This is a genomic window from Paenibacillus sedimenti, assembly GCF_014534655.1.
GTDB lineage: Bacteria > Bacillota > Bacilli > Paenibacillales > NBRC-103111 > Paenibacillus_E > Paenibacillus_E sedimenti.
Genome location: NZ_JACVVD010000004.1, coordinates 230,687 through 282,823, shown reverse-complemented (window position 1 = coordinate 282,823; position 52,137 = coordinate 230,687). Strand labels below are relative to the sequence as shown.

Sequence of the window (52,137 nt, the reverse complement as noted above, 5' to 3'; positions counted from 1 at the left end):
TGACACGGCTAAACACCACAAAATAACAGAATACCGCCGACTTAACGCAAATACGCCCGCACAGCTCAAAGAATCGCTAGCAAACGGCTTCCCGGTGGTCATGGGTATTGAGATTTACAGCAGCTTCGAGGGCGACGAAGTAGCGCTTACCGGAGTTGTCCCGATGCCTGACAGACAAAGTGAAACGTTCCTCGGTGGTCATGCTGTCCTAGCAATGGGATACACGCACATTGACGGAAAAGAATACATCATTTGCCGGAATTCATGGGGTAAAGGTTGGGGCGACAAGGGTTATTTTTATTTGCCTATGGATTTCGTCGGACGAATGATTTCGGACATGTGGACTGGACGGTGAGATAAACCATGAAACATGCATTTATAGCTGTTGTGGCTCCGATCGCAGTCAAGTTACGCAAAGAAGGCTCTCACATATTCCCATCGGTCAGGATCGCGCAGGCGCTTCTTGAAACAGGCGGAGTACTTCACCCTTGGAAAAATCTTGTCGGGTATAAGGTCGGGAGCGGAACGCCGAATGCTTACTGGAAAGGGAAATCGATAAGCACATCCACTTGGGAAGTATATGATGGGGTTAGAGTGGATGGAGTACAAGCAAATTGGCGCTCCTATGACTCCATAGAGGATTGTTTTTGCGATCAAGACTTATTGTTCAATCGAAGCCGATATGAGCGTGTCCGAGGCGCGAAGACTGCTCAGGAGCAAACATTGGCGCTATACCTTTGTGGTTATGCGACTGATCCAGCTTACTCGATTAAGCTTCAGGGTTTGATACGTGATTTCAACTTGAATAAATACGATATTCTGGAGGTCGAACCCATGCTCGATAAAGGAGTCGCCCAAACGATCATTAACACATGGATCAGCCCTGCATGGCATGATGCAGATGATCAGGACCAAAAGAATTATCTGCATTGGCTCGCTAATGAACTGCGTAAAGCATCTGGGCAGCCGACGGAATAATTTTTGGAATAATTTAAGCGAGAAATGACAAAGCCCTCACTGGCCTTTAATCGGGCTGGTGAGGGCTTTTTTTGTTTTAGTTAACTTTTACATTACTGAACCGAAATTCTTGAAAGTTAGCATTTAACACAACATTGATTGTGTCCACGCCATCAATCGGCTCTAAAAATATTACTGAATTTGCTGATACGGTAGGTTCAATAAAATCGGGCGCCTTATCAACTGGCTTTTTATAAAATCTGTCAAAGTTAAAGTCGGAGCTATATTCGTATTGTTTCCCTTTTGAAACTACTTTTACCAAACTATCGCCAGTCATTACTTTATCGTTAGAATTGTTTGAATAAGTAACATAAAGTTTTAAGGAATCAGAATCTTGCACAACCTTATTTAACGTGATTGTTATATCCTTATTTGTCACTGATGAAGGTAATCCAGCAGTCGAAATAGACGGTGGTGTAGAATTCGATTTAGAATTTATTGAAATACTCCTCGCAGCTTCATCCCATTTAACGTCAGCTCCAAGGGATTCAGAAACGACTCTTAACGGAACATAACTGGATCCGTCGACAACTTGCAGGTCAGTATTAATCTGCTTGCCGTTGATAAAAAGTTTGATGTCCGAAGATGCTGCATACACGCCTGCAGCGAAAGTCAATGATAGAACAGAAGTGGCAATTAATGTTTTCGTTAGTTTCTTCAAGAAAGTAGACCTCCCAGAAAATAATATTGGATTATCTTCTTTATGCCTTACGGCGTATCCTCCTGGAAGTTCCTAAAGAATATTTGATGTTATGTTCGCGTATCGTTCCATGCTGTAGGGTTAACCCATGGAATACCCCGTTACGATTGTTTTGCTGCACCGATCGCAGCATCTTCCATTTTCTTAGCATACTTCCCCAGGCGTACCCCCAGCTCCGCCTTTGCCTGTTCCCTTAACATCACGAGCTCATGCTCAAATCCGCGACACACGTAGCGATAATGTATCGCATTACCAACTCCATTCTTGCTTCTATCTTCCCAAACTTTGATATTGAGCTCGCGCAGAGATTTTCTGACCTCCGTAAGATCGGCATTTATTTTATCGATCATCACGCTTGTGACCCCTACGTACAATTCCTGGACTGGCCGTCCGTAATCCTCTGATTTCATTTTCGCCAAGTTATTATCGATCGTTTTTATCAGGAGCGGTAGCATGACGTATTCACGAATGAGAAATGATTCCACCTCTGTGGGACTTGTTGACATTGAAATTACCTCCGAATGCGAATGTTTGTTCTTGTATTATATGCCGCGGGAGTGAGAATGATCAACAAGGTAATTTATGGCCAGAAATCTTCGATAGACACGTTATACCCCAGCATCCTCAGTCTTCCGATTATCTTCAGTTGTGTAACCTCGATAGGTTCATAATCCATGTCATTAAAAAGTCGATATACAGTCTTCCTATTCAGCCCAATGTTTTCAATAATCCATTCCTGACTAATCTTATTTAGATCAGCCCATCTACCGAATTTTGTCCTAGTTTTATAATCGTAAACTCCCATATTTGTCCACGCTCCCTATTAGAAATAGGATGGACAACTCTATGAAAATTTATTCCAAAGTGTGGGTTATATTGCCCAAGCAGCCCTCCATATCCATGTAATACATCACGTAAACAGGAGGTAAACAACATGGATAACAAAGAGGTCAAGATGGCATCAGCACGCTTCCGTGACGGCTTGGACGACGACATCAAGCGGAAGTACAATGCGCTACCCGACAGCGAGCGCTCAGACAACGTGCGTGACGCGCTGCGGCTTTGGTTCGGTATCGAGAAGAAGCTAGTGTTCAGACCCACTACAACGCCCGTGAAACCGCCACAGAACTTGCCGAAGCCCTGGTCACCACAGAAAGGAGTTGGAAAGCCATGATTGAAGGAATCCCACATGAGCTTCTTGCTGTTTTCGGTATGGGTGTAATTGGGTTCGTTGGCAGTACTGTTTTGCTGGAATTGAAACAGCCAAACATGATCATTGGCTGGAACATTATTCTTTCGTTGGCGGCAGCAGTAGTCACCCTTAAATATGTCTGGGATAAAACGAGAGCGATCGGAGCGATCTTTCATGTCTTCTTCTAAGGCAAAGGACATCATTGCATGGATGATTGCGGTTGTAGGAGTTGGGGCGGAGATAGCTATAGCGACCATAGATAGGTGGTGGCCGGAATGAGCTGGTTGATTCGAAGGATGCTGCAGAAGGCAGCTAAGATTGATCCAACGGATGTGTTTACACAGACAAATGCGGACGATTTGATTCACATTCTGAAGGAGTTGATCCTATGAAAGGGGCTAAATGGATTCTGGCGGCTGCGGCCGTAACGGTTTATGTGGCAGTGCCGGCGTATCGGTATTATGTGATCGGGGCATGGGTGGCGCACAAAATTCTCAATGATCGCCCCGGGCGCTACCGGGTCGTATCTAAACAATCACGCGATTACAAACGCATCGTAGGAGGTACACATCATGGGGCCATGGCTAAAACTTTGTGAGTTTCTTGGCGGGCAGGTAGGGCGGAAAATGGGGCGCGTGGTTACAGGTGATCTTAGGAGGTTCGAAAAAATTCCAGGCTGGACGCATGCTGATAAAATCGAGGAGCTTGCAGGGGATCGCCATGTATCAGCTGAGTATCTAAAAGAACTAATCGACGATTCGCAAAAGAAGGAGCACCTTGAAGCGATCGTTGCATACCTGGATAATAGTCGGAAATCCGGCAACCTCTCGGAAGATATGTTACAGCGTCTGACAGGGCGCATCAGCGCCAAGCTGAGCCAGATGGAAGACAGTGAATTGCTCCGGCAACTGCTCGACTCATTGAAGGAAGCTGCCAAGAATAAAGGCGCGACGAGCATGGATTATCTGGCAGATATTATGCACCATTTGGTATAAGAACAACCATGGATTAGAGCCTTGAAAAGCGGTGTTGAACCGAATCCATACTTGTCATCCGCATGAAATAAAGATAAGGACGAGGATGGATTACATCCGAAGGCAAGGAAGGAGAAACGAAGCCATGAGTTTTGACTGGAATAAGAAGAGGTTTATGGGGGAGGAGCCGATTCGACGGCGACGCACGTGGCGGGATCTGCTGCATGAGCATCCGAAGGAAACTGTTGGCTTGTTCTTGCTGGCCGTGGCGCTGCTTGTCTGGTGGGGGGTTGTATGAACATACACTTAGCTTTGCTCATAAGAAAATTATCTGGAATTCTTAAACCAATCGTATTCCTGCCACAATCTGGACGCATAGAGTCCAAGACTGACGACAATGGTGATAAACAAAATAATCCAAAGTGAATTCATTATTTTCATACTCCTCTCTTACCTGTATTTTCCTATATGCAAAGGCGGTTGTAAAATTAAATTTTGATAAATAGATACTTAATGAAATAAAGTTCCATTACTATAAGGAGTGAAGATGAACACTTATCGTGAACGCATTAAAAGCGTCCTCAGTCGCATTGTTAAGCCCTCAGACATCAAAGAGGGTCTAACCAAGGGATTCGTATTTCAAGCCGAACGAGAGCACAACAACGCATATGAAAGCGCGTGGAGGATTCCGGCGGGCTATTCCTTCACTCACGTTCAAGCGCAGCGGAAAGCCTTGTCCGCGGCGTGTGGCGGCACTGTAGAATTAGAAGATCGAGGTGGTGTAGTTATCATTCGAGTATTAGATAAAGACTTCCCGGACCGGATAGAATTGAAGCCTGATATGATCCGGCCCGGGGAACTTTTGCTAGGGTTCGACCAACGAGCTAACCGAATCCTTCACGATTTCAAGCATCCACATATGATCATCGGCGCGGAGACTGGCTGGGGAAAGACGGAGCTGATCCGACTTATTAATTACCAACTATGCCGCAACCATTCACCAGACGAGATTGAGATTTGCATGGTGGACCTTAAAGGGGGTGTATCCTTCCTACCATTTGCCAGCGTACCACATGTAACGAAAATCGCTCACGACCTGGAGACAGCTTTTGAGCTAGTTGAGCAGACCTATCAGATGGTGCAGCGCCGGCTTATGTACGTCCGGATGAACGGCAGTCGGAAAGAGTTTGGCGTTTATAAGAGGCGTTTTATTATCGTGGATGAGGCAGCACAGGTGGCACCCGTCACAATCACCGATAAGGAGGAGCGGAAGATTGCACAGCACATAGATTCACGGCTTGGCTCTATTGCCAGCATCGGGCGGGAGCCGGGCGTCAATCTGATCTATTGTACGCAGTATCCACACTCTAGCATCGTCAATCCCAGCGTTCGAATTAACTGCGGCGCCCGCATATGCTTCCATGTTCCAAGCGACGTGTTTTCACATGTCGTGCTCGATTGTGCTGGAGCGGAAGAACTCCCTGTACCCGGCAGAGCGATCTACAAGACGACGAAATATCAAACTATCCAAGTGCCGTACCTGCCTCCTGAGAAGGGACATAGCGACAATGACAGCGCCTGGGAGAAGTTACTACAGCCACTTAAGACAGAGGTGATTAATGGTGGCAAGTCTGGTCGTAGAGAGAAGGAACGTATTGTTATCGACGCTCGCATCGGTTCCAGTTTTAACAACGGATCAAATAGCCCGGCTGATGTTTTCGGACGCGGGCAGTCCGGTCAAGCGGGCATCAGCAATGTGCAAGGAATTGGAGCGCGAAAAGATTTTGGAGGGCAAGCGACTTCCGGATATGAAGAAGGTATGGAGACTTACGCTCAATGGGCGGAAAGAGAACGCCGTAACACAGCAGCCGGTGCCGCTCAATACACCGAAGATGACGCACTGGTTGACGATATCTGATGTTTACTTGGCGTTAAACGCGACGGGCTTGCTCAAACATTTCGAGTGTGAGTTGCGGCTGTCGTACAAACACTTATTAAAAGAATATGTTTACGCACCGGACCTGTTTTTCATCTGGAACAAGCGGGCTTACCTAATGGAAGTACAACTCAAGGCACTGAGCCGCAAGGAATGGGGAGAGAAGTGGAAACGGTGGAATGAATATTTTAATAACGGTCATCATCTGCAAGCCCCATGGCAAAGGTTTAAGCAGGGAGGTGGTCTAGTCCCTCACATGGCGGCGCTGAGTAAGCAGGATCCGGAGATCGTTAGAAGTTGTTTTGGAGTCTCCGGGAGAGATTTGCTTGTCCATGACAATATTCAAAAACTCATTAATGCCCGTGGTGATTAAATCATGGGCTTATCATTTTTCAAATATACAAAAAATCCCAGCGCGTGCTATTATTGATACAAATAGTATCAAGGAGGCGAATGCTTGTGGAGGAAAATAAGGACAAGTCTTTATCAAGAAGGAAGTTTATTACTGGTGTTAGTGCAGCTGGAATTGCTTTAGTTGCAGGGAAAAAGATATTTGATCCAGTGAGTGTTACTGCAGCAACTAGTCAAACAGTAACAAATACAACTTATAGCAATTTGGATGCTTCTGATTATGATACAATTCAATCTGCTATAAACAATGCAGAAAACAGAGTTGTTTTAATACCTTTTAGAAGTACAGCTTATACAATAAATGCAGCTATAACAGTTCCAAATGACAAGATACTTATTATTGAAGGAACTTTAGTGGGAACTGGAAAAATCATTTGTAATGGGAAAGTGGGCTTGTCAGGAAATGGAACAATTTCTCTTACTGGTCAGCCCCACGCAATTGAATTGAGAGGTAATTCTGTAGTATACGGATTGAATTTTATTAATCAAATTGATACTACGGCTTCGATAGGAATCGTGCCTTACACAGATATTAATCAAATAAATATCAATAATTGTACATTCAACAAAGTTAGATACGGAATTTTGAAACAAGGTGCAAGTTCTCAATCTGCTGTAAAAAATTCAATCATTACAAATAACATATTTACGGATGTTTATGGTGATGCAATTGAATGGAACATTGGATACAATGATGAGAGATTATTAATTGAAAATAATACTATTGATACTGTTAATGGAGTATCCACATTTCATGGAATCGGAATTGGTGTTGCTGGAGGTAGTTATGGAAATAACCAGCGTTTGAAACAATTTTCGATTCGTAACAACATACTTTCCAACATGCGCCAAGGAATTCATGTCGAGAACAGTAAAGATTTTGAAATAACTGGAAATCGATTATATAACATAAGCAACATATATTCTCAATCAACTGGCCTGGATTGTGCTGGTATCATTGTGAATGGTTCATTCAATTTTACAATAAGCAATAATTCACTAAAAGATTTTACTAGCACAATTGGTGGTATCAGAATCTCGGCTGGAGTCCTAAATGGTGCTTATGTAGAAGTTTGCAAGAATTATGAGATTGTCAACAATCGACTTGCAAATGCAGGTCCCATTATTAGCGAGAGTGGTGATGATGGTATCACAATCATTGATGGTAACAAATTATCTGATGGTTCTTACATTTCCCATTTTGGGGCTTGTAGTCTTACAATCACTAACAACTCAGTTAATGTAAAAAGTGGAAGTCCAGGTTTAATATTAGATTATATGTCAAATGCTTTAGAAGTAACAAAATTCAATTCAAAGTATAAAAGAAAACTTGTTATCAAAAACAATTACATTAGCGATGAATTGGGAACTCCAATTGTTGAATTAAAAAACATTGTAGCTGATATATTTGAAGCAACTAATAATAATTTTTATATTGAGTCCTCAGTCTCTAATAAAAAACAAATTCAACGAACTTATTTTACAAACACCGGTACATTTCCTTATGGAATAGAATTTATTACAGGTGACTTAATCATTGATACGATTAATAATATCAGTTATTTGGTTACAAAAAGTGGTTCAAGAAATCGGGGCTTGGATAATTTCAATGTTCATGATGCATCAAATGGTATCGTATACTCAACAAATCTTAATTGGGTTGATTTAAGTGTTGGGGGACATCATGAAACTGGACAATGGATAAACCTCACAAACATTGGGCCATCCGGAGCAACTCTAACAGCACGAGTAAAGCGAGTATGGGTAGAAAACAATCAATATAGAATGCAACTTGATACATCTATCTCATCGATTGCTTCAGGAACAATTACCTCAGCTAATGAAGTTAAATATATTACAATTTAATTTGTCGGATTTTATTGAATCCGTCTTCTCTTTCAGCACTTTTTATCGCAATTCGTCGCGAAGATGATTAAATTATAACCCTTGTCTTGTTGCATAAGTAGCAGCAGGACAAGGGTGTTTTTTTCCTTCAAGTCCCATTATACAAACACAATCCAAGGAGGATAAGATTATTATGGGTGATGAAGATAATGTTTATTCCTCCAATGTTACTCCAATATGCCAAAAATAATGAACCATTTGACGATCCTTCCATACTGGCCGAGCTCAAATGGGACGGCATTCGATTGATCGTTTCGAATATGGATGAGTTAAGGCTTTACACCAAAAACACGGACGCTACAGCCAAGTATCCTGAGCTTCACAATCCGCCGATTCCGAAGGGAACAGTGATCGATGGTGAAATGGTAGTCCTGGATGAACAGGGCCGCGCCGACTTCGAGGCGACAAACGCAGGGTTCCGCTCCAGCAAGAAGCGCAAGCCCGTCGTATACATGGCATTTGATATCTTGTACCACCGCGGCGAGGACGTGACCGGCTTACCATTGGAAGTCCGGAAGGGGCTGCTCGAAACCGCTTTGCAAGAAAACGAGCATTACCGGATAGTACGGCCAGTCAACGGCAGCCCTATGGCTTTCTATGATCTGGTTTGCCAGCATGGTTTGGAAGGCATAGTGATTAAAAAGAAAGGCTCCAAGTATGAGCGGGACATGCGCAGCTGGTCATGGCAAAAGGTAATCAATTACCAACATGCCGAAGTCTACATAACCGGCTACTCGAAAAAGGAAAGCTCATGGCTGCTTGGATATGAAAATGACGGACGGATCCGCCCGATCGGTACGATGGAGTTGGGAATTACACCCGCGGCGCGACAATCGATGTGGCCTGTGTTTCAAGCCTATAAAAGTGGAGAGAGCAAGGATCACGTCTATGTTAAACCGCTGGTCTGCTGCCGAGTCAAATATCGGGACTGGTATAAGTCCGGCTTGATGCGGCTGCCGGTGTTTGAGGAATTTATTGTTTAGGGGCAGATTAAGGAATATAACAAAAGCCCGAGATATACTTTATCCAAGGCTTTTACTTTACAACATTTATCTCCATGTGGGGTCGCTTGGTCCTGAGGAAGGGCTCCTGTTATATCCGCTGCAATTCCAACAAACCACCCTTCCAGTTCCATTACAACGCTTGCAATCATCCCCAGAACCTTCACACTTCTTGCACTCTAAATAACCTTTGCCCACACATGATCCGCACTGACTGTATCCGTAGTAGGGGCTCATGTTACCCATATTAAAACACTCCTTGTTCCAGTATTTTTTGCCATGAATCAAAAGTAACATCATACTTCAAAAAATGTCTACTAAAAAAATGATAAAGAACAAGCCCGTGGGGATGATTTCCCTCGGGCTTGTTCTTAATAATGTCCGTCAATGAGATCTGCTTTAAGAATAGTAAATTCAGTAATTAATTTATTTTTTTGATCCAAATAATCAGCAGCCTTAGACTGAAGTTTAATTGAAACTTGGTTATATTTAGAGAAAAAATCAGTTGGGTCTCCATGAAAAAATACTTTGCCATTTAGCCATGCATTAATTTCTTCGTAATCACTTCCGTTTATTTTACATAAGCAATACATTTTAAACGATGCCAAGATGTGGACACTAAAATTACCAATAGCAGGCTTGCCTTCCTCTTGAATAATATATTCCAGATCATTGGACAGTTTTAAAAAAGTTAAGTGAGTTTTTTGGAGCTTTATGATTTTAGTTATAACAAGCCTATATTTTTCTTTTAAACTTGAATCCCAGTAATCAAGAGGATTTGTATTAATTAGATTGATTGCATACTGATGACTTTGATTTAGCCATCCTTCGGCTCTAATTAAATTAACATCCATATTCAATGAATCCGGTCTATATAAAGCTAATTTTAAATTATCTAGAAAAACAGAAACTTCTCGCTCGACTGCATTCCTCGTTTTTCTCTCATCAGATGTATCTTCCATAAAGCATACCCGACCAACGCACCTCCAATTATCCCAGAAACAATATTAGAAGCAAACCCCGCCCACAGAGATACATAAAAATCAGGCATTTTTCCACTAGGTATACCCCAAAAATCTGACATCGATAACTTCCCCTTTAAAAATAAAAATATAAATAATAGCCCGGGGATGCTTTCCCTCGGGCCTTCATTTTGTCCGGTGCTTCCGGTACAAGAAGATGATACCATTATTCGCTTCGTCAATTCAACTGCAAAGTAAGAATTTCGAAAAATGACTTATACTGGAACGATAACAACAGTATCAAGGTTTAAGATTGCAATTTGCGTCCCAGCACCGCCGTTTACCCGAAATTCTAGCTCAAAGCTTGACCTGCCTCTCAAAGCTGTTCTAGGGAAAGTTAGTGTAAAGTCTCTATAACTAGTTGCTGGAATTCTTATTAGTGGGAGTGCAACACTTGAAACTAATGTGCCTAAAAGACTAATCTGAAGGATACCAGTAGTACTGGGGGAATTAGCAGAAAATATTAATCTGTACGAATTGGTTGGACCTGGTCTACCAAGAAAAACAAGTTGAGTTAATGAAGCACTTCTACCTGGTGAAACTTCAAATCGTGCATGTTGCCTTCCTATGTTAGGGCGAATTCGGGATAAGAAAACGTTACCTACATCACGCCAAGGAAAAAAACTATCAGCTTCGAACCCTGCATTTCGAACTTGAGTGATTCTAGGTATGGATTTGCGGTTTCTTAACATTTTAGCCTTTTGTTTATTAATCATTCTATCATCCCCTACTTCTTAAATATTATAATATATTCATTTCTAGTAAGGATGGTTTAAGATATTTATATTAATTTAAACGTACCATTTTTCGTCCTCCGGTTTCTTCTGTATAAACCTCGTCATGTAAATCACCTTCGCGTCATACACGATATGCACAATGATAGGCACAAATAAGCTGCCTGTTACAAAATACAGATACCCCATTATCAATCCGAATATGGTCGAGCTGATAACCCCGCTAAGCCCCTGCAAGAAGTGTCCGGCCCCGAAGATCACCGAGATAATAACGAAGCTCCACAACTCGCTTAATCCCAACTCAACCGCGTAATGCTGCAAGAACCCTCTAAAGATAATCTCCTCACAGATCCCGACCGTGATCGCCACAAAGATGAACATGAACTGTTGCTTTCCAGTCACTGGATATAACTTTGAGTCATAGTTCTCTGATACCTTCTCACGCAGCTGCTTGACGAAGGGAAGGAGTATTGCTGGCAGGACAACAGTGAGCCCGATCCAAGCGATCAGAATCCATATGATGATGTGCCACATAATGCCTTCCATCAGGTACGACGCTGTAAAGTGCATTTGATTTGTAAGTATGATCGGTAACGTGATGAGCCAGTAAACGGCGTAAATAAGCCAATATCCTAGCTCTTTTGCACGGTCGTTATAAGTGGCGGATTTGATCATTTTCACAGTAATTATGTTGAGAATTGGGATTCCACAAAGAATTAATAAAGAAATGATTAAATTCACCGAAAACCTCCAATTTATGGCTTTATTAATAACGATTTCATTAGACACTTATCATACAATGTATTATAATTTTATCATACAAAGTATGATAATTGAATCCCTAAACAGGAGTTGGTTAACTGATGGCAACCAAGAAAAAGCGCCCTGTTATACCACCTTTGTGTGGGGTCACAGAAGTCGCGAGGTTACTTGGTGTTGAGCGCACTACATTACCAAGAATGAGAAAGTTTAAGGATTTCCCACAGCCGATTACACATATTGGGACTAGACCAATTTGGCTTGAGAGTGACATAGTTGATTACAAAGAAATGAGAGAAGCGAAAAAGGACGGTGGTCTATAAATGATTCTTCTTATTAAGCTAGTACTATCAATATTATTTGTTGCAGCATTTGTAATACTAAACTTCTCTATTTTCAAGATACCGATCAAGGGGAATGACAAACAGATAGCGATTTTGGCCTTAATTGTTGGTGGTGTGAACTTTTATTTCAAGTTTGTAGTCGATTCAAGTTATTTCATGTTAATACAATCGATTACATATATAATCCTCTTGGCGTTAATGAGAAGATACCCGCTACTATATTCATTGTTGGTTTGTACAGTTGGGTCTGTAATAAGCACGGCTTTGGATGCCGGTGTATCTTTTGGAGCAGCGTGGTTGAATCTCAGTACTTTTGATCTGATGAATGATAATTTACTCCATTTTACTTTATTTCATATAGTTCAAATAATAATTTATTTATTAATTTCTTTCTTGTTAACAAAAAAGAAAATTGGGTTCTCTTTCGTTTACCACAAGTTTTATGTCATGGAAAAATATAATGTCATTTGGATGGTTCTCCTGGTACTCGTCACATCAGGACTAACTTTCGGCAGCTTGCACTTTAATGTTTTCTCTATGCACGGGTACATACTTCTTATTATAACAGCAGCGCTTATAGGTCTTTTGATTTATGGATTTTTCCAAAATAAAAGATCACTTCGGGACCGTTACGATCCATCATTTTTTGTACGTGATAAAGGAGATGATTTTACTGATCACGGTTGATAAATTAGCTCATCAAATAGCAAATTCCATACACAAAAATGCCCCTGAGTTTTCACCAGCAATATTAAAATACATGCTTTCAGCAATTCTAAATTTACTAATCACTGTTATTATTGTTCTTGTCATAGCGGGATTCACAGGTCATTTCCTTGATGCATTTTTATGTGTCTGGGCTTTTCCATTACTAAGGCACTTTAGTGGTGGAATGCACTTTAAATCTAACACCATTTGCAATGTAGTTTCATCTTTCTTTATCCTTCTAGCGATCTTTTTACCAGTAAATTACTGGTATGAAGGTCTTGTATTAAATATAATTGCTGTATCAATATTACTAATTAATGCACCTCAAGGAGTCAAAGGTACTATAGATCCAAAGTTTTACCCTGTATTAAAGGTGATATCAGTCCTAATTGTAGCGTCTAATTTTTTATTTCAATCGCATATTCTCACACTTGTTTTCTTAATTCAAGCATTAACCACTTTTAGCTTATTCCAGAAGTTAATAGATAAGTTGAAACTGTAGGGGAGGTGACTGAAACTATGTTGAAAGAATTTGCTGCTAGACAAGCAGGTAAGATGCTTACGTTTATGGCTAAGAAATTTAGCAAAACAAACTGCTGGTTCGCGTGTTATAGTGAAGAAGTTCCTCAAGAACTGAAATAAATTAAGCAAAAAAGCGGATCTCCACCATTCGGAGGGTCCGCTTTTTTAAATGTGATTATACAGTTTTCCTTAATCTCTTAACAAATAAGGAGCCTTTCAAAAAGACGTCAGCTGCCATTTTTTCAAATCGTCTAGCGTCTTCTTTGATCCAATTCAGGAGTCTCATGTTATCGATAGTGATTACCTTCGTTTCGCCCCGCGCTGTGTTATGGTGCTTCATCAAGATGTACAACGCCTCGTCTTGTTGTTCGAAGTGGATATCATTATTCAAATAAATTCGAAAGGTATCCTCAGTAGTTTGAATATACACTCCAATAATACCGTCACCTAAATGAGTCGTATAGGTCAATTTTACTTCATCGTGCTCTTTTATTTTTTTATACGGATCAAACTTCAGGATATCCAACAGAATCAACTCCTCGATAAAGAAAGTTTTTGCTGCATTTTGGTGAATTTATTTTTGTAATGCATTTATGTATTAATTCAAACCTCATAGTGCGAACCTATCGAATTATTGCGCAGCCGCAATACAATTGGACCATTCGAGAGGTTTTTATTATTTATCCATCCCCCTATATCAGAATCAGATTGATTTAGTAGAACATGCTTGGTACGATTAAAGTGTATTTTAAATACTGCTCTCAATTGGAGGCCTGCAGCTATGCCGCGCTATAAGCTCGGACGCTGTAACCTGCCAGAAATACTCGATAAACTTGGTATATCTAATCAAGAGTTTGCCGACAAACTGGGCATGTCTCGACAACAGGCTGGAGACTACATCAACGATAAAAAGAAGATGGGTACCGCATTAACCTGGTCAGTTGCCGATACGCTAGGCGTCCGTGAACGCGACATTTACCCTTGTATTGAAATACCTATAAAGGCATCTACGCGCAGGAAGCAGCAGTCGATGAAGAGTACCGAATAGGTTTCTCTTCTGGCACTGTTGTCAACCTTTAGGTTTACAAAGTGAATTCCAGAGCCCCATAAAAGGGACTGTGAAAATAATATTAGCACGAACACAGCATAAAGAGTATGCGAACATACAATCTTTGTGAGAATTTAATCAGAAATAACAAATCGTGTCGATACATGTCAAATGATTAATCTTGTAGATAAATTGTAACAGGAACGTTTGTTTGCATTACGGTCATATTTCGGTCAATTTTGACTTTTCTTCCTCTTGCTTCCCTCGATATCCTCTTCCACTGTGAACTGAAAAAACTTCAATGCATATCTGAGCTTTTCCTCATCAACGTTGCTATTCTTCCTCAAAATATCTTCCATTTCGAGCAGAAATTTTTTCTTAATAACTTCGTCTTCCGAGAGTTTTTCGTTTGTTATTGGAGGTGTTGGATCATCAGTCAAACCAAGAAGAAAATCGGAACTTGTCTTAAGAACAGTCGCTAATTTACCTAGAACATCCCCAGGCGGCATGCTAACATTCCTCTCATAAGAGGATAAAACCGCTCTTGTAACGCCTACTTGTTCAGCGCATTCGTCTTGTTTAAGATCAAAGCTAGCTCTCCGCTCTTTTATGCGTTCACCTAGTGACATTTTACTCACCCTTTGCATATATTGATTTTGTGTAATTTAAAATTTTATATTTTTATATTGCGCAAATTAAAATGTCATGTTATATTCGATTTACCAAAAGGACAGGAGGTGAAAAATGGTAAATATGATGGCAAGGGCTCCAAGAAGATCAAAAGCATCACCCAAGAAGAAAGATCGAATTAAACAACCGCGGCAACGGTTTAAAGAACTTCGACTTTCTAAAGACATTTCGCAAAGTAAGATGGCTAGTGATTTAGAAATCTCTGATGTTACTCTTCGGATGATTGAGAATGGGCAAAACGATCCGAGCTTTATGATGTCCTATGTGTATGCTTTGTACTTAGGAACCACTGTAGAAGAGGTTTTTCCTGATGTAGTAGAAGAAGCGAAGAAGTATTTTAAAACCCTAGAAATGAATTTCAAGTTTTCGTGATTTTCTTTCACGGTCAAGCAATTTATAATTGCATACTCATTATATTACGATATTTTAAATATCGCAACGCGGAACATTTGTTCTTGTTTTATTCCTTTGATTATTTCATAGGTTTATTTCTCTATGACCACCATGTAATTAAAAATTGCGGTATAAGATAATTATGAAAATTTAAATTTCAACGAGGTGATCGATATGAGTTACATGCTGCAAGTAGTCGCTGCAATGCGTGATGAAGCTCTGAAAACCAAAATCACCAAGAAACAGCTCACTAATCAATTCAACGAAATTATCAGTTCCTGTGATCAACATACTCTCGCCTACATCCACTGCTACCTTATGACTCTTAAAATCTTTATGCCGGATGGTGGTGAGAAGCCTTGACCCAAATCTTCAACTTCAACGGTGCCCAGCTCCGCATGATCGAGAAAGACGGTCAACCATGGTTTGTTGCCAAAGACGTATGTGACATTCTGGAGATCAGCAATCCAACAGTTGCAATCCAAAGGTTAGATGCTGATGAGGTGACTAAGTTTAACTTAGGAGGCTTGCACGGCGAAACTAATATCGTTAATGAATACGGCCTTTATAGCTTAGTGCTCGGCAGTCGCAAACCCGAAGCCAAAGCATTTAAACGCTGGGTTACTCACGAAGTTCTCCCTTCCATCCGCAAACACGGCATGTATGCCCGGGAAGAACTGCTCGACAATCCGGACCTGCTCATCCAAGTTGCAACAAAGCTGAAAGAGGAACGCGCAGCCAAGGCGCTGCTGGAGCAGAAGATTGAAGCCGATCGGCCAAAAGTCATCTTCGCGGACGCAGTCACGGCCAGCAAGAGCAGCATTCTCATCGGTGAGTTGGCAAAGATTCTCAAACAGAACGGCGTAGATACAGGCCAGAACCGGTTATTCACTTGGCTTCGGGATAATAGCTATCTCATCAGCCGCAAGGGAACGGACTTCAATATGCCTACGCAGTACAGCATGGAGCTTGGACTTTTTGAGATAAAAGAAACGAGCGTGAGCCATTCGGACGGCCATATCACGATCAGCAAGACGCCGAAGGTCACGGGAAAAGGGCAGTTGTACTTCATCAATAAGTTAAAGCAAGCTTAAATCCCTGCCTTAAGCAATAACAGCAAAAATCGCCGTCTATACCTCCTTATCGTCGCATCACGCTTGAGGGAATGAAAAATAAATCCCTAAAGGACGTGACCAATATGAGAGTGAAAATCAATGGTAAGGACTTAAATCCCGGCGACCGCGTAACATTTGAAAGCTCAGAATACTCGGACGGTCAAGGATTAGTGGTTCTCATCGCGGGAATTATCGCAGGCTATTTATGGTGGAGGGGTTTTCTATGATCGGCATCCATCCGGTTCACCGAAGAATGGCTGAGATTCACACTCAGGCCATGCGTCTTGGTGGCTATGAAATGCTGCCTTATAAGGTTCAATGCGAGTTGCAACAATGCGTGGTGCTTAATGCAACCATCGTCATGAAGCTCGATGGCTTGAAGACTCTCGCTCTACATGCTCAAGAAATGAATGACATGGACTGGGTAGCAGAATTGTGCGGTAAGATCGATGAGCTTGAAACACTAATGATTTGAGGTGCTCGTGTGGAGCTGCTAATAGTATCGACAGTATTCGTCGGCTTAAACATGATTGCAATTTTTACTTACCCGCTTTGGTGGCGGTTGGTAAAGGAGGATTAGCCGATGCCTGACGAGCGGCTTGAACGGCTTGGCACTTATTTTGTTCATTTCGGCATCCGGGAACGGTACTGCATTACATTTGAGCAATTCATTGAAAAGGTTGTGAATGGAGCGTGGACAGCGTGGCTTGCGTAACAGCGGAACACATGGATGAAATGGCGCGAACCCATATGAGGCTTGTGTATAGTGTTGCAAATAAATTCAATCGTAGTGCTCAGAAATTGCACGTCGATTTCGACGATCTGGTCGGCGCGGGCTGCATCGGATTGGTGGCAGCAATCAAGAATTTTGATCCGGAAAGCTTCAACAACGTACAGTTCAGCACCTATGCTGTCCCGATGATTTCGGGAGAAATTAAGAGATTCTTGAATGGTGGAGGAGCACGGGCGATTAGGGCAAAGGACATGATCATAGTTCTAGGTAAAATCTATAAACAAAACCTTTTTGCTTACTCTCCTGACGAAATTGCGGACATTCTTGATTGCAAGCTTTATCTGGTGTTTGATGCCATCAAGTATAACAAATTCACTTACATGTCCAAGGATGCCATTGCATTCGGGGTTGATGAGGAAAGACCGATTCCTCTTGAATTAATGCTTTCCCACGAACAGGACGACACTAGCGCACACGTCAAAGAATTTCTCTCAACGCTTACTGAACATGAGTTGACGGCGGTCATGATGCGACTAAACGATGCTTTGCAACGGGAAATTAGCGAGGTTATCGGGATTGCTCAATCCCAGGTATCACGGCTGCTGATACGGATCGGGAACAGATTTAAGGAATATATGGCTGGGGAGGCAATGGCATGAAACCCAAACACAGCAAACCGGACTCACGCGGAATGATGTTTGTTGCTTGTTCGGAATGCAAACGGGGCGGTAACGGGAACGAAAGTTGCAGCAGTGGTTGGTTAATCAAACGTGGTGGACCGGAGAAAGGCGCATGCTTCTCGGGTGAACTGCTCGACAAATTCAAAGAAAGCGAGGCTAATCAATGCCAAAAGTGATCAAATTCAAGCAATTGCACTTAATCAGCTTCACCGGCCATGACGAAATCACGGTCGATTATGGAGACATTACAAAGCTGTCCGGTAAGAACGGAGAGGGAAAATCATCGATCGGAACGGCTCCGGTATGGATCAAATGGGGCGTGGACTTATCCGGTGCAAAGTTTAATCCATCGCCAACAGATCGACCATTTGAACGGGTTTTCGGCTCCATACTACTATCCTTTGATGGTACGGATGTGCTTCTGGCTCGGGAGATCGTGAAGGGCAGCAACAAGTTCTACATTAATGAAGTGCCGCAGAAAGCTACAGAATTTGATGCTTTTGTCGCGACTCTATTTGATAAAGAGCAATTTCTTTCCCTCTATAACCCGGGCTTCTTCTTTACCCAGCACTGGCAGAAACAGCGCGAGCAGGTCATGAAGCATGTAACGCCTCCTTCTAATAAAGAAGTATTTCAGGCAATGTCTAGGACATCACCTGATCAGAAGGCGGCAGAAATCAAGCTGAACCCGCAGGCGGAACGGCTCGAAGAGGAATTGAAGAAGCTGAGCATTGCCGACCTGGAGAAGAAGTATGCGGACCTCAAGAACAAAAACGACAAATGGCATACTCAGGCACAAGGCAGTGTTAAGACGCTATCCGAACAGCTCGCAGCGCTCGGACACGCTAAAGAGATCGATCGGGAAGCGCTTGAGGCGGAGATCGAGCAACTGGATGCCAAAGTTCGCTCCTTTGATGTAGACAATCAATTAGTAATGCAACGCGAATTTGATCGCCAGCAGCTTCATAACAAAATAGAATTGCTGATAAAGCAGATTCGTGACGGCAAGGAAGAGCATACAAGGTTGAAGGAACAAGAAGTAAAAACCCATTGCCACGCTTGCGAGCAAGAACTCACGGAAGAAGCGAAGACTACTTTGCTTAGTAACAAAAAGGTTCTCCTTAACGTAATTGCCCAGCGAGTAAATGACCAAATGAAAGAAAGGGATGGCCTTAAATTAAAGCTTGAAGCCTTGATTCCGCTGGATCCGCCGAAACCGGTGGCCGAAACAATCGCACGTATCGCGGAAATCAATTCGGTCTTGCAGGCTGAAAGGACTCGAGCAAAAGCTGCATTAGACCTGGAGAAAGCGAAGCAATCCGAAGCCGACTTCCTCAAAGCCAAGAACGACTCCATATTCGTGCTCGATGCGATCAAGGCATTCAAAGCGAAGGAAGCGGAGCTGCAGGTATCCAAGGTGCAAGCGTTATTCACTACATTGTCTGTCCGACTATTCGACTACGTTAAGTCTTCGGACACATACACGCCAGCATTCGTCATCCAGATGAACGGGAAGGATTATCCAGCATTATCGGTGGGAGAGAAGATCAGCGCGGGCTTAGAGCTTTCAGAGGTCTTGTATAAGCAAAGTGAATTGATCGTTCCTACCTTCGTTGATGGCATCGGGGAGTACACGGGCAAAGTCGCGGTGTATGGGCAGCTTATCACGGGCCGGGCGGTACCGGATCAACTATTGAAAATTGAGAGTGAGGATGTTCAATGACAGTCCTTGAACTATTGAATTCATTAAAAAAGGATGCCGAGCGCTATGTTGCCCAAGGCGATGCATCCGTCAAACGTAACCGTCACATGAATGAATTGGCGGAAGCCGAGGGCATTGATCAACGCCACATCGAAGCAATACTCGTTGATTTTATCAATAACATAGCTGGACGCTACGGCATTGATTATGCCCTTTATACCATTGACATAAGAGTTCGGCTAGAAAGCGAGGTAGTTCAATGACGCCATTTACCTTCCTACTCCTAGCCCTTGCCGTCTACCGGCTGACCCACTTCATCGTCTTCGACAAACTATTTGAACGGGTCCGCAGCCAATTCGTAAAGCGCGGGTTCGATGGCCAAAACATCACGTTCACCCTGCAAGGCACCGGCATTCGTCGCTTTATCGGCCAGATCATCAATTGCTATTGGTGCGCGGGCATCTGGGTTTCAGCGCTATTCATCGTCGGCTACCTTACAGCCCCTACCGTCGCATTCTACATCGCCGCAGTGCTTGCCCTTGCCGCAGTACAATCGATCGGTGAAACACTCATACTCAAGGCTTCCGGCATGCCGCTTGAGATGACCCCAACAGGGCCCGCCACTCACGAAGAGGATGGACTTGGAGTAGCCCGTGGATTCGTGAACGCCGTCATCATAACTGTTGGCATAGCAGTGATCATTGCCGGCTGCTGGTATCTGATCCATGTACGGTGACAAAATAGCAGCACTACGCCGGGCGCGGAGCATGACACAGGAGCAATTGGCTTCTTCTCTTGGATTATTGCGAGTATCGATCAGTCATTACGAGAACAACCGCAGGGAACCGGATTATAGGACACTCATCAAGATAGCTGACTTCTTCAAAGTAACTACGGATTACATTATTCGATAGGGAGCGATTCAAATGCCAAACACCTATAAAGTCAAGAAAACCGATGCTGGGAATGCCTTGTTTGAAGGGCAAAAGGTCACTCCATATTACGAGGATACCAAGGAAATGATCATCAATGGCGCTCGCGCTGACGCAGATCACCATGTAAAGAAAGATGGTCAATATTTTGCTGAACACTTCGAAATCTCGGGAGGTAATTAATCTATGACAACTCAAATTACAACTGTCGGCAATTGGACCGCTGAAGACATAACAACTATGAAAGAAACTCTTGCTGTAGGAACAACCGATTCACAATTTCAGCTATTCCTACGAACTGCTCACGCCTCTGGTTTGAACCCTTTTCTCAATCACATCTATGCAATCACGTATCAAGGTAAAATGTCCTTGCAGATTGGTATTGAAGGAATTGCTTATTTAGCCAAGCAGAAAGATGGCTATCAAGGGTATGATGTTCAAGTTGTTTATGAAGGAGAATTGTTTAAACCGAAACGTGCAAAGGATGGGACTTGGGAAATCGAACATGAACCAGATGGATTCCCTAATGCTGACGCCAAGATTCTTGGGGCATATGCAGTTGCTTATCGCGAAGGATTCAAGCCATATACTGTCATCATGCCATTCTCAGAAGTTGAACACTTTCAAAAAAGCTCAATTCCAAATCAACAAACCATGTGGAAAAGATACACGGCCGATATGTTTAAGAAGCATGTATTGAAGAGAGCCTTGAAGGGTCAGTTTGGTATCGACATTAATGAAGATGATGTCACTCTTTCACCTTCCGCTTCAACTCAGGATAACGGCGAGCCGATGCGCCGGGACATTACGAGTGAGGCCACCCATTCAGATGCAAAGTTTAAGCCGGCGGAACATGAACAACCAAAACCAGATCCGAAAGAGAAAGCCAGAGCGGACATTAAATTGAAGCTGGCACAACTTGGTTTAACAACAGTTCCTGCAATTGATGGGTTCTTCCAAACCAATCAAGTCAGATATGATGACCCGAAAAACCCGACTCTAAAAGAGCTACAAGGCGTAATCAAGTTGCTTGACCTTAAACTTGCCGAGAAAGAGAATGCGGACAATGACGAGCTGCCGATCGAGGATTAAAGGATGAAAGTAACCATCCTCGCATCCGGAAGCAACGGTAACTGTATTCACATTAAAAGCGGGAACGCCGGCGTCCTTATCGACGCTGGCCGATGGAAACGGGATATTGAAAAGCGGTTGATTGATAACGGCATTAATCCAGCTACCGACATCCAGGGTATATGTATCACACACGCTCACGGCGACCACATCCGGGGACTGACTATCGCCAACAAATACAGCATCCCTGTCTTCGCCTCAGAAGGGGAATGGAAGGACATCGATTCAGTTTCAGACGATCTGCGCCATGCTCTTACAAAAGACAATGACCGCTATTCAATGATCGAGCTTGGAGACATCCACATTTACCCCTTCGGCGTTCATCACGATGCTTACGAGCCGCTTGGATACGCCATTGAGGACGATTTCGGCAACCGCTGCTGCGTGGTGTTCGATACCGGGAAAGTCGATAATGACATGCTGGAAATGATGGAGGGCAGCATCTACATCATTGAAGCTAATCACGATCCGGCGCTGGTTGAAGCATCTGATTACCCAATTGCTACAAAAGCCCGCATACTTTCTGACATCGGTCATTTAAGCAATCAGCAAACGGCAGCAGCCCTCAAACGATTGGTCAAAGGCAAGGGCGAAAGGATCTATCTTACCCACTTATCAAGTAGCAACAACACACCTATGCACGCCAAAGCCGAAGTCATGCGGGCCCTGCTAGAAAAGGGATTTATTGAAGGAAAGCATTATAGTCTGGAGGTTGTGAGCGAATGAAAAAGGTTGTATTGCCGGGATTAATCGTTGATGCGTTAGATGAATATAGGGAGCTCTACGACAATCACATACCTACTATGGTCGCCCATTCATTCAAGAATTACCAAACAAATGAGGCGGGCCGGATTGTTCGGGACTTTGCTGCTGATAACTTTGAAACGTTTCTTAGGGCGATGCTATACGATTATGAGTCGGAGGAGACGCTGCAAGACCGAATTAAGCACGGCGTACTAGAGATTTATCAAGGCTGGATTCAGGCGCCGATCGATGCAACGGATCCGAAAACACGGGAGCATTTTGCAGAGCAGGTCACACAATTCGTAACAACTATATTCGAGGAAGACAGCCAGAGGAAGTGAGGCTGAGTGGCAAACCCTCAACCGGACCGCTACACAAAGATAGCAAATGAGCTATTGGAGCAGGTTCCGAAATTCAAATTCAATGGGACGCAGTTACGAATAATCCTCGTGGTTTGGCGATACACCTACGGTTTCAGGCGTAAATCCCACGAGTTTTCCTTAAACTTTTTGGCTGAAGCGACGGATGCGGGGAGAGGTCAGGTTGATCGGGAACTAACAGCTTTAATCGAAAGAAATGTTCTGAAAGTAATCTCCGGCAATCCTGGCAAGCCCCGGGTGCTCCAATTCAACAAAAATTATGAGGAATGGGATAACGATAGGTGTCCTCTAAAACGAGGACAGTTAATAGAAGAAACAGGTGTCCTCGAAAACGAGGACGCAGTGTCCTCTAAAACGAGGACGGAAGTGTCCTCTAAAACGAGGACAAAGAAAAGAAATAAAGAAACTCTAAAGAAAGAAGAGATATATATGTCAAAAATTCAGTTCCTTGATACCGTATTTTTGACTCAAGAAGAATACGATCGCTTAGTCAATGATTTCGGAAAAGATACGGTTGATCTGTTCATTGAGAAGCTGGATGAATGGCAAACCAATTATCCGAAGAAAACCAAAAAGGATCATAACAAAACGCTACGTGTATGGATTAAAGGTGACCTTGCCAAACAAAAACAGCTTTCAAGCCGCCCTTCAAACAAACAACAGCGGAATCAAGCAGAGATGGATATTTTAAACCAATTCTATAGGGAGGGCGAGGCGCTTGAAGCAAACGGAGACGGCGAAGTTCTTGGCCGCAATCAAAACCTTCTTCCCTAATTTTGAAATAACCACAGCGGTTACGCATGGGTGGCAATCTATGCTCGAAGATGTGAGTTTCGAGCGGGCTCAACAGAATTTAGCCCAGCACATCAAGACGAACCGGTTCCCGCCGACTATAGCGGACATTCGCTGTGAAGCAGCACCAAAACCCATTGATAAAGAAATCGAAGCCCGCAACCGAGACATTGCTTTCTCTGAATGGGTCCGGTTAGGGAAAGATCCGGAGGACTTTGTCTATGATGGAGTTTCAGACATTAAACGACTTTCAAGCTGAGCAGTCCGTCCTTGGCGCGATCCTATCGGATTCCAGATGCTTAGACGAAATCAGCTTCCTTGAGCCAAGGGACTTTCACGAGAAGCATGAGCTCATTTTCAACGTCATCCGCTATCTCCACGAGCAGGACCTTCCAATCGATTTTATTACGGTTGTTGGTGAGTTCGATCGGTTTGGCCGCATTCAAGAGATTGGCGGGGTTACGTATCTAACCGATATGATCGCATCCGTGCCAACGGTCGCCAATGTAAAGTACTATGCACGCATTGTCCGAACAAAAGCTTTACGGCGCCGGATGTATGAGGCCGGGGAAGAGATGAAGAAGGCTGCTGTTAATGGCGATTTCGAAGATGACGAGGATATCTATGCTTCCGCCGAAGAGATCACCGATAAGATCCGTCCGAAAACAGTCGCAAAGATGCGGGACTTTAAGCAAAGCAGAAAGGACTATTACGAGCATCTTAAGACCAAAGCGCAGAAGATTCTCTCGGGATTTAAGCAATTCGATGAGTGGGCGCAGTTGTGGCGGGGATGGCTGTACATCATTGCCGGACGCCCGAGCGTGGGAAAGACGGCCAAGGCGCTGCAACTGGTCTACGGCATCGCGAGCCAGTTTCGGCTAATCGACGGCAAGATGGTCGCCGCCAAGGATGCCGGATGCGTTCTGATCTACTCCCAGGAGATGGGGGAAAACGAGGTCAAGGACAGGATCGTTTCAAATGTGGCTGGGGTGAACTATAACCGGCTCATCAATAAGGGCGGCGAGGAAGGCTTTACAGATCGAGAACAGCAAAAGATTGATGAAGCGTATGACTTGCTCGAATCATTGCCAATTCACATTCAAGATTCGTCTGGTGTAACGATCGAGGAGATTCGCTCCACATCCAAACAGATGATCAAGCAACATGGGAAAATAGCTGCCATCATCGTGGATTACCTGCAGATCATGGAGATCGTACCGAGGCGCGGAGAAAAGCGCCATGAAGCAATTGGGCGCGTTACGCGGACGGCCAAATCAATGGCCCGGAAGATGAATTTCGTATTCATCATGCTCTCGCAGCTCGATCGTTCAGCCGACGATGAGGAGCCGAAGCTCAGGCATTTGAAGGAATCGGGCAGCATTGAGCAGGATGCGGATGTGGTCGAATTCCTTTGGCATGACGGTGAATACGACGGCAATGTGAAAATTGTTCAATCGATCTTTGCCAAGGGGCGAAATGTCGGGCTCAACCGGTTCCGCTATCGTTTCGAATGGTGGTTGCAGCGGTATGTGGAGCTGGAGAAAGAGAAAGAGCCAGAAAAGAAAAAGGCAGGCGGTCGCAAATGAGCAAGATCACTGCTGCTAATTATGACTCAATAGTCGCGTGGCTGAAGGATAAAATCGCCAAGGTCAATAACCCAGCCATCGATCCGGACAGCAAGACTAAACTCCAAAAGAATATCGATATCACGCGGAAGGAGCTGCAACTGTACCTCGCTGCCGAGGTTGCCAAGGATGATGAAGCTTGGCGGAGCAAACGGATCAGCAAGGCCGTCGAGATGGACCATCCATTGATTACACCTGAGAAGAAAGCAGAATTGATGATCGAGTATGACCTAATCGACGGCGCCATTCTTGCCTATCAGCGATCGGAATATGTGAAAAAATATCCGAGTGTGAAGGATGCTTACGAAAAGCTTGGCTGGATAGTTGCAGAACCTAAAGAAGAAGCATCTACAGAGGAACGTAGCGCTTCTGTGGGGCCTTCTACCCCTTCAGGGGAACGTCAGTTCGAAATTGGCGGGAAAGAGGCTGGAAAGTCAAATGATGAAGCCACGCAGGATGATTACGCGAGCGCTGCGGCGTGGTTGTGAGGAAAGGGTGATTATATGGCACGAGTCCATGTTGAAAACGATATTTACATCGATGTTGAATTCAAACAGTGCACTTTGGAACGGAAAAGTATTGTAAAGGAAGGCGACAACAAGGGCAAGGAAGTGTTTAACCCAGTTGGTTATTACGGAAGTCTGGGAGGAGCTTTGAGAGCTGCATTGAGATTAAAAGTTGTGTTAGAACTATCCAAGTCCGCAGTGAATGAGCTTTCTGATCTTGCTGAGATCGTACAGCGTAGCGAAGAGGAAATTATAGGACTCATTGAGATTTAAGGAGGGCTTGAATGCAATCGATAACAATACAATTACTCATTATCGATACCGACCACAACGAGGAGCAGGCTCGGAAGAAAGTAATCGATGCGATGGACGATCTGATCAACGAGTTCTGCGTCCAGCCGATTGAGAAGTCCAAAGTCGTGGATGCCCTGCTCGCTGTAAATCAGGCGGTGCTCGGATTCCTTCTAACTGGCGGGAAAGAGATTCTAGTCTGGGAAGATGTCACACAGTACGTCGAGCTATTCATGAGGCAGCATAATGAGCGGCACATAGATTTGATGCGGATGCAGGCGGCACAGCGGGGGTGGAAGGTTTGAGAAAAACCTTCGTAGAGATGTTCGCTGGCATCGGCGGTATGGGACACGGACTCATGGAAGCCGGATGGGAATGTGTCGGTTATGCGGAATGGGATAAATTCGCACATCAAGCTTATGAGATACTTCATGACCATGAGAAAAGGATGTGGAGCGCATATGACGTCACAAAAGTCACAGATGACGATCTTCGACTGTTTAGAAGAGAGCGAGGAGACATTAGCTTGCTCGCTGGTGGATTTCCTTGCCAAAGCTTCTCAATCGCTGGAAAGCGTCAAGGATTTAGGGACGCTACTCGCGGGACTCTCTTCTTTGAAATCATTAGGTGGGCATCTATTCTCGAACCAGAGTATTTACTCCTTGAGAACGTCACAGGACTCCTCAATCACGACGGGGGGAGGACATTCGAGACCGTCCTCGGAACGTTGGATGAAATGGGGTATGTGGGGGAATGGTGTGTGCTTAACAGCGCAGCCTACGTTCCTCAAAACCGAGAGCGTGTGTTCATTATCGCAAGTGCTAGAGGATCAAGTGGACGAAAAATATTTCCTTTCGGAGCAGAAAACAGCAACTCTATTGAAGTCGTTGGAAGGCTCGAAGGTAACCACGACCAAAACAGCAGAGACTACGGAACTGGGGGGGTAGCACCCACTCTTAGTACGATGCAAGGTGGTGGGCAGGAACCGAAGATTCTTGTTGCAGGGCAATTGGACGATGACACTGGCGGTACTGGCAAAATCTACGATCCTGATGGGATTGCGCCGACTCAGTTGGCTCAGCATGGGAATGCCGTCACTAAGATAGTGATTGGCGCAACAAATACAAACCTTGGAAAGCCACAAAAAATTGTCAATACTCTTCAGGCTAGAGATTACAAAGGATTGCAGGGCAGACAAGAAATGAGTGTAGTGCTTGAACCGATTCCAGTTCTAACACCTGACCGAGAAGAGAAACGACAAAACGGACGCAGATTTAAAGAACCAGGAGAACCAATGTTCACACTTACCGCACAGGATAAGCATGGAGTGGCAATACCCGAACCAAGCGGAATATACACGGGAACATCGCCTGAATTTTTAAGACAACCAGCAGTCGGCTTGAGCAGAACACTAAAAGCAAACAAACATGATGCAGGAATCATTGATACCAATTACCGTATCCGAAAACTCACGCCACTTGAATGCTTCCGTCTCCAAAGTTTCCCTGATGAATGGTACTACAAACTGAAGGAAGCTGGCATAAGCGACAGTCAACTCTACAAGATAGCTGGTAATGCAGTTACGTCGGTTGTTGCTTATGAGATCGGTAAACGGCTTATTGAAGGGAGTTAAAGCCTATGGAAGATACAATAGTCCTTCGCAAATACTGGCAGCGGATTAAAGGATTAAACTTCGAGCACTTCAGCAATGCGCAAAACGAGCTCCACACCAGGGCATATGAACTGGCCGTGCAACATGTATGTGAAGCAATGTCATGCCACCCGCGTATCAGTGCCAAAATGGTTGAAGAAGTGAAGCGGAAGGCTGTCGAGATTCGAGAGAATTGGGATGGCTGCCGCGAGGTTATAACCTTCGAAAGCACGCTGGAGTTGATCATCGAGGAGATCCTTGAGAAAAAGTACGGCGTTCAAAGGAAGGCGGCGACGGCGGAATGAAGGAAGTCTATCGTCGGGAGCGCGCCGGGCAGATGAAGGCTATCTGGGAAAGCTTCGAATGGCTGTTGGAGGAAAAGCTTATCTCCATCGATAACATGACACGGGCCATGATGGCTGAAATGAAGACCGTCAGCGTACCGGACGATATGATTGCCGAATACCTTCCGCAGCAGTTCTTGCAACTCAAAGAAAGAATTGTCGCTGAGCAGAACGCTCGGTATGAGAAGGATGTGAAGAATAAATGATCAAAATCACGGTACCGCTCAGATGCAGGTATCCCGGATGCAAAGCCAACGCGAGCAAGACATGGGCATTGGTCAATATTTGCGAGGAGCATCATGAAGCGATCTATTGGGAGACGGCCAAGTATTACGCGGAGTCTGGAATCACCTATAAGGAACGCGAGCACTATCTGAAAATAACCCACATGATTAAAGCAATCACGCCCTACTATGCTCGCAAGGCAAAGAAAGTTAGCGGAAATCAAAGTGAAAGCAAAGATTCTTAACGGGAAGAAGGGGAAAGCGTGAGATTTGGAGCCAGGAAGAAAACGGAAGGAGCAGCGCCGGCGAGTAAGTACAATGCCTCAAAAGCTATCTTGTACCTGGATACCGAGAAATTAGTCAAGGTAACAGCGCCGGAACTTAAAGAATTCAAGGAAACGAAGTACGACGAGATACGACACATTCTTTTTGACTCCGATATGGAAGGCAGATACTACCGCGATGTTCTGCTGCCGGACATCAAAGCTGGCTTGATTAGAGTTGAGATGCAGCCAAAGTTCACTCTGCTTGAGAAGCAGGATAAAGAAGGGATCAAGCACCAAGCCATTACTTACACGCCTGATTTTAAGATCATCCCTTTTACGGGAAGAGCGTTTTTCGTAGACGTAAAGGGCGCCGAAGACCAGAAATTCCCGCTCAAACGGAAGATGTTCGATGCTAAATTCCCAGAGTATCCGCCGCTAGTGGTCATGAAATATAAGAAGAAGTTCGGCGGCTGGATTACCATCGAGGAGCACGATAAACAGATGCGTGCGGAGAACAAGCAGAAGAAGGCTGTGTCTGCGGCAGCGAGTGCTCAGCCGAACGGTGAGGGGCCGCGGTGAAGCGAAAGGTCGCTACCCGGGCATTAAAACGGAAATGTGAATGTTGCTGCTGTTCATTTATTAAGGGCTCATTTTATTACACGAAGAGAAGGGTATTCCACTGGGATGATCAAATCCTCAGCACTGAATACATCTACTGTGCCCGGTGCAAATACCAGCAAGATGACAGAAAACGGCGATTTGAAGCTTTTAAGGAAAAATGCCATCACCCATTAGTGCATGAGGTCTGGTCATACATCCCTGGCGAGTACGTCATGCAACCAGATCATGATGTGTGCCTGATATGTGGCGAGTGGCTATAAAAACTAAAACCAAAGGATGAGTGAATCGATATGACAGAAACAATCTTAACCAAAGCAGCAATTAAGAAAATTACTAGCGGCAACGGAATTGAAATAGTTTTGACCATTAAATCCAGCGTCAGCCTTGATGACCTTCACGAACTCAAGCAACGCGACGAATTCTTTGTTGCTCTCGGTGTATCACAAGCGGAAGTGCGGGATTACCTCGAACCGCGCCGTGGCTATCATGTCACAGTTGATCGATCTGGTGTTGTTCAAACAGTTGAGAAGCCGGCTGATGAGGAAGGTGAGCAACTGGAAATCGAGGACGTAGAAGCCTCTGAGACGTCATCTGAACAGGGATGCGAAGAAATCAACGATGAATTGGAAGAGCAAAGCGACGAAGCTGGAGATGCAGAGGGCGTCGAAGAGGCTGAGGACGCTGATCTTGAGGAAGAAGAAGCCAATCGTGAGACTGATGTCGTTGAAGAAGAGCGCGAAGAGGAGTTTGGCGACGAAGAACCCGAGGACGAGGAGCTTCCAATCGAAGAAGAAGAGTAAACCAAACGCCCCTGCTCTTGCGGGCGGGGGCTCCCCATAAAGGAGCGTGCTTATATGCTACTCATGCAAATAGCCGAACATTGGATGAAGCAAAAGACGCAGCCGCTGACCAAAGCGGAGCAAGAGGAATGGAGTAACTGTCTGGATGTGCTCGCTGAGCAGTGTTGGGAATATCAGGTGAAGCAGAACTTGCTGGCACAAGCGGAAGCAACACGGGACATTGATTGGGCTAGGGAGATATGCCTTGACGTTGAAAAGCTTGAGATGTCGCATCGGATGGAGTGGTGAGTATGAGGGAAATAAAATTTCGTGGCATGGGAATCAACGGTGAATGGGGTATTACGGCTTCTTGAGCGTAGTCACAGATAAAAGAGTCGGCGTTCCATTAGGAAGCTACATTTCAAACTCAGTTGGATTGCCATTCGCTTACCAAGTCAGACCGGAAACGGTTGGGCAATTCACTGGGCTCAGAGATAAAAACGGTAAGGAGATCTATGCAGGGGATATCCTCCGTTGGAAAACCATCGATCGGGAATACCAAGATCATTATGGGGACAACATCCCGAACGGACATTATCACGAGTTTTTGGGATACGAAATAAAAACACTTGAAGGAGTTGTAGTATTCCAAGATTGCGCGTATTGGGTTGTCAATGAAGACACGAACGATGTTAACGCGGAACTTTCATGGATTGGCAATGCCTTTTCCCCTTTCGAAGATCTCGACATTGTTAAATTTTTCGAGGATGAAGAATTATTTAAGCTCTATGGCTATGAGGATATGGAATCATTAATGGATTCCATCGAGAAAATCGAAATCATCGGCAACATTTACGAGAATCCAGAGCTCCTGAAGGGATGATCGATGGTGAACGAACAAATCGAAATTCACTTTCTTCCAGAGGTTATCATCGGCAACAGGACGTATCGAGCATCGAACTTAAGGATGAATGGCAGCGGTCGGAAATGGGCAGATGTTGATTATTGGACTGGTCGGAATTAGCGGGAAGTGCAGAATTGGGACCGGATTGAAACGGTAGCAAGGCTGTTATGGCATAAGCGAGGTGAATTCTGATGCGGACAGCCGACGAAACAATCGAGCTATTCATGCAAGCTCTCAACAAGCGGCGGGCTTACCTTCGTCGCCGGATCGATGAGATCCAGAAGCAGGGACGTGCTTTACAACCCCACCTTGCAAAGGCACTTCGAAGCGGCATGTTATGCGAGATTACAACAGTTGAGTGTCTGCTCAAGCTGATTCAGGATGGCAAGATACATCCGGATGAGATTTACAACTCGGAAGACGATGTTTTGATAAATCAGTAGGAGTGTGAACCATGAACAAAACCATAAATGAATTAGTCGCAGAAGCACACAGTAACGCGGTATCAAAAGGTTGGTGGGAAGAAGAACGGTCATTTGGCGAGTTGATCGCCCTGATGCATTCGGAGCTTTCGGAGGCTTTGGAAGATTACCGCAACGGAAATTTCCCGACTACCATGTGGTATGAGAAGAAAATTGACGGTGAGTTGGTCACTGCAGCTCTTCAAAATGACGATACTTGGAAGCCTTGCGGTATCCCATCGGAACTGGCAGACGTGGTCATTAGGGTGTTTGATACTTGCGGTCGCTATAGGATTGATCTTGAACAAGCGATTGTTGAGAAGATGGCATACAACGCGACACGACCGCAGCGGCACGGCGGTAAGGTGCTTTAATGAAAAAGCTCCAACTCTTACCGCTTGAAGCTGCCATATACGAGGGTTTTAAGGCTGGAAAGACCTACGCTCAGATCAAGAAAGAGACCGACGATAACAGGCATAACATGACCAGCAGAACAAACAAGCTGATTGAATTCGGGGCATTGATCAGAACGGGCGGAAAGCGATCTTTTGTCTACACTGTGGTTCCAGACATTGAGTACGAGATAATTCAGGAGCGTCGAGCGCAGAAGGAATTAATGATCGAGGTTGAAGACAGGCTGCTCGATAATCTCCAAGTATTCGAGTTGACCGAGGAGCAACAGCAGCGACTAAAAGAGAATCAACATCTTGGACGGACGGCACTCGCGGCGAAGCTGGGGATATCGAAGCTGCAGCTGAATTATGTGTTGGATAAGAAGAGCACGCGGCCCATGAATAGGTAAGGGAGGTTTCTTCGTGAAAGAATTGATTCTCGGCAAAGGTGAAATTACTTTAGTTGATGATGAAGATTACGAACAACTCTCGCAACATCGATGGAATAAATCGCAGTATGGATATGCTTACCGCCTGGGGGACCGTTCCAAGGGAGAAAGATGGAAGGTGTTAATGCATCGTGAGATCATGAAAGCTCCAGCAGGTTCCATGATAGATCATATAAACGGAAACCGTTTAGACAACAGAAAATCCAACTTGAGATTTGCTACACGCGCTCAAAATGCGACTAATTGTAGTGGACGTGGCGGTGAATCTGGTTACAAAGGTGTCTTTATCAACAAATCTAGCCAATTACCTTCTTACAGAGCATTGATTCGTTCTAATAAAAAATCGATTCACATCGGCTGTTTTAACTCAAAAGAGGCGGCAGCTCAAGCATATAACCATGCGGCAGTTAAATATCACGGGGAATTCGCCAGGTTGAACAAGATTTAGACACATTTGCAGTCATGAAGCAAGGAAACTTAACTTTAAGGCAATGAAACTTAACGACTCCAGCAAAGGAGTGATGAGCGTGGTGCGCGAGGCTGATCAAACCAACGGTTGGCTAACACATATCAGGGACCTCAAGAAGTCTTATCGCGGCACCTACTGGATGCTGCGGAAAGCATTGAAGGCGTGCGGCGAGGACGAAACGCACCCGGACTATAAAACATTAAAAGAAATGATATCGGACGTAAATTTCGCAATCATGTGGATGCATACAGGAAAGCGACCAGGTAACAAGCGGGGCATTGAGCGGCGGGCGGCTTACCAGCGGGATAAACTTATGGACCCGCTAAAGATGCAAGCTTATGTGCAGCAGCATCACGCCGGCAGCCCCGCGAACATATCGGATGATGAACGGTTCAGACTTGGGGAAGCAATGCGATGCCTGAGCGAACGGGAGCGAGAATGCTATGAGCTCGCCCATGGTCACGGATTCCCATTTCAGTATATTGCCGATATGCTGCAGATCTCGAAGGGATCAGTTGAACAATATGTGAGGCGGGCACAAGAGAAGATTTCGGACGAGTTAAGAGGGAATTTGTTTTTGTAATGATACAAGCCGATAACAGCATTAAATATACTAAAGGACACCAGATGGCGTGGTAGGGAAAAAGGAGTTGATGGTAGGATATGTTCACGAAAAAGAAGGAAGATTTACCCCTCGTACTAGATGCCAAAGCGATACAGGATATATTGAGTTTAGGAAGACGCCAAACTTATGAGCTATTACAAAACCCTCCGTTCCATGTCGAACGCATAGGCAAACGAGGGATTATAAAGGTATCGAGAGACGCTTTCTTTAATTGGTTGGAAGGTACAGCGAAGCAGGGATGAAAAATCCTTGCTTTTTTCTTTTTACGATGTTAATATTCATTTTAACGTTACTTGTATTAAGTAAGTGTATCCGGTAGGTTCGTGGTAGGATTTTGGTAGGATACTTGATGATATTTAAGGGAAACCAAGAGAAATCATCGGAAACAGAATATCAAATGAAAACCAATAGGGACAAGGGTTTAGGTAACTAAATGCAACCTAAAGGAAACTAACGGAATCAAACAATTTCATAATTGAACCTTCGGGGCAGGGTGAAATTCCCTACCGGCGGTGAGGATACGCACGTATATCTCAAGCCCGCGACTCCCGGCTCACAAGGCCGGGACTGACTTGGTGGAACTCCAAGGCCGACGGTTATAGTCCGGATGGGAGAAGGTGAAGAGCAGCTTGTTAAAAATGCTTTTTTTAACAGGTCTGTTTGTCAATGCCCCCGTTGATTATCAAAACGGGGGCATTGTTTCTTTCAGAAGGTTCAATTCAAAACTTTGTTTTGCTTGAAGCAAAACGCATAGGAGGTTTTTGAATTGGATAATGCAGTAGATTTTAGAAGTAAGAGTTTGAATTGGAAGTCATCACGCATCGCGGGAATCAACGGTATCTGGTATGTCGCGCTCGGAGCTACATTATGGGGACTGGATCCTTTATTCCGAATCCTGTTACTTAAAAGCTTCACATCTGCTCAGATCGTCTTTCTGGAGCATCTACTACTAGCAGGTTACGCGCTGCCGGTATTAATTAAATTCCGCCGAACCTTGGTCGGCAAGCTATCACTCACCGTCATCGGGGCACTGCTCTTCATCTCTTGGGGAGGCTCTGCGATAGCAACCATCTTATTTACTTCCGCTTTTGCCCACGGCAACGCGAATGCAATCCTGCTGCTTCAAAAACTGCAGCCCCTATTTGCAATTATCTTAGCCAGATTCATGCTTAAAGAGGCCCTGCCTTCCAAGTTTATTGTCTACATTATTGCCGCTCTGTTAGGTACCTATCTGTTGACATTCGGCTTTGCCGCACCTGCGCTTGGCTTCAAGGATTTGGGTACACTAAGCTGTTTGTTCTCCATCCTTGCAGCAGTCTTGTGGGGCGGTTCCACAGTAATGGGAAAATTCCTGCTTCAAAAAAATTTGGATTTTCCAGTCGTTACTTCGTTGCGATTTTTGCTGGCAATTCCTCTGTTAGCAGCCGTGCTTCTGGCAGGCGGTGACGCTTGGCAGGTAAATAGCACAACTGCCGGGCTTGCGCTTCTATTAGTGAATCTGTTGTTTCAAGCGTTTTTCCCGGGATTATTGAGCATGCTGCTCTATTACAAAGGTTTGTCATCGACGAAGGCCTTTTACGCAACCTTGGCAGAACTTGCTTTTCCCGCTGTCGGCGTGCTGATTAACTGGGTTGTATTCGATCAGCGGTTAACAATGGGACAATTGATCGGATTTCTCCTCATATGGTTCACCCTATGGCTGATGAGCCGCGGTAAAGGTGAAGCTTCAAAAATTAATATCTCGCAAACTTTATGAAATTGCACAGAAAAAGTCCCTGTTTCTTGCTGAAAAGCAATGAGACAGGGACTTTTATTATTTTAGAAAAAGCAAAATCTAATCGTCAAGAAGTACACCATCTGATGTATTTTTGTCTACCTGAATCGCTTCGTGCTGATTATCTTTTTCTATGAGTACTTTATAGCCATGATCAATAAATACATCTGCAAACCTATATAATTCATTCGAATCTTTGAAAGATAGTTCAATCGTTCTTTCATCACTATCAATAACGTATATTCGGAACATTCGGCAACACCTCTCAAATGGGGATACAAGCCTTACATTATATTCGGTTCCGGTAAGGTTATGACTTAATTCCAGGTCCAGCTATAAAAAAGAAAAACCCCCTTTAACGGGAGTTAGTCATTATCATTACGATCTATACCATTTAAGGCACCTTGTATTTCGTTGTTAACTTCCACTGGCAGTCTTGTCTTGAAATAATCAACTACGGCTTCAACTGCTTTCTCGGCCTGAATTTCTGTTATCCCGGCTTCGCTTGCCACATGATCTCTTACGATGTGTTTCATCGTATATCTCCTCCTTGATTTATAAATACAACGACAAATATTATTTGCTGCTCGCATGAGATTATTCATTCAAATAAATTCAACATTTGACACAAGCGATACAACTTGTATATGCCGCGTAGTTGTGACCGATTGATTTTATTCAAGTAATCAAGTGAATCAATGGCGATATTTCTTGCTTGTTCAACATCGTTATGGTCTAACTTCTGGATAGCTTGCTTAAGCGTAACCGAATCATTGGAGTAAACGGTTGTTCGTAAAGTGCGAATCAGTAAAATTTTGCGTAATTGAGGACGGTTAAACATCCGGTAACCATTTTCATGATTGCGGGAAGAAGTAATAAGTCCCACCTTTTCCCAGTGCCGGATAGCTGAACTTGGGATCGCGGTTGCCGCAGAGACCTCCCCGATTGTCATCCATTCTTTTTGTCGGTTCGATACAAGGGGGTCAAGTTCTTGTGTCTCGAAGAGTTGAATTGTTTTCTCTGCCAAGGTTTTATCACGATGAAGGTTTGCTTGCATTTCATTAACCATCCAGAGTGCAGAATCGACATCTTTTAACTGAATTTTTCGAAGAACTTCTGAAGTTAATTCCATCCCGAACCACGGTGACATGGCAATAATACATTCAAAATACGCAATATGTTCTTCCGTATATATTCGATAGCCGGTCGATGATCGTTTGGTAGGGGGAACCATTCCCTGCGCTTCATAATTTCTTAAGGCACTTGTACTTATGTTTAGTTTTTTTGCGATATCTATGGGTCTCATTTTCACGGGTTGAATGCACCTCTTTTAGTCATGCTATTAAGATTAAAGCTTATTTATAAAGTTTTTTCAATGAAAAACTGTAGATTAAAGACTATTACAATAAAAACTTTAGAATTTGCTTTAATGTTGTAAGATGATATTGTAGTAAGAATAATTATTCGAAAGTGAATAGGAGGCATGTATGCATGGAACAATTATTATTAAATTTTAAACCGGGCATGTCTGTGGAGAAAATTGGGGAAGTCACCCAGAACTATGTATCATCGCAATGGAAAAAAGTACTGAATGAAAATATGGAAGAGCTAACCAAAGTTTTTCCGGAATTAGAGGATTCAACTTATGGCCTTTACTTGGATAAATTTATACCTCAGATCGTCGATGCACTTGAGGCAGCCGGTTTTACAACAGGGGGAGATATAAAAGAATCTGATTTTATTATCGGAAAATTATTGAATTTTCGAAATTCCATGGAAAAATGGGGATCCGAAGATCATAGGTCCAGGGTGTTTTGGATCGTCGTCGAAGATCAAAAGAATCGTTCGCTTGGAACGCTAATATTTGATTTTTTTCATTCCCATATGCAATTCGATGTTCCGGCCCTACCGAATATTTTTGCAATTGAAGCAACAACGAGAAAAGAAATAATTACTGCTATTGACCGAATGAAACAGGGAGATGCTTGAATGCTGATCACTGAGCTCGACCAATAGTTCGCTCCCTAAACGTTCAAAATTGAACAAAACCACGCCGTTGTTGGCGTGGTTTTTGGTATATTTCTTTCAGGTTAGAAACATGTTGAGGTTATACGATTCAGCCTTTTGCTTGAACGCTTATTTTTCTTGTTCCAAACTGAATATAGTAGAACAATAAAATGGCTACATGCAAAGCAGCAAGAACGAGATAGATGTTGCTAAAAACAGAACTATTGGGGTAGATATTTATCGGGTTCCAAGGAAATGGGGAATGAAGGTCAACCATTTTACTATAAACACCTGTAGCCATTCCTTGTGTAATGAAATTCAACATCGAAAATATTCCCATGCCCACTCCGATCTGTTCCTTTGGCAAGGTCCTTGAGATGGAATTTGACAAGGCGATGAGCATAAAGGATTGCCCCACGTTGCCGAATATCAGAAAGACAGCAATCATTACAGATGAGACCCCGGTGAAGGATGAAAGTAAAACAAAGCAGGTTATTAACGATCCGGATGCTACAAAGAATAAGAACGAGTTTCCTTTCAGGTCTGCCAGCTTTCCGCCCTTACGCCCCAGAATGGCCGAGACTATGGCGGCTGGAACCATGGCGAAGCCAATCCAATACGGCGGCAGCTGATAAACACGAGATAAAAGCAGAGGACTTAGAAAATAAAGAGAAGCACCAATCCCGCTTAAGAGAACAGCAATCGTTATACCTAACGAATACGGTGTATGATTAAATATCTTAGGCTGAACAAACGGTTCGGCAGCGGATCGAATTCTTGTTATAAACAAAACACCTGTGAACAAACCGGCAATTATAAACCACCAGGCCCCATTCGTAACACCAAGAAGGAGCAGTGCCACTGCGACCGCTAGTAAACCTCCGCCTAGCCAATCAAATTTTCTTACCTCGCCTTGCTCATCTCCCAAATATTTTCGGTAATAGGGAAGCGTGATTAAGATAAAGAGAGGTACACAGAATAACCATCGCCAATGAGCAAAGCTGACGATTAATGCAGAAATAATCGGACCAAGAGCACTGCCAAGTGCCAAACCTACGGCGGTCATACCTAAAGCGGATCCTCTTCGATCCGGAGAAAAATAGCGTATGGGAATGAGCATAGCTGTTGCAGGGATTGCGGCTGCTCCTGCTGACTGTATGCACCTCCCGGCAAGTGCCATCCAGAATGTCTGGGAGGCCAGGCCGATCAATGAACCGATTGTAAACAAAAGTAATCCGACCGTCAATAAATTTTTGAGCTTATATCTGTCAGCCAACTTTCCGTAAGTAACCGTGCCAATAGCGTAAATCAAAGTATAAGCTGAAGAAATCCAGCTTACATGAGCGATACTTAGATCGAACTCTTTACTAATTTGAGGGAGTACGATGTTAAACATCAATGCGCTCATCGATGACAGGGTAAGTGTGAACATCAGAATACGAATCAGTTTCTCTCCGGTTTGCTGGTGCGAGTTTGTTTCCATTTTCCATATCCCCTTTCGTCTATCCACGATCAATTCGTGTAAGCATGTACTTGCTTTCAAGTGACTTGTAAAAAAACAAGGGAGTTAATGCCCTAGTAAGTGTTCTGACGCTTCTCTATTGAAACGGCCGGAAAGGATTTTGAATGCAAGTACTTACTTTCATTTGTATCCATGGTATGCCATTTTTTATAACAAGTCAAGAAAAGAATGACACTGCATTGGACTGAACCTCAGGGTTCGCTCCAGCAAGCACCCTCGTGTTACTTTTTCATTGCCCAATAATAAGTTTTTTTTCTAGCCTACAGATCCATTTATAATAACCTAACAAGATTAACATCAGGATGGGATTAATAACTAAAGAATGCCATGATCTCCACCAACCGTAGTGAAAGAATCCCCAAGGTTCAGGAAGCAATGTAATGATCTCATAAATTACTGTTCCAATATCCCAACAGATCAAGTAAAATAATTGTTTTCTCAATGGACTTTTAAAAGGAAACCAATTTAAGAACATCATGTTAACGGGAGGAACCAATGCTATATGGGCTGGCAGGGCTAGCCAGTCAATATCTTCTGTAAAATACCAATAAGCATGCAATATATAATCAACAATAAGATCAAAGGTATCTTGAAACGCCGTTGTAAATGTCCAAATATGAACAATTTGGTTTGCCGACAGCCTCTTATTGGTTTTAAAGGCAATGAAATTAAATACAACTATTGCAATTATAAGTCCGATCATAATTTTTCCTTTTTTTTTATTAGCATACCCAATTCGAAGAAATTCAATAGAGCTGCAAATTTGAAGAAAAAACCACCAGCGGGGACTAGTGGTCTTTATTGATGAATCACAAGAGACAATACTGACAGAATAATTCCCCATAAAGGGAGCGAGAGGAGTAATCCGTTAATTATTCCTTTTGCTGGATTGTTAGGTTCATTCATTTGAAAAACCTCCTTCATGGTTAAGTATTTCCATAAAGAAGTGTTTTTAAAATAAAGAAACCACGGCAAACGAGGGAATATTGAGATCTTTGGCTTTCTATCGAAAGTTTAAAATAGAACTGGGTGAACAGATCCCAAATATACTCTGCCCACCCAGCCCACACTATAAACTTAACACTGTTTTAGCATTTTGTAAGTCCGTTTGTAGTTGCTGCTTTACATTAAAGGCATTATACCAACCCTTTGATTGCATATAAGCAGATAGTTTTTCTTGAAAAGCAATTGCAGTGTCAAGATCTTGCTTCAATAAAGTACGAACTTGTGGTGTTGCTGCTTCTGTGATCGCAGCGGCTAAACCCTTTACAGAGCATTTTGATGTTAAGAGCATATCAGTAGCGATTGTTTGATCGGTTAATGTGGCTTGTACTGCGGTGGTCATTTTAGCACCTCATTCATTGTAGTTGATTTGCTGCAGTGGAGAGAATGTTTGTAAATTGTTGAATGGATTGACTTGTTTGCTGGATATCTTGTTGAATCAAAGTTTTTAACTCTTGGTCTTGAACTAATTGAAGTCGAGCTTTTGCTTCGGTTAAACAAACGGTTTTAGATGTTAACAGTTCGTGTAACTCTAATGTTTCATGTAAAGCTAGGGCTTGCTGATTCATGCACAATCACCTCCTTATTCCACGGTATATGATCGCACAGAAGTTAATTTATTATTCACATTGAACTAAACTTCTCAAGTTTTGGAAAGTTCCCCCTCTCTTTTATTGTCACTTTTTCGGCACCAGCTCGAATCTTGATTTTATGGCTGACGAAGCGGATTCGAAGAGGACTTTTAGCGGTGGATTCAGACGCCGTTTTCTTACCCTACATGATGCTTCGATCTTTTTCCTGTTACTTTGTGAGGACCCCAATTCTTTGCTACGTCCGCGCAGACTGAACCCCCGGGGTTCGCTCCTGCCCTATGCCATAACAAAAAGAAGCACCGTAACCAGAGGTTACAGTGCTTCTTTTTGTTATGGAGCCTAGGGGGATGCCATTAACATGGCACCCAAACGGGGGATGTCCGAATCCTGATTAAATGGCTGACGAAGCGGATTCGAAGAGGACTTTTAGCGGTAGATTCAGACGCCGTGCTCCTCCGTGAAGCCGAATCAAGGAAGTCTCTACATCCACTCCGTCCGCGCGGACTGAACCCCTGACCTCATCGCTGCCAGCGATGCGCTCTCCCGCGTGAGTCGGTTTCACAACCAATTAAGCTCATTGCAGACTGGTCCAATGTCTTCTGCTACAAAGAATTCAAATAATAGTGACGGTCTCATCCGGTTCAAAAAACAATAATACGAATCTACCACTAGATTCCTCATGTTAGTTCCAGACATGAACGGCTCATCGGTGTTTATGCAGCTCACCAAGGCAAGGTTTCTTGTTTATGAAACAAGCCCCCTGTAGGTCCATCACCAGGCAGCGTGGCCAAGAAGACCGCCGTCTCCGCCCCTTCTTCAATTTCCATGAAGGCGCCGCTTCCTCCCATGTCGGTTTTAACCCATCCCGGATGACAGGCGTTTACTTTAATCGGGGTATCGCGAAGTTGAATGGACAGTTGAGCAGTCCAGGCGTTCAGCGCTGCTTTCGAGGTTGTATAGGCAGGCACGGAAGCCCTCCCGTACATCTCGTTCGTGAGAATGGTTCCAACTGAGCCGAGAATGCTGGATTGATTCACAATTCGCCCTGCGGGGCTCAATTTTAGCAAATGCAGCAGCGAGATGGTCAACGCGTAAGCGCCGAAAAAGTTTGTTTCGAAGCTTCGCCGCATCATATCGACGTCTGTCCCTTCATGATCCACATAGATACCCGCATTGTTCACGAGAACATCCAATTTACCATACTTTGTATTAATTCGCTCCGCCGCGGTACGGATATCCTGCTGATCCGTGACATCCAGCTTGATCGGGTAAGCCCGGAATTGTTCGGCTTGCAGCTCCGCAGCTGCCTGTTCAGCCTTATCCAAACTTCGAGCCCCAACCAGCACAATCATCCCTTGCTTCCCTAACTGACGTGCGATCTCGAGACCAATTCCTTTGTTTGCACCTGTAATCAATGCGATTTTCTCGTTCATCCTTTAACGCCTCCTAATTCGTATTTTCATTTTGTACCATTCAGTACAGAATAGTTAAAAAAACTTACTCCAATAGAGTAAGAATTTCCGCTGCGACATGTTTGACCCGCGCTGGGTCAGGTTTCATCTTCATCGTCACGGATAATCCAATCGCGGTTAAAGTCAATACGCGTGCGATCGAAGATGGGTTCAATTGATTCGATAATTCACCGGTCCGAATCCCGTCTTCAATAGATCTCTGGAACAATTCGGTTAATCGAGCATGGAACTCTCCGGTTATGAGGGAGAAACTGGGTTCATGAGGTGCCAATTCAACCATCGTATTCACGCACAGACAACCGAAATTCGGATTACTGCCGCCTGAGCCTTCAATGATTCCTTGAAAGTACGCAAGTAATGACGCTTTCATTGAAGGCGCTCTTCGAAGCTTGTTCTCGACATAGGTGAGGCTCAATTGTACATATGCTTTCAGCGCGGCTTCAAACAGCTCTTTCTTCCCACCGAATGTTGCATACAGACTTGGTCGTTGAATCTTCATACGTTCCGTAAGGTCGCCGATGGACGTTGCTTCATACCCTTTTTCCCAAAAAACTTGCATTGCTGCAGTTAGTGCGATCCGTTCATCGAATTCCTTTGGTCGAACCATCTTGCACCCACTCTTTCTATACTGATCAGTACAAAATGATTGTATATTATTTCCTTCTGATTCGTCAAGATGATTTTGTTACGATGTTCATTCGGTTTCCCATCTCATAATGTTATTTCTTAATGAAGAGTGCAAACTACTCTGCATCCAAGGCATTCGTCCTGCTTTCGCTTTGGTGCCTATCCGGCACCGAATCCGCTGCCTGCGCGCGGGAGAACCCCTAAGCTCCATAAATAAAAACAACCGACCCTATTAAGATCGGTTGTTTTTATTTATGGAGCCTAGGGGGATCGAACCCCTGACCTCATCGCTGCCAGCGATGCGCTCTCCCAGCTGAGCTAAGGCCCCGCGAATTAACGTCGACTTTTCGTATTATACACGAATAATGTCGCTTGAGCAAGCCCTGCGCGCAGAAAATTTCTTCAGTTTTTCAACCATTCCGTTTATGGTGACGATTCTGTTGCAAACGCTAGCAAACATTGTTTCAACCAGACTTTCATGCTAACCTAATAGAATATTATAGATTTTTTTGGGAGTGACTGGAAGTGTCGAACAATGTACTATATTGGATTTTCATGGGGGTTGCTTTTGCACTGCCATTTATTATGGGGGTGTGGTTGATGCGGACAACGAATCGGCTGGCATTCTCGTTTTGGATATCGACGGCTTTAAATGTTATATTGACCGTCGCGGCTGTTTTTTGGTGGAAATCTGTCAGTGTAGAGGGATACCGCATGATGTTCGGCATGGCCTTTTACGGAGTGTCTAGCGTGAATTTGATGGTTTTAGAATTTTTCGCGTTGTTGAGCATTCATAAGAAATTGAATACTTGAGGAGATACCCTTATGCGCAAAGCATCATCGATTCGCTTTTATTTATTTCTGGCCGCTGCCCTTATGTGGATGGCGGTTATTTTTTTCAAATCGGCGGAATCGTACCAACAGCAGAGTCTGCGACCGCTTTTATCGTCGTGGCTGAGCAGGAACGATATAGCAAAGAATCTCCCGCACTGGGAGTTTACTTACGATCATGATTTGGTTTCCTGGCAGGATCCTATTGGGTTAATCGAGTTTTTCATAAGAAAAGCAGGGCATGTTAGCGAGTTCGCTATCCTTGCCCTGCTCTGGTCCTTGGCCTTACTGTCGAAACGGGTAAATGTCATCATGGCACTGCTCACCTCCTCATTGATATCGGTGCTTTACGCGGTTACAGATGAATGGCATCAAACTTTTGTGCCCGGTAGAACCGGTCATGCAATTGATATTGCCGTGGATGCCGTTGGTGTTGCACTTGCCGTTCTCTTCATTCTGATATGCCTGGGCCTTAGAAGATGGATTAGACGAAGAAGAGTAAATTCGTTAACATGACGAAAACCTTGCGCTGTTTGAACGATTTCCATTTCCACAGCTCGCGTGCTTCTTTTTCCAACTCCTGCTGGTGCCATTGCATCAGCTTCTCGGACAAATAAATATCTGTAGGTTGCATACGGATCACCTTCCTTTCTTTTCCTGTTGTTCTTAGCATACATCTAGAATAAGGGGAACAAAAAGAGTATAATTTACTTTATTAATTTCCCCTTTTGTGGGAAGGAGGCAACGATGCAGCTTTTGACCTATTATATTGAGCTTCGCGCTGGTTTTGAACACGGAGTAGAGAATCAAGGGCAGCGTGTAACGTTAGAGGAATTGGCGGAAAGGTTGTACTGTACAACCCGCAATGTCAAGCTGCTGCTGAAGAAAATGGCCGAGCAAGGATGGATTAGCTGGAAGCCCGGAAGGGGCAGAGGCAATGCGTCGGAGCTGACTTTTCACATTTCTGTAGAGGAAATGATTTCGAAGCAGGCAATGGAGTTAGCAGGGCGCGGAGATTACTTAGGTACGATCGAGCTGATTCATCAATTGGGTAAAGGAGAGGCGCTGCAGGACTCTTTTATTGATTGGTTGTTTAGTTATTTCGGTTATCGTGCGGTAGAGCATGAAGAGCGGTACAAGGATACATTACGGTTTCCGGTGTATAAATGGCTTGTGACGCTGGACCCGGTGCACGCTTTTTTTGCGTTTGATTGTCATCTCATTAATCAAATTTTTGATACACTGGTTGGATATAATCCCCAGAACATGGTCATTGAACCGCATCTGGCTCATTATTGGGAGATTAGTGAAGACAGCTTGCATTATACGTTTTATTTGCGAAAGGGCGTGCTGTTCCATCATGGCAGAGAGATGACGGCATACGACGTTCACTATTCATTTTCCAGACTAATAGAACTTGGAGCGTCGGCAAGTCAAGGGTGGCTTACTGATGGTATTGAAGCCCTGACGGTGCTTAACCGCAATGCGATCGCGATTGAACTAAAGCAGCCGAATGTGCTGTTCTTGCAGCAGCTTTCGCACACTTCGATGGCTATCGTTCCGGAGGAGATTTGCCGCGATAATGAAGCGATGTTTGCCCGCATGCCGATAGGGACGGGACCGTTTCGTTTGGAACGAAATGATGATTATATTTGCAAGCTTCGCGCATTTGACAGTTATTTCGGGGTAAGACCGCATCTCGATCAAGTGGAAATTTGGCTGCTTCCGCAGGATTTATCCGAGGTTGGTCCTAGCTGGGATATGGTACAGGTGCTTTGCGATTCGACAGACTCCAAAATACCTGTGGGCGCCGTAGGTAAAGATTCCGAATGGCACCAAATCAAACAGTCCGTTCTCGGCTGCAGCTTGCTCACCTTTAATATGAATAAGCAGGGACCGCAGCAACAGCGGCTTTTCCGCAAAGCGGTCGATCTGGTCATCGATAGAGAACGAATGGTAGAGGAGCTTGGAGGTTTGAGGGAAGCGCCGGCCAGCAGCTTTTTACCGAGACTGGAACGAGCGGAATCCCCCTATCAAACCGATTTTGAAGAAGCCAAACGTCTTTTGGATGAGATGGGGTACGGCGGAGAGCAGTTAAATATGTTCATTTATACCCAGCAGAATGAAGATGCCGTTTGGATTTGCAATCAATGCGCGAAAGTGGGCATTCCTATTCAACTGATTCCGCATAGCAAGTCTGAAATGATGAAGCTGGATACGATCGCGAATGCGGATCTGATCTTATATCACATCGTAATGGAAAGCGATTATGACCTTCATATTGTACAAACGCTCAAGCAAAGCAACAGCTACGTACGTGCGCATTTGAACGAAGTGCGAATCGAATGGATCGACGGCGAAATCGATTTGCTTCTGGCCAACCCGAATCAGGAGGAGCGCATCCGCAAGCTGAATGAGATGGTTGATATGTTGCAAGAGGATAAATCATTCCTGTTCGTTCTACACCGTTCACTTCATACGACCTATCACGATTCGATTAAAGGCGTGAGCATTAATGATCTGGGCTGGGTCGATTTCCGCAAAATCTGGTTTGCCCCGAGCCGCTGATAAAAGGTTCCAGTGATGGAGATACTTCCTTTATCCACTTTGATGTGATAATGAGGAGGGTACCCATATGACAGCAGTTAAGCATGCGGAAATCAGAGGATTCACAGAGCGAAATGATGTTCATTGTGCAGATATCGAAGTGAAAGTAGAAGGCTTCAAGGACGTATTTCTTGCGGAGTTCACTGGATCTCGCGATAATGATTTTGATATGACACATGTATATCGAAAAGATGCTTCCGAAGAAATCGACTGGTACGATAATAATTTGCATGAAGCGCTTAAAGATGTTTCCGAGGAAATGTTTCAAAATGAGGCGGGAGAAACGATTTGGGCTAAACGAGAGGAATTTAAGGAAGGCATACTGACCTTCGGTACGATTCGCAAAGAGCTCAATGAGCACTTTCAACTGCTTCGGAAAGCATCATTGTTCCATAATGAAGATAACAGGGAGCAAACTTTTCTGCATTAGAATATAATAAAAAAACGACCTTTAGGGCCGTTTATACAGGGAAGGCTCATAGCGGCGCTCCATCGACTGCCAACGGGCATTGGCTACGAAAAAGCCGACGAATGCGAATACAATCAATCGGATCGGGATCCAAATCAAGTTCATTTCATAGAAGTTTAGAAATTCGATAATGCCGAATAGAACGGTGAGCCCTAAGCCCCAAGGCAGTAGTCCGAAACGGATCAAATATTTGGATCTGCCTATTTGTTTTCTTTTTAGCCAAATGTCTTTGCGCGGATCGCTCATGTGAAAACTCCCTTTTCTTTTCATTATAGCATCACTAGTTCAAAATCTCGAATGAGCCGCATGGAATTAATCAGCGGCTTATTTGGGGAGTTTTTGATGACCAAAGCATGTAAATTATGGTAGTATAGGGGAGGTTCGATTACTCAACTTGCTGACATCAATAGTTTTCCATAAGGAGCTGATTCAACGTGCTTACCAAACTGCTAGGATTCGGATTACTGTGGCATCTAACAGGCAACCCGTTTCTTGCTCTTATTATTTTACTTGTCATTCTGTACGTGCTGGATCGAAGATTTGTAGGCTTAACGCCAAATATATTCAAGCCTTTTCAATTGAGCCGCAAAGCTTCAAGGCTCCGTCAAGACTTGCATGCGAACCCGCATAATACCTCATCCAAGCTTGAGCTTGCGAGAATTTTATTAGAACGGAAGAAATACAGCGATGCACTCCCTTATCTGGAGCAATCGCTTAATGTGATGGAGGATTCAGCGGATGTCCATTATGAGCTTGGACTATGCCATTTGAAGCTCGGCGATCTGGACCAAGGGGAACGCTTAATGCTCAAAGCCCTGGAGCTGAATCCGCGCGTCAAATATGGCGAGCCCTATCTGCGCCTTGGTGAAGCCCTGGCGACCGTTGCGCCTGAGAGAGCCGTCGCATACATGGAACGGTTCCGCGACGTACACTCTTCGTCAGTGGAAGCCTACTACCGCCTCGGGCAGCTGTACCAGCAGCTGGGACGCGGCGAAGAAGCTAAGCGAGCTTACCGTGAAGCGCTCGATATTTACCGCGGTTTACCCCGGTACAGCCGCAGACAGCAGCGTCGCTGGGCGCTGTTAGCCCGGCTCAAATGAAAAGTGGCAAAGGACCGCTTATTTGGCGGATACTTTGCCACTTTTCATTATGCTGCGATAGAGCAGCACGAGCAGCCACGAGCCGAGCAATCCGATCAGGATTGACGACACGATGTGCAGGTCGAAAAGCAAGACGCGCTCATGCGCCGGCTTCAATCGGTCCCATAGCGTTAAGAGCGCAGGGTGCGCGAGATAGATGCCGAATGACGCGGCGCCCAAACCCGCTATCTTTTTGCTGAAAGGGGAGTTGCTCGTGTTCTCCCGCTGCCCCCACTGAACGAGGCTAAGGGCGGCAGTCATGCAGTACACGAGAAGCGTCAGCTCATACCATATATTTTCGAATGAAGCTAGTCCGAACTGGTTGAGCAGGAGCATCCCGATAAATGCGAGTCCTCCCAGGCACATCGCCGTCCAAATCCATTTGCGATGCTTGCCCGTCCAAGCGGTAATTTTGGTATAATGAATGCCCGTGTATGCACCAAATGCAAAGAGTGCCGAATAACTGGCAAAGAAGGAAGCATATTCAGGAATGGGATGCACCCAATGATTCATGCTGTACGTGGCCGCTTGGATAAAGAGTCCGATAGGAATTAAACCATTGCAAAGCCGACGGGACTTACGAATCACAGTCATTACAATAGGGAAAAGGATATAGAACTGTACGATAATGACCATGTAATAGAGATGATAGCTGGCATTGCCCGAAAGAAGCAATTTTAGCATATAGAAGGTATCAAAATTGATTTTGCCATGGAACATGTACTGGTTATATTCATAATAAAAAAGTGACCAGAGGACATAGGGAACCAAGATGCGGCGCAACCGTTTTGTCCAGAATATAAAAGACGTGCGGGGATCCCAGCGATCATAATAATTGTAAAATAAGACAACGCCGCTGATCCATATGAAAACAGGGACTGTAAATAAGCAAGCGCGATTGATGACGAAAAATAAGGCTTGGGAACCCGTTCCCACAGGCAGTAAAGTTGCAGCGGAAGTTCCGTGTATGATAATAACGGCTATGATAGCAAGGGCCCTTACGAAGTCGATTTCCGGTATTTTGGGTCGAATTTGCATGAAATCTATTCTCCTTTTCACTTTTTCCACTTTATCATGAAAAAAATGATAGAACAATAGAGTCGCAGTGCGCCTGAGGCGTGCTTGACGCTCCCATGCCGGAGAGATACACTGATTAGGAGTATGAATGACGAAAGTAGATCAAGAGGGTGAATGAACGTGAGTTACGAGTATTTGATGCAGGCGGTTTTGTTGATTTTTTTGGTCATTGTAACTTTCTTTGCTATGATGATTTGGACGAAATGGAGAAAAAGAGGACGGAGATAGCCCCATGTATTTTATCAATCACGAGCAAATCGATCAGCGAATTCAATTTTTGGAAGTTCTGGCGGCCACATGCAAGAAGCTTGAAGAGCAATGGGCTCTTGGCGAAGGCGATCTCGTCTTGCATATGGCTCAGGAAAGAGTGCTTCACTTAGCGATTGAAACGGTGACGGATGTCGGCAGTTTGTTAATTGACGCCTTTATTCTTAGAGATGCGAGCAGCTATGAGGATATTGTCGAAATCGTGCACGGTGAAGGCGCTTATTCGGAGGCGTTAACCGCAACTTTGCTGGAACTTGTCAAACTGAGAAAGCCTCTAGTACAGGAATACGTGAATTGGGATCGTGAGCTCTTCCACCCGTTAATCCCTAAACTTCCTGCGGCTTTTGAAGAATTCGCTGCCAGTGTAAAAGCGTTTATTAAGAAGGAAATGGAATAACATACATAGATGTTTAATAATTTACTTATTCTATCGGATGCTGTAAAATGAGACTAAATTGCAGTTCCGAGGGTAGGTGAGCTTATGAATCAGGAACTTGAGACATCCACGCGCAAAGTCATCCTTTCCATGCTCAAAACTCAGGGGCCTCTTAGTGTCCATGATATGTCGAAGCAGCTCGGAATAACGGAAATGGCCGTAAGACGCCATATCAATACGCTGGAGAAAGACAATCTGCTCGAAGCAAAGCTTGTCAGACAGGCAATGGGAAGACCGACAAGCGTATACTCTTTGACGCAGCTGGCTGATGAATTATTTCCCAAGAAATATATGCAGCTGACAATGGATTTGTTAGGGGAAATGCTGGAAGATGAGGGACATGCCAAAATCGATCGTTTGTTCGAGCGCAGACAAGAGAAGCTGGAGCGCAGGTATCAGTCGCGAATGAAGTCCGGAAGCTTGGAAGAGCGAGTAGCTGAACTTGCTCATATTCAGAACGAGAACGGCTATATGGTAGAATGGTCTCAGCTGGGATCAGGCGAGTTTATCCTAAGCGAGCATAACTGTCCGATTACTCAGGTCGCGAATATGTTTCAGCAGGCCTGTAAGTGCGAGCTTGCGCTTTTCCAAAAATTACTCGACGCTCAGGTAGAGCGGACGGAGTGTCTGGCGAAGGGCGGCAGCAAATGCGTGTATAGGATCAGTCAAAATAAATAGCCATCTTCCTCCGTTTTTATTGGGGGAGATGGCTTTCTTATTCTTTATCTGGATGCGGCCAGGAGACGAGCCGCTTTATTAGTGATCCAGTCAAATTGGCCGGCCTCGATCTCTTTCAAATTAATTAAAGAGCCGCCGATCCCTAGGCCGTAGCAGCCTATGTTCAGAAATTGCTTAATGTTCTCCTCGGTAACGCCTCCGACAGCCATCATTGGAATGTGATCCAGCGGACCCATCAGTTCCTTGATGTAAGCTATGCCTAAACTTGCACTGGGAAATACTTTTACTGCAGTTGCTCCGGCCTTCCAAGCTTTAACGATCTCCGTTGGTGTCATGGCTCCAGGGAAAATCGGAATTTCCTCGCTTTTCGCCCAGCGAATAACTTCCTCATCCATATTCGGAGTGACCAGGAAGGATGCGCCGGCTTGAACGGCATTATTCGCATCATCCAGGTCTAGCACAGTACCTGCTCCAATGTACATTCGATCAGCAAACTTACCCTGCAGCTCACGGATCATCCCTAATGCGCCAGGCGTATTCAGCGTAACTTCCATCACCGTAACACCACCCCGGTACAAAGCGTCAGCTACGGAAGAGATATCGGCTTCTTTAACCCCTCGCACGATAGCTACAATGCGTGTACGTTCGATTTCTTTAAGCCCTTGCTCGCGATTCATGAGAGTCCTCCACATGTCCAAAATAAGTTTCATCTCACCATTATGACAGGTACCCCATAATTTTTCACCATTTTTGTGTCAGGACGAGCCGCCGCTGCCTATACTGTAGTAATTCATAGGCATTCGTCTAGTTGACGGCTTATGCCTACGATGCAAGCTTTCCTGCGGAAAGCTCTCAGGAGGTGCCGGTCATGACATGGATGGAGATCATTGCTCTCAGCGCAGCTGTCGCATTCATCATACTCGTCGGCTTCGCGGTATGGACGCTGATTGCGGCTAAGCGCACGCTGAGCAAGCTTGGCGATGCGGTTGATCAAATGAAACATAGCGTAGCAAATACTGCAGAGCAGTCCGACCAACTGATTATGCAAGTCGGCAGGCTTACCAATGACGTGCATACGCAAGTGCAGACGCTGCAATCATGCTTTCACTCGATCGACCAGGCAGGAGCAGCTATAGGGGATGTCGCTTCTGCGCTTCGCAAAGCCTCAAGCGTGATGAACCAATCGATTCATGGTGCGGAAAAGGTGATACATACCCACCAGAAACGATTGCAGGATGCCATCGAATGGGCGACGACCGGCATGGAGCTGTGGCACAGATGGCAGGCTCATAGGAATGCCAAATCAGACGACTAAAGGTATGGCCAATTATTCTTAAGGAGTGGATTCGAATGTCCAATCAAAGAAAAGGTAAAGATCTTCTCATTGGAGCTATCGTTGGAGGGGTACTTGGAGCAGCCACAGCACTGCTTTTTGCACCAAAATCAGGTCGTGAGCTAAGAAGCGACATTGCGGAGCAAGCACAAGCAGTGAGCGAGAAGACGGTACAGATCGCAAATACAGTTAGCCAAAAAACACAGGAAGTTGCGAAATCAGTGAGTACACACACGTCGGAATTGGTTGGTAAAGCGAAAGATACTGCCTCTAGCGTTGTAGAAAATGTTCGTTCGTGGAAAGAGTCCAGAAAAGACGATGAGCTTACACAAGAGCTTGAAGAAACGTCTGAGGCTGCTGAGGATTTGGTCATCATCGGAAATCGATAATTCTATACCTATATCGATCCCAAAAAACGCAAGATGCTCGGATTTCTAAGAGCTTCTTGCGTTTTTGCATTTACCACTTAGACGGATCGATCTTGCGAATATCGAGGCCTTCCCAGACGTTTTTGATTTTAGCGGTTTCCGGATGATCGAAAACAAGCCAAGCAGTAGGCAGGTAGCGTTCCCCGTATTCGCTGGACGGTTTGTTCACGATGGCGTTGTTGTGAACAAGCACTGAGGAAGCGCCGCCATCGAGATTGGCGGCTGTTACTGCGCCGTGCTCGAGAAAAATTTGCTGCACGTCGTAGAGCGTTGCGCCAATACTGTGCTTTTGTCTTCCGTCGATGATACAGAACAGAATCGAGCCGTCCTTCGTCTGTGCCATGCTTGTGCGCGGGGCAATACCCCAACCGTCCGCCTGGCTCTTGATTTGTCCAACACCGTTGACAATAAAACGCGGACTGAAGGAGACTGCTTCCTGAACGCCCATTTCCGCAAGTTCGGATACTTTGTATTTGCCGGCGATCATCCGGCCTTCTTTATCAATGCCAACGACTTGAACGGAGCCATTCATACCTTTGTCGTTATAGAAAATTTTGCCACCGGAGATCACGATGCCCTCTGGCTGGAAGCCGTTGCCTTCCCAGTTCGGGTCGATAAATCCGCCGCCATTGACGCCAAGGATCGCTCCCGTACGCTTTACCATGGAAGAAACCTTCTCGCCCTTCCCGGCTTTCTCAGGTAC

The 52,137-nt window shown here is 44.4% G+C and carries 83 protein-coding genes, 1 tRNA gene, 1 pseudogene and 1 riboswitch (2 of these 86 only partly in view); of the genes and pseudogenes, 62 read left to right on the top strand and 23 right to left on the bottom strand.

Features of this window, described 5'->3' with window-relative positions; all coding sequences use genetic code 11:
* Together ICC18_RS14125 and ICC18_RS14120 are read left to right on the top strand one after the other, a co-directional pair.
* Positions 1-355, top strand: the 3' portion of a protein-coding gene (locus tag ICC18_RS14125) for a C1 family peptidase (RefSeq protein ID WP_188175062.1). 401 nt of this gene lie to the left of the window's left edge; only the last 355 of its 756 coding nucleotides appear in the window; the start codon falls outside the window, past its left edge; its stop codon occupies positions 353-355.
* Positions 356-363: 8 nt separating this feature from the next.
* On the top strand, positions 364-978 hold the full coding sequence (locus tag ICC18_RS14120; RefSeq protein ID WP_188175061.1) for a glycoside hydrolase family 73 protein: 615 nt from the start codon (positions 364-366) through the stop codon (positions 976-978).
* A 76-nt stretch (positions 979-1,054) separates the two neighbouring features.
* On the opposite strand, the gene ICC18_RS14115 is transcribed toward ICC18_RS14120, so the two are convergent.
* Both ICC18_RS14115 and ICC18_RS14110 read right to left on the bottom strand, forming a co-directional pair.
* The gene (locus tag ICC18_RS14115) at positions 1,055-1,678 is read right to left on the bottom strand and encodes a stalk domain-containing protein (protein ID WP_188175060.1); all 624 of its coding nucleotides are present in this window, start codon (positions 1,676-1,678) and stop codon (positions 1,055-1,057) included.
* A 140-nt stretch (positions 1,679-1,818) separates the two neighbouring features.
* Complete coding sequence (locus ICC18_RS14110) at positions 1,819-2,223, bottom strand: YhjD family protein (protein ID WP_188175059.1); 405 nt, start codon at positions 2,221-2,223, stop codon at positions 1,819-1,821.
* A gap of 428 nt (positions 2,224-2,651) precedes the next feature.
* On the opposite strand from ICC18_RS14110, the gene ICC18_RS14105 reads away from it, so the two are divergent.
* The 9 genes and pseudogenes from ICC18_RS14105 (at position 2,652) to ICC18_RS14065 (ending at position 9,118) form a co-directional block, all read left to right on the top strand.
* Positions 2,652-2,891, top strand: a complete 240-nt coding sequence (locus ICC18_RS14105; RefSeq protein WP_188175058.1) for a hypothetical protein — start codon at positions 2,652-2,654, stop codon at positions 2,889-2,891.
* Complete coding sequence (locus ICC18_RS14100) at positions 2,888-3,097, top strand: hypothetical protein (RefSeq protein WP_188175057.1); 210 nt, start codon at positions 2,888-2,890, stop codon at positions 3,095-3,097. Before ICC18_RS14105 ends, ICC18_RS14100 begins: the two co-directional genes overlap by 4 nt.
* Before the next feature lie 200 nt (positions 3,098-3,297).
* Entirely contained in the window at positions 3,298-3,507 is a 210-nt protein-coding gene (locus tag ICC18_RS14095; RefSeq protein WP_188175056.1) for a hypothetical protein, read from the top strand.
* The gene (locus ICC18_RS14090; RefSeq protein ID WP_188175055.1) at positions 3,482-3,904 is read left to right on the top strand and encodes a hypothetical protein; all 423 of its coding nucleotides are present in this window, start codon (positions 3,482-3,484) and stop codon (positions 3,902-3,904) included. The genes ICC18_RS14095 and ICC18_RS14090 overlap by 26 nt, the downstream gene beginning before the upstream one ends.
* Positions 3,905-4,028: 124 nt before the next feature.
* On the top strand, positions 4,029-4,181 hold the full coding sequence (locus tag ICC18_RS14085; RefSeq protein ID WP_188175054.1) for a hypothetical protein: 153 nt from the start codon (positions 4,029-4,031) through the stop codon (positions 4,179-4,181).
* Between the two features lie 249 nt (positions 4,182-4,430).
* Positions 4,431-5,285 (top strand): annotated as a pseudogene (locus ICC18_RS33730) (FtsK/SpoIIIE domain-containing protein); the annotation flags it as partial.
* 217 nt (positions 5,286-5,502) lie between these two features.
* Positions 5,503-6,192: a replication-relaxation family protein gene (locus ICC18_RS33725; RefSeq protein ID WP_223192562.1), complete on the top strand. Its 690-nt coding sequence runs from the start codon at positions 5,503-5,505 to the stop codon at positions 6,190-6,192.
* Positions 6,193-6,278: 86 nt separating this feature from the next.
* The gene (locus ICC18_RS14070; protein WP_188175052.1) at positions 6,279-8,096 is read left to right on the top strand and encodes a twin-arginine translocation signal domain-containing protein; all 1,818 of its coding nucleotides are present in this window, start codon (positions 6,279-6,281) and stop codon (positions 8,094-8,096) included.
* Between the two features lie 188 nt (positions 8,097-8,284).
* Positions 8,285-9,118 (top strand): ATP-dependent DNA ligase, encoded by an 834-nt coding sequence (locus ICC18_RS14065; RefSeq protein ID WP_223192560.1) that lies wholly within the window; start codon positions 8,285-8,287, stop codon positions 9,116-9,118.
* A gap of 389 nt (positions 9,119-9,507) precedes the next feature.
* On the opposite strand, the gene ICC18_RS14060 is transcribed toward ICC18_RS14065, so the two are convergent.
* From ICC18_RS14060 to ICC18_RS34535, 3 genes are all read right to left on the bottom strand, one after another.
* Positions 9,508-10,098: a hypothetical protein gene (locus ICC18_RS14060; protein WP_188175051.1), complete on the bottom strand. Its 591-nt coding sequence runs from the start codon at positions 10,096-10,098 to the stop codon at positions 9,508-9,510.
* Between the two features lie 275 nt (positions 10,099-10,373).
* Positions 10,374-10,874 (bottom strand): hypothetical protein, encoded by a 501-nt coding sequence (locus ICC18_RS14055; protein WP_188175050.1) that lies wholly within the window; start codon positions 10,872-10,874, stop codon positions 10,374-10,376.
* Between the two features lie 75 nt (positions 10,875-10,949).
* The gene (locus tag ICC18_RS34535; RefSeq protein ID WP_188175049.1) at positions 10,950-11,633 is read right to left on the bottom strand and encodes a CPBP family intramembrane glutamic endopeptidase; all 684 of its coding nucleotides are present in this window, start codon (positions 11,631-11,633) and stop codon (positions 10,950-10,952) included.
* A 122-nt stretch (positions 11,634-11,755) separates the two neighbouring features.
* On the opposite strand from ICC18_RS34535, the gene ICC18_RS14045 reads away from it, so the two are divergent.
* The 4 genes from ICC18_RS14045 to ICC18_RS14030 are packed head-to-tail and all read left to right on the top strand — an operon-like array spanning position 11,756 to position 13,345.
* Positions 11,756-11,974, top strand: a complete 219-nt coding sequence (locus ICC18_RS14045) for a helix-turn-helix transcriptional regulator (protein ID WP_188175048.1) — start codon at positions 11,756-11,758, stop codon at positions 11,972-11,974.
* Positions 11,975-12,682, top strand: coding sequence for a hypothetical protein (locus tag ICC18_RS14040; RefSeq protein ID WP_188175047.1), 708 nt, complete (start codon positions 11,975-11,977; stop codon positions 12,680-12,682). It begins immediately after the preceding gene.
* Positions 12,660-13,205: an accessory gene regulator B family protein gene (locus tag ICC18_RS14035; RefSeq protein ID WP_188175046.1), complete on the top strand. Its 546-nt coding sequence runs from the start codon at positions 12,660-12,662 to the stop codon at positions 13,203-13,205. The genes ICC18_RS14040 and ICC18_RS14035 overlap by 23 nt, the downstream gene beginning before the upstream one ends.
* A gap of 17 nt (positions 13,206-13,222) precedes the next feature.
* Positions 13,223-13,345 (top strand): cyclic lactone autoinducer peptide, encoded by a 123-nt coding sequence (locus ICC18_RS14030; RefSeq protein ID WP_188175045.1) that lies wholly within the window; start codon positions 13,223-13,225, stop codon positions 13,343-13,345.
* 55 nt (positions 13,346-13,400) lie between these two features.
* On the opposite strand, the gene ICC18_RS14025 is transcribed toward ICC18_RS14030, so the two are convergent.
* Complete coding sequence (locus ICC18_RS14025) at positions 13,401-13,751, bottom strand: hypothetical protein (protein ID WP_188175044.1); 351 nt, start codon at positions 13,749-13,751, stop codon at positions 13,401-13,403.
* Between the two features lie 255 nt (positions 13,752-14,006).
* On the opposite strand from ICC18_RS14025, the gene ICC18_RS14020 reads away from it, so the two are divergent.
* Complete coding sequence (locus ICC18_RS14020) at positions 14,007-14,273, top strand: helix-turn-helix domain-containing protein (RefSeq protein ID WP_188175043.1); 267 nt, start codon at positions 14,007-14,009, stop codon at positions 14,271-14,273.
* Between the two features lie 233 nt (positions 14,274-14,506).
* Here ICC18_RS14020 and ICC18_RS14015 read toward each other — a convergent pair whose 3' ends face one another.
* Positions 14,507-14,902 carry a helix-turn-helix domain-containing protein gene (locus tag ICC18_RS14015; RefSeq protein WP_188175042.1) on the bottom strand — a complete coding sequence of 132 codons (396 nt, stop codon included), beginning with the start codon at positions 14,900-14,902 and terminating at the stop codon, positions 14,507-14,509.
* 115 nt (positions 14,903-15,017) lie between these two features.
* Between ICC18_RS14015 and ICC18_RS14010 the strand changes: the two genes are divergently transcribed.
* From ICC18_RS14010 to ICC18_RS13840, 36 genes are all read left to right on the top strand, one after another.
* Positions 15,018-15,335, top strand: coding sequence for a helix-turn-helix transcriptional regulator (locus ICC18_RS14010; RefSeq protein WP_188175041.1), 318 nt, complete (start codon positions 15,018-15,020; stop codon positions 15,333-15,335).
* A 195-nt stretch (positions 15,336-15,530) separates the two neighbouring features.
* The gene (locus tag ICC18_RS14005; protein WP_188175040.1) at positions 15,531-15,719 is read left to right on the top strand and encodes a hypothetical protein; all 189 of its coding nucleotides are present in this window, start codon (positions 15,531-15,533) and stop codon (positions 15,717-15,719) included.
* On the top strand, positions 15,716-16,450 hold the full coding sequence (locus ICC18_RS14000) for a phage antirepressor KilAC domain-containing protein (RefSeq protein ID WP_188175039.1): 735 nt from the start codon (positions 15,716-15,718) through the stop codon (positions 16,448-16,450). Before ICC18_RS14005 ends, ICC18_RS14000 begins: the two co-directional genes overlap by 4 nt.
* A 104-nt stretch (positions 16,451-16,554) precedes the next feature.
* Complete coding sequence (locus ICC18_RS13995; RefSeq protein ID WP_188175038.1) at positions 16,555-16,698, top strand: hypothetical protein; 144 nt, start codon at positions 16,555-16,557, stop codon at positions 16,696-16,698.
* Positions 16,695-16,946 carry a DUF7667 family protein gene (locus ICC18_RS13990; protein WP_188175037.1) on the top strand — a complete coding sequence of 84 codons (252 nt, stop codon included), beginning with the start codon at positions 16,695-16,697 and terminating at the stop codon, positions 16,944-16,946. Before ICC18_RS13995 ends, ICC18_RS13990 begins: the two co-directional genes overlap by 4 nt.
* 108 nt (positions 16,947-17,054) lie before the next feature.
* Positions 17,055-17,186: a hypothetical protein gene (locus ICC18_RS34330; RefSeq protein WP_262495866.1), complete on the top strand. Its 132-nt coding sequence runs from the start codon at positions 17,055-17,057 to the stop codon at positions 17,184-17,186.
* Entirely contained in the window at positions 17,165-17,863 is a 699-nt protein-coding gene (locus ICC18_RS13985) for a sigma-70 family RNA polymerase sigma factor (RefSeq protein WP_188175036.1), read from the top strand. The genes ICC18_RS34330 and ICC18_RS13985 overlap by 22 nt, the downstream gene beginning before the upstream one ends.
* Complete coding sequence (locus ICC18_RS13980; protein ID WP_188175035.1) at positions 17,860-18,060, top strand: hypothetical protein; 201 nt, start codon at positions 17,860-17,862, stop codon at positions 18,058-18,060. Before ICC18_RS13985 ends, ICC18_RS13980 begins: the two co-directional genes overlap by 4 nt.
* The gene (locus ICC18_RS13975) at positions 18,048-19,607 is read left to right on the top strand and encodes an ATPase (protein WP_188175034.1); all 1,560 of its coding nucleotides are present in this window, start codon (positions 18,048-18,050) and stop codon (positions 19,605-19,607) included. The genes ICC18_RS13980 and ICC18_RS13975 overlap by 13 nt, the downstream gene beginning before the upstream one ends.
* Positions 19,604-19,849: a hypothetical protein gene (locus tag ICC18_RS13970; RefSeq protein WP_188175033.1), complete on the top strand. Its 246-nt coding sequence runs from the start codon at positions 19,604-19,606 to the stop codon at positions 19,847-19,849. Before ICC18_RS13975 ends, ICC18_RS13970 begins: the two co-directional genes overlap by 4 nt.
* On the top strand, positions 19,846-20,322 hold the full coding sequence (locus ICC18_RS13965) for a DUF1360 domain-containing protein (protein ID WP_188175032.1): 477 nt from the start codon (positions 19,846-19,848) through the stop codon (positions 20,320-20,322). Before ICC18_RS13970 ends, ICC18_RS13965 begins: the two co-directional genes overlap by 4 nt.
* Positions 20,312-20,500, top strand: coding sequence for a helix-turn-helix domain-containing protein (locus tag ICC18_RS13960; RefSeq protein WP_188175031.1), 189 nt, complete (start codon positions 20,312-20,314; stop codon positions 20,498-20,500). The genes ICC18_RS13965 and ICC18_RS13960 overlap by 11 nt, the downstream gene beginning before the upstream one ends.
* Positions 20,501-20,512: 12 nt before the next feature.
* Complete coding sequence (locus tag ICC18_RS13955) at positions 20,513-20,701, top strand: hypothetical protein (protein WP_188175030.1); 189 nt, start codon at positions 20,513-20,515, stop codon at positions 20,699-20,701.
* A 3-nt stretch (positions 20,702-20,704) separates the two neighbouring features.
* Positions 20,705-21,610 (top strand): RecT family recombinase, encoded by a 906-nt coding sequence (locus tag ICC18_RS13950; protein ID WP_188175029.1) that lies wholly within the window; start codon positions 20,705-20,707, stop codon positions 21,608-21,610.
* A 3-nt stretch (positions 21,611-21,613) separates the two neighbouring features.
* Positions 21,614-22,375 carry an MBL fold metallo-hydrolase gene (locus ICC18_RS13945; protein WP_188175028.1) on the top strand — a complete coding sequence of 254 codons (762 nt, stop codon included), beginning with the start codon at positions 21,614-21,616 and terminating at the stop codon, positions 22,373-22,375.
* A complete protein-coding gene (locus ICC18_RS13940; protein WP_188175027.1) occupies positions 22,372-22,734 on the top strand; it encodes a hypothetical protein in 363 nt (120 codons plus the stop codon). The genes ICC18_RS13945 and ICC18_RS13940 overlap by 4 nt, the downstream gene beginning before the upstream one ends.
* A 6-nt stretch (positions 22,735-22,740) precedes the next feature.
* Positions 22,741-23,547 carry a replication protein gene (locus ICC18_RS13935; RefSeq protein ID WP_188175026.1) on the top strand — a complete coding sequence of 269 codons (807 nt, stop codon included), beginning with the start codon at positions 22,741-22,743 and terminating at the stop codon, positions 23,545-23,547.
* Positions 23,492-23,824 carry a replicative helicase loader/inhibitor gene (locus ICC18_RS13930; RefSeq protein WP_188175025.1) on the top strand — a complete coding sequence of 111 codons (333 nt, stop codon included), beginning with the start codon at positions 23,492-23,494 and terminating at the stop codon, positions 23,822-23,824. The genes ICC18_RS13935 and ICC18_RS13930 overlap by 56 nt, the downstream gene beginning before the upstream one ends.
* Positions 23,787-25,151 carry a replicative DNA helicase gene (locus tag ICC18_RS13925; RefSeq protein ID WP_312029528.1) on the top strand — a complete coding sequence of 455 codons (1,365 nt, stop codon included), beginning with the start codon at positions 23,787-23,789 and terminating at the stop codon, positions 25,149-25,151. Before ICC18_RS13930 ends, ICC18_RS13925 begins: the two co-directional genes overlap by 38 nt.
* The gene (locus ICC18_RS13920) at positions 25,148-25,678 is read left to right on the top strand and encodes a hypothetical protein (protein ID WP_188175024.1); all 531 of its coding nucleotides are present in this window, start codon (positions 25,148-25,150) and stop codon (positions 25,676-25,678) included. The genes ICC18_RS13925 and ICC18_RS13920 overlap by 4 nt, the downstream gene beginning before the upstream one ends.
* Positions 25,679-25,693: 15 nt before the next feature.
* Complete coding sequence (locus ICC18_RS13915; RefSeq protein ID WP_188175023.1) at positions 25,694-25,969, top strand: hypothetical protein; 276 nt, start codon at positions 25,694-25,696, stop codon at positions 25,967-25,969.
* 11 nt (positions 25,970-25,980) lie between these two features.
* Positions 25,981-26,292 carry a hypothetical protein gene (locus ICC18_RS13910; RefSeq protein ID WP_188175022.1) on the top strand — a complete coding sequence of 104 codons (312 nt, stop codon included), beginning with the start codon at positions 25,981-25,983 and terminating at the stop codon, positions 26,290-26,292.
* Positions 26,289-27,620, top strand: coding sequence for a DNA cytosine methyltransferase (locus ICC18_RS13905; RefSeq protein WP_223192559.1), 1,332 nt, complete (start codon positions 26,289-26,291; stop codon positions 27,618-27,620). Before ICC18_RS13910 ends, ICC18_RS13905 begins: the two co-directional genes overlap by 4 nt.
* A 5-nt stretch (positions 27,621-27,625) precedes the next feature.
* Positions 27,626-27,943, top strand: coding sequence for a hypothetical protein (locus tag ICC18_RS13900; RefSeq protein WP_188175021.1), 318 nt, complete (start codon positions 27,626-27,628; stop codon positions 27,941-27,943).
* Positions 27,940-28,188, top strand: coding sequence for a hypothetical protein (locus tag ICC18_RS13895; RefSeq protein ID WP_188175020.1), 249 nt, complete (start codon positions 27,940-27,942; stop codon positions 28,186-28,188). Before ICC18_RS13900 ends, ICC18_RS13895 begins: the two co-directional genes overlap by 4 nt.
* Complete coding sequence (locus ICC18_RS13890) at positions 28,185-28,451, top strand: hypothetical protein (RefSeq protein ID WP_188175019.1); 267 nt, start codon at positions 28,185-28,187, stop codon at positions 28,449-28,451. The genes ICC18_RS13895 and ICC18_RS13890 overlap by 4 nt, the downstream gene beginning before the upstream one ends.
* An 18-nt stretch (positions 28,452-28,469) precedes the next feature.
* Entirely contained in the window at positions 28,470-29,051 is a 582-nt protein-coding gene (locus tag ICC18_RS13885; protein WP_188175018.1) for a DUF1064 domain-containing protein, read from the top strand.
* A gap of 332 nt (positions 29,052-29,383) precedes the next feature.
* Positions 29,384-29,893, top strand: a complete 510-nt coding sequence (locus ICC18_RS13880) for a hypothetical protein (RefSeq protein ID WP_188175017.1) — start codon at positions 29,384-29,386, stop codon at positions 29,891-29,893.
* Between the two features lie 54 nt (positions 29,894-29,947).
* Positions 29,948-30,181, top strand: coding sequence for a DUF7667 family protein (locus tag ICC18_RS13875; protein WP_188175016.1), 234 nt, complete (start codon positions 29,948-29,950; stop codon positions 30,179-30,181).
* Positions 30,182-30,242: 61 nt separating this feature from the next.
* Entirely contained in the window at positions 30,243-30,755 is a 513-nt protein-coding gene (locus ICC18_RS13870; protein ID WP_223192558.1) for a YopX family protein, read from the top strand.
* 212 nt (positions 30,756-30,967) lie between these two features.
* Positions 30,968-31,219: a hypothetical protein gene (locus tag ICC18_RS13865; RefSeq protein ID WP_188175015.1), complete on the top strand. Its 252-nt coding sequence runs from the start codon at positions 30,968-30,970 to the stop codon at positions 31,217-31,219.
* A gap of 11 nt (positions 31,220-31,230) precedes the next feature.
* Entirely contained in the window at positions 31,231-31,611 is a 381-nt protein-coding gene (locus ICC18_RS13860; RefSeq protein WP_188175014.1) for a nucleoside triphosphate pyrophosphohydrolase family protein, read from the top strand.
* A complete protein-coding gene (locus tag ICC18_RS13855; protein WP_188175013.1) occupies positions 31,611-32,039 on the top strand; it encodes a hypothetical protein in 429 nt (142 codons plus the stop codon). The genes ICC18_RS13860 and ICC18_RS13855 overlap by 1 nt, the downstream gene beginning before the upstream one ends.
* 13 nt (positions 32,040-32,052) lie before the next feature.
* Entirely contained in the window at positions 32,053-32,526 is a 474-nt protein-coding gene (locus tag ICC18_RS13850) for an HNH endonuclease (protein ID WP_188175012.1), read from the top strand.
* A 79-nt stretch (positions 32,527-32,605) separates the two neighbouring features.
* Positions 32,606-33,130, top strand: a complete 525-nt coding sequence (locus ICC18_RS13845) for a sigma factor-like helix-turn-helix DNA-binding protein (protein ID WP_312029527.1) — start codon at positions 32,606-32,608, stop codon at positions 33,128-33,130.
* Positions 33,131-33,647: 517 nt separating this feature from the next.
* Positions 33,648-33,795, top strand: a riboswitch (FMN riboswitch).
* Positions 33,796-33,938: 143 nt separating this feature from the next.
* Entirely contained in the window at positions 33,939-34,928 is a 990-nt protein-coding gene (locus ICC18_RS13840; RefSeq protein WP_376745638.1) for a DMT family transporter, read from the top strand.
* 78 nt (positions 34,929-35,006) lie between these two features.
* Here the strand turns inward: ICC18_RS13840 and ICC18_RS13835 are convergent, their stop codons facing one another.
* From ICC18_RS13835 to ICC18_RS13825, 3 genes are all read right to left on the bottom strand, one after another.
* Positions 35,007-35,198, bottom strand: coding sequence for a hypothetical protein (locus ICC18_RS13835; RefSeq protein WP_188175010.1), 192 nt, complete (start codon positions 35,196-35,198; stop codon positions 35,007-35,009).
* A 113-nt stretch (positions 35,199-35,311) separates the two neighbouring features.
* Positions 35,312-35,482: a hypothetical protein gene (locus tag ICC18_RS13830; protein ID WP_188175009.1), complete on the bottom strand. Its 171-nt coding sequence runs from the start codon at positions 35,480-35,482 to the stop codon at positions 35,312-35,314.
* 65 nt (positions 35,483-35,547) lie between these two features.
* On the bottom strand, positions 35,548-36,252 hold the full coding sequence (locus ICC18_RS13825) for a MerR family DNA-binding transcriptional regulator (RefSeq protein WP_188175322.1): 705 nt from the start codon (positions 36,250-36,252) through the stop codon (positions 35,548-35,550).
* Between the two features lie 185 nt (positions 36,253-36,437).
* Between ICC18_RS13825 and ICC18_RS13820 the strand changes: the two genes are divergently transcribed.
* Positions 36,438-36,935, top strand: coding sequence for a DUF6022 family protein (locus tag ICC18_RS13820; RefSeq protein WP_188175008.1), 498 nt, complete (start codon positions 36,438-36,440; stop codon positions 36,933-36,935).
* 127 nt (positions 36,936-37,062) lie between these two features.
* Here ICC18_RS13820 and ICC18_RS13815 read toward each other — a convergent pair whose 3' ends face one another.
* From ICC18_RS13815 to ICC18_RS13780, 8 genes are all read right to left on the bottom strand, one after another.
* Entirely contained in the window at positions 37,063-38,436 is a 1,374-nt protein-coding gene (locus tag ICC18_RS13815; protein ID WP_188175007.1) for an MFS transporter, read from the bottom strand.
* Between the two features lie 268 nt (positions 38,437-38,704).
* Complete coding sequence (locus tag ICC18_RS13810; protein ID WP_188175006.1) at positions 38,705-39,178, bottom strand: hypothetical protein; 474 nt, start codon at positions 39,176-39,178, stop codon at positions 38,705-38,707.
* A 366-nt stretch (positions 39,179-39,544) separates the two neighbouring features.
* Positions 39,545-39,820: a spore coat protein gene (locus tag ICC18_RS13805; protein WP_188175005.1), complete on the bottom strand. Its 276-nt coding sequence runs from the start codon at positions 39,818-39,820 to the stop codon at positions 39,545-39,547.
* A gap of 13 nt (positions 39,821-39,833) precedes the next feature.
* Entirely contained in the window at positions 39,834-40,046 is a 213-nt protein-coding gene (locus tag ICC18_RS13800) for a hypothetical protein (protein ID WP_188175004.1), read from the bottom strand.
* Between the two features lie 415 nt (positions 40,047-40,461).
* A complete protein-coding gene (locus ICC18_RS13795; RefSeq protein WP_188175003.1) occupies positions 40,462-40,632 on the bottom strand; it encodes a hypothetical protein in 171 nt (56 codons plus the stop codon).
* Positions 40,633-40,792: 160 nt separating this feature from the next.
* A complete protein-coding gene (locus ICC18_RS13790; protein WP_188175002.1) occupies positions 40,793-41,503 on the bottom strand; it encodes an SDR family oxidoreductase in 711 nt (236 codons plus the stop codon).
* Positions 41,504-41,567: 64 nt separating this feature from the next.
* Positions 41,568-42,149, bottom strand: coding sequence for a TetR/AcrR family transcriptional regulator (locus ICC18_RS13785; protein ID WP_188175001.1), 582 nt, complete (start codon positions 42,147-42,149; stop codon positions 41,568-41,570).
* Between the two features lie 275 nt (positions 42,150-42,424).
* Positions 42,425-42,497, bottom strand: a tRNA-Ala gene (locus ICC18_RS13780).
* Positions 42,498-42,694: 197 nt separating this feature from the next.
* On the opposite strand from ICC18_RS13780, the gene ICC18_RS13775 reads away from it, so the two are divergent.
* Together ICC18_RS13775 and ICC18_RS13770 are read left to right on the top strand one after the other, a co-directional pair.
* The gene (locus tag ICC18_RS13775; RefSeq protein WP_188175000.1) at positions 42,695-42,982 is read left to right on the top strand and encodes a hypothetical protein; all 288 of its coding nucleotides are present in this window, start codon (positions 42,695-42,697) and stop codon (positions 42,980-42,982) included.
* Positions 42,983-42,994: 12 nt separating this feature from the next.
* Positions 42,995-43,516 (top strand): VanZ family protein, encoded by a 522-nt coding sequence (locus ICC18_RS13770; RefSeq protein ID WP_188174999.1) that lies wholly within the window; start codon positions 42,995-42,997, stop codon positions 43,514-43,516.
* Here ICC18_RS13770 and ICC18_RS13765 read toward each other — a convergent pair.
* Positions 43,485-43,634 (bottom strand): hypothetical protein, encoded by a 150-nt coding sequence (locus tag ICC18_RS13765; RefSeq protein WP_188174998.1) that lies wholly within the window; start codon positions 43,632-43,634, stop codon positions 43,485-43,487. The two genes, ICC18_RS13770 and ICC18_RS13765, sit on opposite strands and share 32 nt — an antisense overlap.
* 113 nt (positions 43,635-43,747) lie before the next feature.
* On the opposite strand from ICC18_RS13765, the gene ICC18_RS13760 reads away from it, so the two are divergent.
* Complete coding sequence (locus tag ICC18_RS13760; RefSeq protein ID WP_188174997.1) at positions 43,748-45,568, top strand: ABC transporter substrate-binding protein; 1,821 nt, start codon at positions 43,748-43,750, stop codon at positions 45,566-45,568.
* Positions 45,569-45,635: 67 nt separating this feature from the next.
* Positions 45,636-46,037, top strand: a complete 402-nt coding sequence (locus ICC18_RS13755) for a hypothetical protein (protein ID WP_188174996.1) — start codon at positions 45,636-45,638, stop codon at positions 46,035-46,037.
* A 21-nt stretch (positions 46,038-46,058) separates the two neighbouring features.
* Here the strand turns inward: ICC18_RS13755 and ICC18_RS13750 are convergent, their stop codons facing one another.
* The gene (locus ICC18_RS13750; RefSeq protein WP_223192557.1) at positions 46,059-46,322 is read right to left on the bottom strand and encodes a hypothetical protein; all 264 of its coding nucleotides are present in this window, start codon (positions 46,320-46,322) and stop codon (positions 46,059-46,061) included.
* Between the two features lie 188 nt (positions 46,323-46,510).
* Between ICC18_RS13750 and ICC18_RS13745 the strand changes: the two genes are divergently transcribed.
* Positions 46,511-47,176, top strand: coding sequence for a tetratricopeptide repeat protein (locus tag ICC18_RS13745; RefSeq protein WP_188174995.1), 666 nt, complete (start codon positions 46,511-46,513; stop codon positions 47,174-47,176).
* Positions 47,177-47,194: 18 nt separating this feature from the next.
* On the opposite strand, the gene ICC18_RS13740 is transcribed toward ICC18_RS13745, so the two are convergent.
* Entirely contained in the window at positions 47,195-48,253 is a 1,059-nt protein-coding gene (locus ICC18_RS13740; RefSeq protein WP_188174994.1) for an acyltransferase, read from the bottom strand.
* A gap of 271 nt (positions 48,254-48,524) precedes the next feature.
* On the opposite strand from ICC18_RS13740, the gene ICC18_RS13735 reads away from it, so the two are divergent.
* Complete coding sequence (locus ICC18_RS13735; RefSeq protein WP_188174993.1) at positions 48,525-48,956, top strand: DUF86 domain-containing protein; 432 nt, start codon at positions 48,525-48,527, stop codon at positions 48,954-48,956.
* An 84-nt stretch (positions 48,957-49,040) separates the two neighbouring features.
* On the top strand, positions 49,041-49,673 hold the full coding sequence (locus ICC18_RS13730) for a helix-turn-helix transcriptional regulator (RefSeq protein WP_188174992.1): 633 nt from the start codon (positions 49,041-49,043) through the stop codon (positions 49,671-49,673).
* A gap of 44 nt (positions 49,674-49,717) precedes the next feature.
* On the opposite strand, the gene ICC18_RS13725 is transcribed toward ICC18_RS13730, so the two are convergent.
* Positions 49,718-50,350 carry a bifunctional 4-hydroxy-2-oxoglutarate aldolase/2-dehydro-3-deoxy-phosphogluconate aldolase gene (locus ICC18_RS13725; protein WP_188174991.1) on the bottom strand — a complete coding sequence of 211 codons (633 nt, stop codon included), beginning with the start codon at positions 50,348-50,350 and terminating at the stop codon, positions 49,718-49,720.
* 191 nt (positions 50,351-50,541) lie between these two features.
* On the opposite strand from ICC18_RS13725, the gene ICC18_RS13720 reads away from it, so the two are divergent.
* Positions 50,542-50,988: a DUF948 domain-containing protein gene (locus tag ICC18_RS13720; RefSeq protein ID WP_188174990.1), complete on the top strand. Its 447-nt coding sequence runs from the start codon at positions 50,542-50,544 to the stop codon at positions 50,986-50,988.
* 35 nt (positions 50,989-51,023) lie between these two features.
* Positions 51,024-51,395, top strand: a complete 372-nt coding sequence (locus ICC18_RS13715; RefSeq protein ID WP_188174989.1) for a YtxH domain-containing protein — start codon at positions 51,024-51,026, stop codon at positions 51,393-51,395.
* Between the two features lie 70 nt (positions 51,396-51,465).
* Here ICC18_RS13715 and ICC18_RS13710 read toward each other — a convergent pair whose 3' ends face one another.
* Positions 51,466-52,137 carry the 3' portion of a phosphodiester glycosidase family protein gene (locus ICC18_RS13710; protein WP_376745637.1) on the bottom strand. 444 nt of this gene lie beyond the right edge of the window, so 672 of the gene's 1,116 nt are visible here — the last part of the coding sequence; its start codon lies off the right edge, out of view — the gene reads right to left on this strand; its stop codon occupies positions 51,466-51,468.

Excerpts from the sequence above, each read along its gene's own strand:
- ICC18_RS13900 (WP_188175021.1), top strand. The coding sequence starts at position 27,626 with ATGGAAGATACAATAGTCCTTCGCAAATACTGGCAGCGGATTAAAGGA.
- ICC18_RS13960 (WP_188175031.1), top strand. The coding sequence starts at position 20,312 with ATGTACGGTGACAAAATAGCAGCACTACGCCGGGCGCGGAGCATGACA.
- ICC18_RS13715 (WP_188174989.1), top strand. The coding sequence starts at position 51,024 with ATGTCCAATCAAAGAAAAGGTAAAGATCTTCTCATTGGAGCTATCGTT.
- ICC18_RS13955 (WP_188175030.1), top strand. The coding sequence starts at position 20,513 with ATGCCAAACACCTATAAAGTCAAGAAAACCGATGCTGGGAATGCCTTG.
- ICC18_RS14015 (WP_188175042.1), bottom strand. The coding sequence starts at position 14,902 with ATGTCACTAGGTGAACGCATAAAAGAGCGGAGAGCTAGCTTTGATCTT.
- ICC18_RS14065 (WP_223192560.1), top strand. The coding sequence starts at position 8,285 with ATGTTTATTCCTCCAATGTTACTCCAATATGCCAAAAATAATGAACCA.
- ICC18_RS14090 (WP_188175055.1), top strand. The coding sequence starts at position 3,482 with ATGGGGCCATGGCTAAAACTTTGTGAGTTTCTTGGCGGGCAGGTAGGG.
- ICC18_RS14060 (WP_188175051.1), bottom strand. The coding sequence starts at position 10,098 with ATGGAAGATACATCTGATGAGAGAAAAACGAGGAATGCAGTCGAGCGA.
- ICC18_RS14040 (WP_188175047.1), top strand. The coding sequence starts at position 11,975 with ATGATTCTTCTTATTAAGCTAGTACTATCAATATTATTTGTTGCAGCA.
- ICC18_RS13865 (WP_188175015.1), top strand. The coding sequence starts at position 30,968 with ATGCGGACAGCCGACGAAACAATCGAGCTATTCATGCAAGCTCTCAAC.
- ICC18_RS13730 (WP_188174992.1), top strand. The coding sequence starts at position 49,041 with ATGAATCAGGAACTTGAGACATCCACGCGCAAAGTCATCCTTTCCATG.
- ICC18_RS13895 (WP_188175020.1), top strand. The coding sequence starts at position 27,940 with ATGAAGGAAGTCTATCGTCGGGAGCGCGCCGGGCAGATGAAGGCTATC.
- ICC18_RS13980 (WP_188175035.1), top strand. The coding sequence starts at position 17,860 with ATGAAACCCAAACACAGCAAACCGGACTCACGCGGAATGATGTTTGTT.
- ICC18_RS14120 (WP_188175061.1), top strand. The coding sequence starts at position 364 with ATGAAACATGCATTTATAGCTGTTGTGGCTCCGATCGCAGTCAAGTTA.
- ICC18_RS13825 (WP_188175322.1), bottom strand. The coding sequence starts at position 36,252 with ATGAGACCCATAGATATCGCAAAAAAACTAAACATAAGTACAAGTGCC.
- ICC18_RS13970 (WP_188175033.1), top strand. The coding sequence starts at position 19,604 with ATGACAGTCCTTGAACTATTGAATTCATTAAAAAAGGATGCCGAGCGC.
- ICC18_RS14035 (WP_188175046.1), top strand. The coding sequence starts at position 12,660 with ATGATTTTACTGATCACGGTTGATAAATTAGCTCATCAAATAGCAAAT.
- ICC18_RS13940 (WP_188175027.1), top strand. The coding sequence starts at position 22,372 with ATGAAAAAGGTTGTATTGCCGGGATTAATCGTTGATGCGTTAGATGAA.
- ICC18_RS13925 (WP_312029528.1), top strand. The coding sequence starts at position 23,787 with ATGATGGAGTTTCAGACATTAAACGACTTTCAAGCTGAGCAGTCCGTC.
- ICC18_RS13965 (WP_188175032.1), top strand. The coding sequence starts at position 19,846 with ATGACGCCATTTACCTTCCTACTCCTAGCCCTTGCCGTCTACCGGCTG.
- ICC18_RS14095 (WP_188175056.1), top strand. The coding sequence starts at position 3,298 with ATGAAAGGGGCTAAATGGATTCTGGCGGCTGCGGCCGTAACGGTTTAT.
- ICC18_RS13740 (WP_188174994.1), bottom strand. The coding sequence starts at position 48,253 with ATGCAAATTCGACCCAAAATACCGGAAATCGACTTCGTAAGGGCCCTT.
- ICC18_RS14105 (WP_188175058.1), top strand. The coding sequence starts at position 2,652 with ATGGATAACAAAGAGGTCAAGATGGCATCAGCACGCTTCCGTGACGGC.
- ICC18_RS13975 (WP_188175034.1), top strand. The coding sequence starts at position 18,048 with ATGCCAAAAGTGATCAAATTCAAGCAATTGCACTTAATCAGCTTCACC.
- ICC18_RS13760 (WP_188174997.1), top strand. The coding sequence starts at position 43,748 with ATGCAGCTTTTGACCTATTATATTGAGCTTCGCGCTGGTTTTGAACAC.
- ICC18_RS13950 (WP_188175029.1), top strand. The coding sequence starts at position 20,705 with ATGACAACTCAAATTACAACTGTCGGCAATTGGACCGCTGAAGACATA.
- ICC18_RS13750 (WP_223192557.1), bottom strand. The coding sequence starts at position 46,322 with ATGAGCGATCCGCGCAAAGACATTTGGCTAAAAAGAAAACAAATAGGC.
- ICC18_RS14085 (WP_188175054.1), top strand. The coding sequence starts at position 4,029 with ATGAGTTTTGACTGGAATAAGAAGAGGTTTATGGGGGAGGAGCCGATT.
- ICC18_RS13875 (WP_188175016.1), top strand. The coding sequence starts at position 29,948 with ATGCTACTCATGCAAATAGCCGAACATTGGATGAAGCAAAAGACGCAG.
- ICC18_RS33725 (WP_223192562.1), top strand. The coding sequence starts at position 5,503 with ATGGTGGCAAGTCTGGTCGTAGAGAGAAGGAACGTATTGTTATCGACG.
- ICC18_RS13820 (WP_188175008.1), top strand. The coding sequence starts at position 36,438 with ATGGAACAATTATTATTAAATTTTAAACCGGGCATGTCTGTGGAGAAA.
- ICC18_RS13990 (WP_188175037.1), top strand. The coding sequence starts at position 16,695 with ATGATCGGCATCCATCCGGTTCACCGAAGAATGGCTGAGATTCACACT.
- ICC18_RS13805 (WP_188175005.1), bottom strand. The coding sequence starts at position 39,820 with ATGACCACCGCAGTACAAGCCACATTAACCGATCAAACAATCGCTACT.
- ICC18_RS14005 (WP_188175040.1), top strand. The coding sequence starts at position 15,531 with ATGAGTTACATGCTGCAAGTAGTCGCTGCAATGCGTGATGAAGCTCTG.
- ICC18_RS13790 (WP_188175002.1), bottom strand. The coding sequence starts at position 41,503 with ATGAACGAGAAAATCGCATTGATTACAGGTGCAAACAAAGGAATTGGT.
- ICC18_RS13860 (WP_188175014.1), top strand. The coding sequence starts at position 31,231 with ATGAACAAAACCATAAATGAATTAGTCGCAGAAGCACACAGTAACGCG.
- ICC18_RS13770 (WP_188174999.1), top strand. The coding sequence starts at position 42,995 with ATGCGCAAAGCATCATCGATTCGCTTTTATTTATTTCTGGCCGCTGCC.
- ICC18_RS13830 (WP_188175009.1), bottom strand. The coding sequence starts at position 35,482 with ATGAAACACATCGTAAGAGATCATGTGGCAAGCGAAGCCGGGATAACA.
- ICC18_RS14100 (WP_188175057.1), top strand. The coding sequence starts at position 2,888 with ATGATTGAAGGAATCCCACATGAGCTTCTTGCTGTTTTCGGTATGGGT.
- ICC18_RS13880 (WP_188175017.1), top strand. The coding sequence starts at position 29,384 with ATGACAGAAACAATCTTAACCAAAGCAGCAATTAAGAAAATTACTAGC.
- ICC18_RS14055 (WP_188175050.1), bottom strand. The coding sequence starts at position 10,874 with ATGATTAATAAACAAAAGGCTAAAATGTTAAGAAACCGCAAATCCATA.
- ICC18_RS14045 (WP_188175048.1), top strand. The coding sequence starts at position 11,756 with ATGGCAACCAAGAAAAAGCGCCCTGTTATACCACCTTTGTGTGGGGTC.
- ICC18_RS14020 (WP_188175043.1), top strand. The coding sequence starts at position 14,007 with ATGCCGCGCTATAAGCTCGGACGCTGTAACCTGCCAGAAATACTCGAT.
- ICC18_RS14030 (WP_188175045.1), top strand. The coding sequence starts at position 13,223 with ATGTTGAAAGAATTTGCTGCTAGACAAGCAGGTAAGATGCTTACGTTT.
- ICC18_RS13915 (WP_188175023.1), top strand. The coding sequence starts at position 25,694 with ATGGCACGAGTCCATGTTGAAAACGATATTTACATCGATGTTGAATTC.
- ICC18_RS13735 (WP_188174993.1), top strand. The coding sequence starts at position 48,525 with ATGTATTTTATCAATCACGAGCAAATCGATCAGCGAATTCAATTTTTG.
- ICC18_RS13785 (WP_188175001.1), bottom strand. The coding sequence starts at position 42,149 with ATGGTTCGACCAAAGGAATTCGATGAACGGATCGCACTAACTGCAGCA.
- ICC18_RS13720 (WP_188174990.1), top strand. The coding sequence starts at position 50,542 with ATGACATGGATGGAGATCATTGCTCTCAGCGCAGCTGTCGCATTCATC.
- ICC18_RS13855 (WP_188175013.1), top strand. The coding sequence starts at position 31,611 with ATGAAAAAGCTCCAACTCTTACCGCTTGAAGCTGCCATATACGAGGGT.
- ICC18_RS34330 (WP_262495866.1), top strand. The coding sequence starts at position 17,055 with ATGCCTGACGAGCGGCTTGAACGGCTTGGCACTTATTTTGTTCATTTC.
- ICC18_RS13810 (WP_188175006.1), bottom strand. The coding sequence starts at position 39,178 with ATGATCGGACTTATAATTGCAATAGTTGTATTTAATTTCATTGCCTTT.
- ICC18_RS13725 (WP_188174991.1), bottom strand. The coding sequence starts at position 50,350 with ATGAATCGCGAGCAAGGGCTTAAAGAAATCGAACGTACACGCATTGTA.
- ICC18_RS13920 (WP_188175024.1), top strand. The coding sequence starts at position 25,148 with ATGAGCAAGATCACTGCTGCTAATTATGACTCAATAGTCGCGTGGCTG.
- ICC18_RS13890 (WP_188175019.1), top strand. The coding sequence starts at position 28,185 with ATGATCAAAATCACGGTACCGCTCAGATGCAGGTATCCCGGATGCAAA.
- ICC18_RS13765 (WP_188174998.1), bottom strand. The coding sequence starts at position 43,634 with ATGCAACCTACAGATATTTATTTGTCCGAGAAGCTGATGCAATGGCAC.
- ICC18_RS13835 (WP_188175010.1), bottom strand. The coding sequence starts at position 35,198 with ATGTTCCGAATATACGTTATTGATAGTGATGAAAGAACGATTGAACTA.
- ICC18_RS13755 (WP_188174996.1), top strand. The coding sequence starts at position 45,636 with ATGACAGCAGTTAAGCATGCGGAAATCAGAGGATTCACAGAGCGAAAT.
- ICC18_RS14110 (WP_188175059.1), bottom strand. The coding sequence starts at position 2,223 with ATGTCAACAAGTCCCACAGAGGTGGAATCATTTCTCATTCGTGAATAC.
- ICC18_RS13995 (WP_188175038.1), top strand. The coding sequence starts at position 16,555 with ATGAGAGTGAAAATCAATGGTAAGGACTTAAATCCCGGCGACCGCGTA.
- ICC18_RS13945 (WP_188175028.1), top strand. The coding sequence starts at position 21,614 with ATGAAAGTAACCATCCTCGCATCCGGAAGCAACGGTAACTGTATTCAC.
- ICC18_RS13815 (WP_188175007.1), bottom strand. The coding sequence starts at position 38,436 with ATGGAAACAAACTCGCACCAGCAAACCGGAGAGAAACTGATTCGTATT.
- ICC18_RS14010 (WP_188175041.1), top strand. The coding sequence starts at position 15,018 with ATGGTAAATATGATGGCAAGGGCTCCAAGAAGATCAAAAGCATCACCC.
- ICC18_RS13800 (WP_188175004.1), bottom strand. The coding sequence starts at position 40,046 with ATGAATCAGCAAGCCCTAGCTTTACATGAAACATTAGAGTTACACGAA.
- ICC18_RS13910 (WP_188175022.1), top strand. The coding sequence starts at position 25,981 with ATGCAATCGATAACAATACAATTACTCATTATCGATACCGACCACAAC.